The sequence below is a fragment of the Streptomyces sp. Q2 genome (assembly GCF_056820935.1).
The window spans coordinates 57672-114638 of sequence record NZ_JBXEJE010000031.1 but is presented as its reverse complement, the minus strand read 5'-3'; the positions used below and the strand labels follow the sequence as shown (position 1 = coordinate 114638).

The following is a 56967-nucleotide window of genomic DNA, read 5'->3' as shown; positions in this document are numbered from 1 at the left end:
TCGGTGGCCCTCGTAGTCGCTGGTGATGCCGAAGTCCGGGTCGGAGAACCAGATGGTGCCGTCGGAGCGGACGACGGAGTCGTTGGGGCTGTTGAGCCGCTTGCCGTCGTAGCGATCGGCGAGGACGGTCACCGTTCCGTCGGGCTCGGTGCGGGTGACGCGGCGGTTGCCCTGCTCGCAGGTGACCAGGCGGCCCCGCGGGTCGAGGGTGTTGCCGTTGCTGTGGCCGGCCGGGGTGCGGAAGACACCCACCGTGCCGGTGGGCTCGTCCCAGCGCAGGATGCGGTCGTTCGGGATGTCGCTCCAGATCAGCTGGCGCCATGCGGGGAGGTACAGCGGACCCTCGGCCCAGCGGCAGCCGTCGTACAGGACCTCCAGCCTGCTGTCGCCGTTCGCGCAGCCTCCGGTGCGGAAACGCTCGTCCAGAGTCTCGTACAGGCCGTCGGCGCGCATGGCATCCTCCCAGCAGGATTGATCAGGATGTCGTTCAACGTAACACCCCTGATGCCGAACCATATATGGTCGACATATGAAATCAGTGGATGCCATCGATCGTCAGCTGATCGCGTTGCTCCAGCGGGACGCCACCCGGCCGTACGCCGTACTGGGCAAGGCGGTCGGCCTGTCGGCGGGTGCCGCACACGAGCGGGTGCGCAAGCTGCGCGAACAGGGGGTCATCCGGGCCACGACGGTCGACGTCGATCCCGCGGCGCTCGACCGCGGGGTCCTGGCCTTCGTGCTCGTCGACTCGACGTCGTGGATGGGTGACCGGGCCGCGGACTTCGCCGCCGTCCCGGAGATCCAGGAGGCGCATGTCATCGCGGGCAGCGCTGCCGTCCTGGTGAAGGTGCGCACGGCGACCACCGAGCGGCTCCAGGACGTGCTGCGTCGCCTTTACGCCATCGACGGGGTCAGCGGGACACAGGCGACGGTGGTTCTGGAGACCTTCTTCGAAAGGCCGTTGGACGCCGGTCAGTACTCCAGTGCGGTTTCGTGATCTACCCAGTGGGTTCGCTGGTGGTCCGNCGGCGACCACCGAGCGGCTCCAGGACGTGCTGCGTCGCCTTTACGCCATCGACGGGGTCAGCGGGACACAGGCGACGGTGGTTCTGGAGACCTTCTTCGAAAGGCCGTTGGACGCCGGTCAGTACTCCAGTGCGGTTTCGTGATCTACCCAGTGGGTTCGCTGGTGGTCCGTCGTCGGTAGTGGCTGCGCCGGGCTGTTGCCTGGTGGCGTCTGCGCCAGTGTGACCACTGCAGCAGCCTGACCGCGGCCACGGCCGGTGAGTTGAAGACGGCGGTGAGCAGGTGGCGGATTTCCGGGACGGTCAGCGTGATCGGATCACGGCTGCGGGCAAGGTGGTGGGTGCCGGCGGGCCGATCGAGGGCCACGTCGGCGGTCAGGGCGGTCGAGCAACGGCAGGTCGGGCGAGATCTGGGCGCCGACGGACTGCGCGATGCCCAGCACCATGCCGCCGGCGAGGGTGCCCCACAGCGAGCCGAGGCCGCCGATGATGACGACTTCGAAGGCGAACAGGACGTTGAGCTGGCCCTCGTACGGGGTCACTCCGCCCTGCCGCATGGTGTAGAGGGTGCCGGCCAGGGCGACGGTGGCGAAGGCGATGACGCTGGTGAGGGCATAGACCTTGCGGTTGTCGACGCCCATCAGTCGGACGACGGCGCGGTCGTCGGCGGTGGCCCGGACGATGCGGCCGGACTGGGTGCGGTGGAGGAAGAGGTGCAGCGTGGCCAGGACGGCGACCGCCGCCACGACGGTGATCAGCGGGAACCAGCCGATGGCCAGGTCGCTGCCGACGCGGATGCTCGCGGTGCCGAGCGAGCCGATGCCGAGCGGCTTGGTGTCGTTGCTGAAGAGCTGGACAAGTACGTTGGGGATGATCACGGAGATGCCGAAGGTGACCATCAGGGGCGCGAACTCGCTGAGCCCCATGGCCCGGTCGAGCAGTGTCCGCTGGACGAGGTAGCCGAGGCCGCCGACGGCCGCCATCGAGACCAGCACGGTGAGCGCGACGGGGATGTGCAGGCTGACGGCGGCCACCGAGGCCACGTAGCCGCCGAGGATCATCAGGTCGCCGTGGGCGAGGTTGGCGACCCGCATCACCCCGAAGATCAGGGACAGGCCCGCTGCGGCCATGGCGAAGACGCCGCCGAGCAGCATGCCCTGTGCGATGGCGTTGAGCCACGTCATGGGGACGTCACCTCCAGTGTGCCGAAGTAGGCGGCCGTGACCTGCTCACGGGTCAGGTCGGCGGCCGGGGCGGTCAGGACGACGCGGCCCTCCAGGACGCAGGCGATGCGGTCGGCGACCGCGAAGGTGCGGGTCAGGTCCTGCTCCACGAGGACGACGGTGGTGCCCTCGGTGCGGATGCCGGGAAGCGCCGTGTAGAGCTGCTCGACGACCAGCGGCGCGAGGCCGAGCGACAGCTCGTCGAGCAGCAGCAGGCGGGGGTTGCCCATCAGGGCGCGGCCGATGGCGACGGCCTGCTGCTCGCCTCCGGAGAGGCGGGCGGCCTTGCGGGTGCGGCGGTCGGCGACGAGCGGCATCATCTCGTACACCTTCTTCAGGTCCCACGGGCCTTTGCGGCCGGTGGCGGCGCCGACCCGGAGGTTCTCCTCGACGGTGAGGGACGGGAAGAGCCGCCGCCCCTCGGGGACGAGGCAGATGCCCTTGCGGGAACGGTGGATGTCGGGGAGGGCGGTGACGTCCTCGCCGTCGAAGCGGACGGTTCCGCTGAAGGGCTTGAGGGCCCCGGCGACGGTCCGCAGCAGGGTGGACTTGCCGGCGCCGTTGGCGCCGACAAGGGCGAGGAGTTCGCCTTCGGCGACGTCGAGAGTGATGCCGAAGAGAGCCTGGAAGTCCCCGTATCCGGCATCGATCGCATCAAGGTGCAGCAGTGGGCCGCTCATGCTGTCGTACCTCCCAGGTAGACCTCGGCGACCTCGGGGCTGGCGAGGACCTCGTGCGGGTCGCCGTCGACGCGGATGCGGCCGTACGCGAGGCAGACCAGCCGGTCCACGACCTGGACCAGGGCCTTGACGACGTGCTCGATCCACAGGATGGTCACGCCGGCCTCCTTCAGCGACAGGACGGTGCCGACCAGTTCGTCGGCCTCGCTCTCGGTGAGGCCGCCTGCGATCTCGTCGAGCAGGAGCAGCTCGGGGGCGGTGGCCAGGGCGCGGGCCAGCTCCAGGCGCTTGCGGCCGAGCAGCGGCAGGCCGCCGGCCGGCTTGTTGGCGACCGGGAGCATGCCGGTGGACTCCAGCGCGGTGAGGGCCTGTTCGCGGGCGTGGGCCCCGCGCAGCCCGGCCCCGCGTTGGGCGCCGACCAGGACGTTCTCGAAGACCGTCAGATCCCCGAACCGGCGGGGGATCTGGAAGGACCGGCCGACCCCGAGCCGGCACCGCTGGGCGGCGGAGGCGCGGGTGACGTCGCGGCCCCCGAGCCGCACGGTGCCCCGGGTGACGGGCTCGACGCCCGAGATGGCGCTCAGCAGCGTCGACTTGCCGGCCCCGTTCGGGCCGACGATGCCGACGGACTGGCCACGCGGGACCGCCAGCTCAACGTCCTCCAGGACGTTGAGGGCCCCGAAGCTGACGGCCAGGAGCCGTTTCGGCCGGACTCCTGGCAAGACGCGCCCGTTCCGCATGTGAAGGTGGTGGCCGCGGCGCATCCGGCGCCGTCCGGCCGGACCGCCGGACTCGGCTCCCTTTGAGTACGGCTTCAGCGCCGGCCAGGCCCCAGCGGGCGCCGGTGATGTCCGGGCGGTCTTTGACCAGGTGGCGGCATGCTCCTTCGAGGATGTCGGTGGCGATCGGCCAGCCGCGTTCCAGGGCGGTGTCGTAGCACGGGTGCTCGGCTTTGCTGGTCAGGTAGTTCACGGCCTCGTCGATGCCCTTGCTTCTGGCACCGCGCAGTCCGGCGGTGCGGGCGGCAGCTTCGAGTGCGGCGACGGTTGCTGCGCGCACCGGCCAGGAGGGCGCGGGCGTGGCGGGCGATCCAGGTCTCGGCCAAGACGTCGCCGGTGTGGTGCAGGCACCAGGCGGCTCGTCACAGATGTTCGAGCACGTGGATCAGGTCGACGATGACGTGGGTGTCCGTGCCGCGATGCTTGGCTTCGGCCTTGATGAGGTCCATCTGGCGGCGGGCGCCGTCGACAAGGACGATCCGGGGACGGCGGCGGGCGGGGTCGCGGTGCTCGGCCCAGTTGGGTCACCCCGTCGCCCGCTTCCGCGAACCGTGGACACGGCCCGCTCACGGCAGGCCGGGATCCCCGAAGGAATCATCCACGGGTCCGCAGCCTCCGCACGTGTCTGCGGACCTTCCGCACCGTCCGTCTGGCGACGGAGGGCCGGGGCTTCGACGACGGCATGACCCGCCGGCTGCCGGACCAGTCCGGCACGGTGACCTTGTACGCCTCGTCGGGGATACCCGCTTGCCGGTCGCGGAAATACGGATAGGCGAGGTGCAGTCTTCCGGCTCGGCCGTGGTGGACCGCCGCCGGCACCGTCTTGGCGCGGATGAATTCCAGGATGTTCTTCAACGCGTCCAGCCTGCCCATGGCGACGCAGGTGAGTATCAGCCGCTCGCCGACCTTTATCCGGTCGGCTACTCCTTTGGTCCAGTACGCCGCCGTCATCGGGGCGGCGAGTTCCATCTTGTGCAGCTGCTCGCTTTCCGGCTGTTTCAGCAGGACGGCCCCGAATTGCTGCAACAGACCGACCGTGAAGGGCCGCACCATCAGCTGATCCCGCTCGGCACCCGGCGGCACGAGTCTCGCGATCAAATCCATCAGCGCGTGAATCGCGGCGAAGCGGGCCGTGTAGTCGCCCCTTTGTGTCGCGTGCTTTCCGTCGTCGCGGCCCACCAGGTAGTAGCAGACGTAATCGGCGACGACGGACACGCCGTTGCCGCTCAGATACGCCTCCATGGTGAAGAGCGCGTCCTCACCGGTGGCCAGGCTCTCGTCGAACCTGAGGCCCAGGCGCAGGAGCAGCTCGCGCCGGAACAGCTTCTGGGCGCTCAGCGTGAAGATGACCTGCGAGGTGTGGACGTCGGCGCGCTCCAGAGTCCGGGTGAACATCGAGCTCGCGACACCGCGGTTGACTCCCTCCATCTTGCCGAGCACCACATCCGTGCCGGCGCGGTCGGCCATCGCGACCATCCGCTCCAGGGCTTCGTCCCCCAGGAAATCGTCGGCGTCCAGGAAGAAGACATAGCGTCCGCGAGCCATGGACAGCCCGACATTGCGCGGGCCGCTGGGACCGCCGGAGTTGGCCTGCCGCACCACCCTGGTGGGTACTTTCGACGTGGCGGCGAAATTCTCCAGGTATTCGCCGGTGCCGTCGCTCGATCCGTCGTCGACGGCGACGATCTCTAATCGTTCCGCGCCCAGTGTCTGTGTCTCGACTGATTCCAGACAGCGGACGAGATAGGGCATGGCTTCATACGCTCCGACAATCACCGTGACGTCGGGCACAGGTTGATTCTTCATTAACCGCAAAGACAGTCAATCCTGAACGATGGTTGTCCGGAATTACATAATCCGCATATCGTGATCGGTAGGTGACCTTCCGAATTCTCGGTGTCGCGCGGTCCTGCCCGGGCCGGGCCCTTCCACAGCACGGGCGGCGCCATGTCCGTTCGCGGCGCAGGATGAGAGAGACGACACCCCTCGGGGGACTCTCCAGCGGGAGGCCACCATGACGGCAGCGCAGAGCGAGGAAACCGTCCGCTCGGGGAAGAGCGAGCCCTTGTGGGCCGGGATCGCCGGGATTCTGGCCGGCGGACTGCTGATCGCCGGCCATGTCCTGACCTGGCGGACGCCGGACATCGAGGACGACGACGCGGTCCGTGAGGTCGTGACGTTCTACTCCAAGGACAGCAATCAAGCCCTGTCCGAGACCTCCGCCCTGCTTCTGCTCGCGGCCGGGCTGGCCTTCCTGTGCTTCCTGCCGGTACTGGTACGCGCCGCCGGTCGTCGCTCCACCCTCGCGCTCGCGGGCGGGACCGTCTTCGTGGTTCTCCTCATGGTCTCGGCGATCGCCGGGAACATCTACGGGATCACGGCGAACCATGTCGACGTCTTCCAGGTCGTACCCGAGACAGCCCTGATCGCGATCCTGTTGATGGACGTGGCGTACGGGGGACTCGTCGCGGCGATGGTGGGCGCGGCCGTGCTGCTCCTGGCCGTCTGGCGCACCACGCGTGACGCCGAAGGCGTGACGGTCCTGCCCTCGTGGCTGACCTGGGCCGCTCTGGTCGTCGGTGTGCTGTGCCTGGCAGGGCCGTTCAGCGCCTGGCTGACTCCGATGCTGCTGGCGGTGTGGCTGGTGGTGGCCGGAGTCGTGGTGATGCTGAAGCGGCCTTGAGGTCGTGCGGCGGACCCTCCCGCACGATCCGCCGCACGCACGGCACCTCGGTTGAGGTCGGGGCCCCGTGGTTCGTGACGCGGCCGGGCTTCCCTTCCGGCCGGGCGTTCGCGTCGTACGTGTCACGCGCGGCCGGGCGCGCGGTTCGCCCTACTGAAGGCGGACGGTCATCTCCACTGCCACCTCGTCACCTGCCGAGAGGTCCTGCGGCTTGCGCACGGCGTTCTTGAGCGGCAGCAGGTAGCCGCCGTCCCTGGGGAAGAGCGACGTGGTGAAGGCGACCTCGCCGATCCGCGCCTCGACCGGGATCACGCCCCAGCCGTACGTGGCCATCGCGGCCACCTCGCGGATGTCGGCGGACTCCTCCTCCGGCACGGGGACGAAGAAGTACGGCGACGGCCCACGCCACTCGATCACCCGGCCGACGAAGGCGAGCTCCATGGGGTCGGTGTCCTTCCGCGACGATGGCCAGGTCGCGCTCAGCGTACCTGCCGTGCCACCACCGCCAGTTGGGGACGACCAGCAGCTACCGTGCGTCGCTCGCGGCCGGGCGCACGAGATCGTCAGTGCCGCAGCCGGTCGTAACGGAAGGGCGTCAGGGCCCCGGGCCGTTGCCCGGTGAGGACGTACTCGGCGAGTTCGTGCCCGGTGACCGGACCCAGCGTGACGCCGAGCATGCCGTGGCCGGTGGCCGCGAAGGCGTTGTCGTGGCCCGGGACACGGTCGATGACGGGGAGTCCGTCGGGGAGGAACGGCCGCCCGCCGACCCAGGGATCCCGGATCAGGCTGACCAGGTCGTCCGGATCGTCGAACCAGCGGCCCAGGTAGTGGCGGCTGGCGAGGGCGACGGCGACGATGCGGCGCCAGTCGAGGCGGTTGTTGTTGCCGCTCAGCTCCATGGTGCCGCCGATCCGCGTGGTGCCGCCGATCGGTGAGGCGACGGCCCTGCGCTCGCCGAAGTACAGGGTGTGCCCGGGTGCCGGGTCCAGGTCGACCGAGAAGCTGTAGCCCTTGCCCGCCTGCAGGGGCAGCGCATGTCCCAGGGAGCGCAGCAGGCCGGGGGAACGCATTCCGGCCGCGATGACGACGGCCCCGCAGGGAATCTCGCCCTGCGCGGTACGCAGCGCGGTGACCCGGCCGCCCGCGGTCCTGAAACCGATGGCCTCCGCGTTCTCATGGATCTTCACACCCTGGGCGGCGAGTGCCTCTCCGAGCGCCTGGGCGAACGCCTCCGGGTCGACCACCCCCTCCCCCTCGACGAGGTACGCCGCACGCACCCGAGGCGACAGCGCCCCGTCCAGCAGATGCGCTTCGGACCCGGTGGTGATGTCGGCGGGCATCGGGTAGTGGCCGTCCGCCATCTCCCGCTGGACGGCGAGGTGGTGGTGGGCCTCGGCCTCCGAGAGGAAGGCGTGCACCATGCCGGGCCGGGTCAGCGTCGTGTCGACTCCGGCCTCGCGCAGTCCGTCGAAGAGGTCGAAGGTGCCGCGGTTCAGCTCGGCGATGGCCGCGTACCCGCGCCGGAAGGCGGCCGGGGTACTGCTGCGCCAGAACCGCCACAGCCACCGGACGAAAGCGGGATCCGGGAGGGGCCGGAGGTAGAGCGGCGAGTCCGGGCGTCCCAGCGAGCGCACGGCGTAGCGGACCATTCCCGGGGCCGGGACAGGGGTCGAATGGCTGAGGCAGACCCATCCGGCGTTCCCCCGGGACGCCCCGGAGGCGAGGCCGCGCCGCTCGACGACCTCCACCGCGACACCGGCCGCGGCGAGGTAGTACGCGGTGCACAGCCCTATGACACCGCCCCCGACGACCACGACGGGGCCGGCACGGTCGTCGAACGACCGGGTCATGACGCGGTCCCGTACGAGGCGAGGAACTCCCGGGTCCGGGTCCGGGCAGGACTGTCGAGGACGTCCTCGGGCGCCCCCTCCTCCACGATCCGGCCGCCGTCGACGAAGACGACGTGGTCGGACACCTCGCGGGCGAAGGGCAGTTCGTGGGTGACCAGCAGCATCGTCATCCCGTCCGCGGCGAGTTCCCGCATCACGCTCAGAACCTCCCGGGTGGCCTCGGGGTCGAGGGAGGAGGTGGGTTCGTCGAAGAGCAGTACTTCGGGCTTGAGGGCGAGGGCCCGCGCGATGGCGACCCGTTGCTGCTCGCCGCCGGAGAGCTGGTCGGGCTGGGCGAGGCCGCGATGGGCCACCCCGACCCGGCGCAGCAGTGCGACGGCCCGCTCCAGTGCCTCCTGTTCGGGGATGCCGGCCTTGCGCTGCGCCAGTACGACGTTCTCCACGGCCGTGAGGTGGGGGAACAGGTTGAACCGCTGGAAGACCATGCCGACGGTGCGGCGCAGCGCGGGCAGGTCGCGGCAGACCATACGACCGCCGCTGTGCACGACCTGACCGGCGACCTCGACCGTGCCCCGGTCCGGGCGTTCCAGCAGGTTGACGCAGCGCATCAAGGTCGTCTTGCCGCCGCCGCTCTGTCCGATGACGCTCACGATGCGGCCTCTGCCGACGGTCAGACGGACGTCGTCGAGCACCAGCCGGCCGTCGAAGGACTTGCTCAGCCCTTCGATCCGTACGACGGCTTCGGCGGGGCTGGGGGCCGGGGTCTCGGTGGTGATGACGGGCTCGGTCACAGGGCCGCCTCCTTCACGGGTACGTCCGCGGTCGTGCCGTCGGCGAGCAGGGCGCGGGCCGCGCGCATCCGCCGCCGTCGCCACGGGGACAGGGGAACGCCGGCTCGTACCTTCCGCTCCAGCAGGAGCAGCAGCTGGGAGAGCGGGTAGCACAGGGCGAAGTAGACGGCGGAGATGACCAGGTACACCTCCAGCGCCCGGAAGGTGGCCGAGGTGATGAGCCGCCCCTCGGACATCAGCTCGGCGGCGGAGACGGTGACGAGCAGTGAGGTGGACTTGAGCAGGTCGACCAGCATGGTGTTGGTGCCGGGCAACGCCTGCCGGAGGGCCTGCGGAAGGATGACGTGGCCGAAGATGCCCGCCTTGCCGAGGCCCAGTGCCTCCCCCGCCTCGGTCTGTCCGTCGTGCACCCCGCTGATCGCGGACCGGAAGATCTCGGAGAGGTAGGCGGCGTAGAAGACGACGAGGCTGAGGCAGCCGGCCGTGAACACGTCCAGCCGGATCCCCGCCGAGGCCAGTCCGAAGTAGGTCAGGAAGATGATGGCCAGCAGCGGGATGTTCTTGAAGACCTCGGTGTAGACGGCGGCGACGGCACGCGCCGGCCACGCCCTGCTCAGTCTGAGCAGGGCCACGGCCAGGCCGAGCGCGACCGCGCCGACGAAGCTCACGACGGTGTAGGAGACGGTGCGTCCGAGCGCGTCGAGCAGGTCGGACCGGTAGTCGGACCAGGGGACTTGGAAGAGACCGGACATGTCTGTCATCCCCTCACTGGGTCGCGACGGACGGCGGCGTCCAGTCCTGGGGGCGGTCCACGCCCCTCCGTGCGGTGGCGACGTCGGCGGCCGGCTCGAGGAACTGCTCGGGGTCGCCGCCGTACTTCTTCACGAGCTTGGCCATCTCGCCGTTCTCGTACATGGCGTCGATCTGCGCGGAGATGGCCTGCTCCAGCTTGGTGGCCTTCTTGGGCAGGTAGAAGCCGGTCTGGTACGGCTGGAAGTAGGCGTAGGCGGGCTTCGCCTTGACCTGCGCGGCGGTCGGCGGCGTCAGGTACTGCGTCTCGATCTTCAGGTCCGGCCGTTCCTTCTGCGCCGCGATGATGATCAGCGGGTCGAGGAAGCCGACGTCCACCCGGCCGGCGCCGAGATCGTCGAGCACGCCGTTGGCGTCGGGGTAGGCGTGCAGCTCGGCACCGGGGACTGCCTGGATCGACTTGACCCACACGTACCCCTCGACCGTGCCCAGATCGAGGCCCGCCAGGTCGTCGACCGTCTTGTACGTCTTCCCGGACCGGACGGCCATCGCGGGGGGCGAGTAGTAGGGCGGGTCCGTGAACAGTCCCTGCTTCTGCCGGTCGGCTGACCAGGCGACGCCGCCGATGGTGATGTCGACGCGGTGTGACTGCACCCCGGCGAGCATGCCGGCGAAGTCCGTCACCTGGGGTTTGACCTCGAGGCCGAGTTTCTTGGCGGCGTAGTTGAGGATGTCGCCGTCCAGGCCGACGATCTTGCCGCCCTGGACGCTGGTGTAGGGGGCGTACGGCTGCACGGCCACCTTGATCACGCCCGGCGTGAGCGTGCCCAACGCGGCGGTCTTCGCGGACACGTTCTTGGGGGCGTCGTCGTCGCCCGAGCCGCAGGCGGCGACGGTCGGTATCAGGAGAACCGCTGACAAAGCGGCAACAAGTGAACGCACACGGGTCATCGGCTTGGGCCTTCCGGAACGGCGTAACGGCGTGTGGGTGGATCGGCGTATCGGCGCTGAGGGACCCGCCGTTCACCGCGCTGTGCCCCCGGCGGGGAGGTGATGGAGCCATACGCTATGGACCGGCCTGCGGTACGTCACCGGTCACTTCGTACGAACTTATGGCTGAAACCGCTCGCCCGGCTGTACGGTGCGTCCATCCCCGCCTCGGGAGGAACGTTCGTGCTGAGTCCGTCACTCGCGCAGGAGATTGCCGGGGACACCACCGCGGTCATCGGTTTCAACGTGCTGATCACCGACGCGGAGGGCATGGTCATCGGCAGCGGTGACAGCAGCCGGGTCGGCACCTTCCACGAGGCGTCCGTCGACGTGATCCGGACCAAGGAGCCTGCGACGCACAGCGCGTCGCAGGCCCAGCAACTGCGGGGAGTGCGGCCCGGAGTCACCCTGCCGCTGGTCACGGGCGGGCAGGCGGTCGGCACGGTCGGCATCACCGGGACGCCCGCCCAGGTGCGCCGCTTCGGACTGCTGGTGAAGCGCCAGACGGAGATCCTGCTCAGGGAATCCGTGATGCTGCGTTCCCGCCTGCTGGCCGAGCGGGCGGCCGAGAAGCTGCTCGCCGACATCGCCGCGTACGATCCGCAGGTCGTCGAAGGCGATTTCCTCGAGTTCCGGGCGGCCGAACTGGGCTTCGACCTACGGCTGCAACGGGTCGCGGTGGCGTTCGAGGTGAGCGTGCCGCCCGTGCCCGACACGGGCTCCCGCCGCCAGGCCGTTCCTCCCGCCCGCGACATGGCGCTGGTCCGCTCGGAACTGCTCCGCACGATCCGCGACGTCTTCGCCGACCCCCAGGACGTCGTGGCCGGCACCTCGCCGGGATGGATCGGCGTCCTGCACCGGCTCCCGGCCCGCGGCCCGGCCACGTCCCTGGCCGACGACTGCCGGCGCCTCATCGACGTCATCGCCGCCCAGGACGGGCTGCTGGCCCGCGCGGGAATCGGCGAACCGGCCGCGTCCGTGGGCGGCTTGCACGGTTCCTACCAGGACGCGTGCGACGCGCTCCGCCTGGGTGCTCGCCTGGCCGGCGACTCCCCCGTCCACCTGATCACGGACCTGCGCGTCCACCAGGTCCTGGCCGCCGTCGGTCAACCCGCACGCAGCCGACTGCTGGCACGCACCGCCGCCGACCTGCGTGCCCAGCCTGACTGGCCGGTGCTCCGCGACACGATCACCGCCTGGTGCGAGAACGGGTTCAATCTCGTACGGGCGTCCGCGGCCCTGCACATCCACCGCAACACCGTCGTGTACCGGATGAACAAGATCGAGCAGATCACCGGCCGCCCGCTGCGCGACCACCGGTCCGCGATGGCCCTGTACCTCGCCTGCCTGGCGGACCAACTGGGCGGTGGCGTCGCCCCCGCGGGAGGGTGACCTGGGCGCGGGCCGCCCGGTGACACGTCACCGGGCGGCCCGCCGGTCCGGCCCGCGTGCCCTCGCGGGCGTGCGCACCGCGGGGGTCAGCCGATGTGGAAGCTGTCCCCGTACACCTTCCAGTCCAGCGGCGGGTTCAGGTCGAGGTTGCCCTGTCGAAGGAAGACGCGCTGCGCGGNGGGGGGGCGGGGGGGCCGCCCGCCGCGCCCCCCCCCCCCGGCCCCCCCCGCCGGTCCGGCCCGCGTGCCCTCGCGGGCGTGCGCACCGCGGGGGTCAGCCGATGTGGAAGCTGTCCCCGTACACCTTCCAGTCCAGCGGCGGGTTCAGGTCGAGGTTGCCCTGTCGAAGGAAGACGCGCTGCGCGGTGTCGACCCGGCTGGTGTCGCTGTGCGCCTCCTCCTGTTTCATCGCCCACACCCGGGCGTCGAGGAAGGCGTTGAGGTACGCCGTCTCGTCGCCGCCCTGGGCCGGCGGCTTCGCCTTGCGCAGGGCACGCCTCCGGATGTTGCCGAAGCTGGTCGAGTCGCCCCCGTCGCCGTGCATGACGATGGCGTCGTAGTAGGCGAACTGACCGAGTGTACGCAGGCCGTCCGCCTTGCCCTGCCTGACCGCGGGGCCGAAGTAGACGCGGTCGCGTTCGTCGTTCTGCGCGGCCTGGAACACCGTGTCCCGAGCGGCCTTGCGCCAGTCATCGGCGAAGGTCGGGTCGAGACCGTCGTGCGAGTCGGTGCCGTCGACCCGGCGCAGGGCCGGCAGGTACTTGGCGAGCACGTTGCCGGGCCTGCGGTCGGCGTAGAGCTCCACGAGGTCGAGCATGTCGCCGGTGCCGGAGCAGAAGCCGATGATGCCGGCGGTGTAGCCGCGGCCGTCGCCGATGTCCTCGATGTACTGGTACTGGGCCTTCCAGTCGAGCGAGGAGTTCTCCGCGCTCGACACCAGCTTCATGGCGATCTCCTTCTTCGCCGGTTCGTCGAGGCCCGGTGCGGCGGCCGGGGCTGCCGCGGCGGGCGGGGCGCCGAGCACGGTGGCGGAGGCCAGCGTGCCGACCAGGGCAAGGAGGGTGCGGCGGGAGGGACGCGCGGGGGCTGCTGTCTCAGGGTCCACGGGAACTCCAAGCGGGGTGGGGGGTTGGAGAGTTGGTCCAGACCTGAATCGTTAGGAAGGTTTCCTACCAGGCTGGGGACAAAGCAGTAACCCGACCCGCTGGAATTCGTAGGATCAGATGAAAGCCGGAGTCACGCATTCGGCCGAGTGAGACGCTTCGCGCCCGGGACCGTGAACGATCCCGGGCGCCGGCGCTTGGGGTTACAGACCGTCACGCACCATGGCGGCGACGATCTGGACGTGCCGATCGGCCGCCGTGTTCGAGTACTCGTTCTCGTAGTTCAGGCCGTAGGGCCAGAAGTGCCCGCCGCCGGTGGACAGTTTGGCGGCCGAACCGTCGAACCGCCTGACGAGTGCCGTGGCCTCCGCACCGCTCCAGGTGCCCCCGCCGGTGTGGGAGGACCAGCCCGAGCTGGTGCCCACCCCGATGGTGTGGGCGATCTCGTGCAGCGCGGTCCTCTCGGTCATGTAGCTGCGGTTGCCGAAGCGAATGGTTCCGTTGATGTTGCCGTCAGCGGTGGGCACACCCGGGTCGTAGCGGACGGTGATGCTCTTGCCCAGATCGCTGAGGTTGTTGTAACGGGCCACCGCGGCGTTCATGGCCGCCGTGATGAGGTCGTAGGCGGTCCGCTGGTCCTGGGTGGGGTTGCTCGCCCGTTCGAGGGTCCAGGTGATGGTGGCCGCGGCCACCTGTTCCCGGGGCACCGACACGGTCGGCGGGGCGGCCTGCGCGACACCGGGAGCGGCCAGCACGGCGGCCGCCAGCACGGCCACGACCATCTTGTTGCGCCGGGGGACGGCCGTGCGTGTACGGGTGGACTCCGGGGTCAGTCGTGGACTCATGTGGGGTTCTCCTGTGGGGGGTTGGCCGTCGAGTGTGGGGACGACGGCACGATCGGTCCGTCCGCCGGGGGCGGTCGGCAGCCGGAGGGGAAGGGGCAGGTCCCGGGGATTCACGGGAGGTGGTTCAGGTGCCGAGCTTCCCGACGCCCACGCCGGCCCGCACGAGGGAGGGAACGTCGGCCGCGGGGTCCAGGGTGTACGAGTAGTAGGTGCGCGGCTCGATGACCGTGCCGTTGACCTCGCACGTACCGGAGCCGTTGAAGACGTTGCCCCGCTGCACCAGCCGGCCCGGTCCCGACTCGTCGTACCCGGCGGCCGAGTAGCAGGGGTGGGGGACGCTTTCGAAGTAGTTGCCCTCGACCAGCACGCCCGCGTTCATGGTGGAGGCGACGCCGTACAGGGCGTTCCCCTTGTAGTAGTTGTTGTAGACGTGCACGGGTTCGCCGAACCGCACCCGTGGATGCCGCTGCCGTGAGCCGTCGAAGAAGTTGTGGTGGATCGAGACCTTCAACTTGGCTGCGTCCTGGCTGCCGTTGGAGTCGGAGTGCCCGAGCAGCATGCTCTTGTCGGTCCGGTTGAACCAGTTCCACGACACGGTGACGTACTGGGAGCCGCGGACGACGTCGACCGCTCCGTCGAGGGGCGCGACGAACTCGTTGTGGTCGATCCAGATGTGGTGCGACTCCTGGCCGACGTTGACGGCGTCGTCCTCGGCGTTGGTGAACCTGATGTTCCGCACGATGGCGTTGTAGGAGCGGTAGAAGTCCAGACCGCCGCCGTTGATGACGGCCGAGGAACCGACTCCGATGATGGTCTTGTTCGGGCGCACACCCTGCTTGCTGGTGATGTCGATGGTGCCCTGGACCCGGATGACCAGCGGGCCCGTGGTGTCGATGTAGTCCAGGAATTGCTGGGTGGTGGTGGCGGTCACGGTCGGTCCGGCGGCTCCGCCGGTGGTGCCGTTCTGACCGAGCGCGTCGACCGCGGCGAAGCCGGTGGGGGACGTCTCCGCGAGCGCTGCCGACGACGCCGGGGTCTGCGCGGCGGCGCTGCCACTGCCGGCCGGTACCGCCGTGGCGCCGAGCAGCAGGGCGAACAGAAGAGTGGGAACACCGCGCGCGGTGCGTAACGACGACCTCATGTGGTTCCTCCCGGGGGGATTGGGCGGATCTTCCTGGGTCGTGCGGGAGCGGTAGCACAGGGACGGAAAGCGCTTTCTCGATTTCCCGAATGCTAAGCAGGTGTTTTGGGCATGTCAACGAAGCCTGCTCATCTCTGTGTTGTGGAAGGAAGTGGCGTGTCCCATCGGCATCGCATCATCCGGGCGTTGGCACCGGCAGTCCCCCTGGTGCTCGGCGCGGGTCTCGTGGCCGCACCCGCGGCGAGCGCGGACTCGTCGCCGCAGAGCGCGGTCACCGTGCGGATCGACCCGTCCTATCAGCAGCAGGAGTTCGAGGGATGGGGCACGAGCCTCGTCTGGTTCGCCAACGCCACCGGCCGCTACCCCGAGCCCATCCGAAGACAGCTCGTGGACATGCTGTTCGGCGAGGACGGCCTCGCCCTCAACATCGCGCGGTACAACATCGGCGGCGGCAACGCCCCGGACGTCCGCAAGGACTACATGAAGACGGGCGCGACCATGGAGGGCTTCTGGAAGGCCCCCGCGGGAACCACCCGGCAGGACACGGACTGGTGGGATCCGAACAACCCGGACCACTGGGACTGGAACGCCGACGCGGGCCAGCGCTGGTGGGTGGACCAGATCAAGGACAAGATCACCCGCTGGGAGTCGTTCAGCAACTCGCCGCCCTGGTTCCAGACGGTAAGCGGTTACGTCTCCGGCGGCTTCGACGCGAGCACGGACCAGATCCGCCCGGACCGCGTCGACGACTTCGCCACCTACCTGGTGCGTGTGACCGAACAGCTGGAGAAGGCGCACGGCATCGAGTTCGACACCATCGCGCCGCTCAACGAGCCCAACACGCCCTACTGGGGCACCCAGCTCGGAGCGGACGGTCAGCCCACGGGCGGACGCCAGGAGGGCGCGCACGCGGGCCCGGCACTCCAGCAGCAGGTGCTCCTCGCGCTCGACAAGGCGCTCGACGGGGCGAGGACCGACGCCGAGATCTCCGCGATGGACGAGACCAACCCCAGCATCTTCACCCAGAACTGGAACGCGTACGGCGCCCCCGCGCGAGCCGCCGTCGACCAGCTCAACGTGCACACCTACGGCACGGGCATGCGCACCAGCGCGCGTGACATCGCCAAGGGCGCCGACCAGAAGCTGTGGATGAGCGAGGTCGAGGGCACCTGGGGCACCGGCACCGACTTCACCGGCATGGATCCGGGGCTCGGCATCGCCACCCGGATGGTCGACGACATGCGTGAACTGGAGCCCTCGGCCTGGGTGTTCTGGCAGCCGATCGAGGACTCGCTCCCCCAGGCCGCGGCGGGCAAGAACTGGGGCAGCATCCACGTCCCGTTCAACTGCACGGCCGAGGACACCCTGGAGACCTGCCCGATCCGGGCCAACTCCAAGTTCCACACCATCCGCAACTTCACCCACCACATCCGCCCAGGCGACCGCTTCGTGAAGGTCGATGATCCCTCCAGCGTCGCCGCCGTCAAGAAGTCCGGCCGTGCGGCGACGGTGGTGCACGTGAACAGCGGCACGTCCGCGCGCTCCGTCACCCTCGATCTCGCCCGCTTCGGCAAGATCGCGCCGAGGGCCACCGTCACACCCGTGGTGACGAGCGCCGACGGCGCCCTCGTCAAGGGCGCACCGGTCCGGGTGACCGGGCGTTCGGCCACGCTCGCCGTCCCCGCGAAGTCCGTCACGACCTTCCTGGTCGAGGGCGTCAGCGGCGTGGCGAAGGACGCGGCCCTCGTTCAGCCCGGGCATGTCTACCGTCTCCAGGGTGCGCAGAGCGGAAAGTCGTTGGCTCCTTCGGACGACGGCAACGGTGTCGTCATCCGCACGACCGACGCCGGCAGTGCGCGGCAGCTGTGGTCCGTGGCGAAGCTGACCCGCGGCAACGACAACCGCGAGCGCTACGCCCTCACGGACGCCACGACCGGCAAGCGGCTCGCGGTGCGCGACAACCAGGCCGTCCTGGAGGACCCGGAAGGCGCCCAGGTCCCCGAAGCCGCGCAGTGGATCCTGTCGACGACCGGCGACAGCACGTACACGTTCGTCAACGCCGCCACCGGCCGCGTGCTCGACGTCGCCGGACAGTCCTCGGCGGACGGCGCCACCGTGTCCACGTACACCCCGACCTCGGCGGCGAACCAGCGCTGGGCCGTGACCGACGAGACGGTGCTGCGCACCGAGCCGGCCGTGGCGTTCACCGTCCCGGGGCTGCGTCCGGAGCTGCCGAAGACGGTGAGACCGGTGTTCCGGGACGGTGCCCGGGGCTCGCTCCCCGTGGTGTGGAACCTTCCGTCGGACCGCGAGTGGCGCGACCCCGGGACGGTACGTGTCAGGGGTGAGGCGACCGACTCCCTCGGGCGGAAGATCCCCGCTACGGCGCAGGTCACCGTCGACACGATCGCCTCGACACTCCCCGGCCGCGCCAAGACCTACGTGGGCGGGAAACCTGAGCTGCCGGCCACCGTCGTCGGCGTCGGCGAGAACGGCGGCCGGGCCGACCTTCCGGTGACCTGGGACCCGGCATCCGGCGGGGCGTTCGACACGGCCGGGGTCGTGACGCTGCGCGGCGTCGCGCAGGTCGTCGGCGGCGGCACGGCCGACGCCGCCGTACGGGTGCAGGTCACGGAAGCGGCAAAGACCAACATCGCCTCCGACGACGGCGTCTCGGTCGCCGCCACGTTCACCGAGAGCGGTTACTCCGCGGAGCGTCTGCGCAACGGTGACCTCGCCGAGAAGGCCTGGTCCAACTGGAAGCCGGGTAACACCAAGAACCCTTCGGACGCCATCACCTTCACGCTGCCGAAGGCACGCGACCTGAGCCGGATCGTCGCGCGCTTCCACCGGGACGGGACCACCGCCTCCTTTCCCGAGACCCTGAAGGTGCAGGTGCGGGCTGCCGACGGCTCGACGTGGGTCGACGCGAGCGAGGCCGTCACCGTCGGGACGGAGGGCACACCCGTGGTCGACGTCCCGCTGGAGGCAGGGCCGACGAGCGGGGTGCGCGTGGTCATGACCGCACGTCCGGGCGGCTACATCACCATGAGCGAGATCGAGGTGTACGCCAAGGCTCCTGGCGCCTCCTCGGACGCCGCCGCCACGTCCATCGAGGTGGCCGGTGCCCCGATCGCGTCGTTCGACCCGGACACGACCACCTACCGGGTCGTCACCGCCCACCCGAACCGGAGCACGGTCACGGCGACGGCACGCGACCCCTACGCGAGCGTGGTCGTCGACAGGGCGGGCGAGTCCGGTCGGACATCGGCCGTCGTCACCGTGACCAGTGAGGACGGGTCACAGTCACGGACGTACCGGATCGACCTCGTACGACGCTGAGGGGTGCGCTCTTGTGGGCGAGCCGGGCCGGGGCGTGAGCTGCCGTGGCCCGGCTCGCAGGGGCGAAGCGGACCGGCCGCGTGCGGTCGCGGGGCCTGTGGGGCCGCGGACGCCCGTCAGGCCGGGATCCACGTTGGTCACGTACGCGTACTGGCCCCACGCCTGGTTCAGGTCCGCCCGGACCGCAAGGCATGCTTCGAGGGCGCCGGCCGTGCGCGAACCCAGCCGAACAGCACCACCGAACACATGGCCGCGAAGGCGCACCAGGTCGACACGAACTCCAGCCGCCACAGCGCCCAGCAGGCCAGGGCGCCCACGGCCACCAGAATCCCCATCACCAGCAGCCGCCGGTCGCCGGACAGCAGCAGAGAGCCCACGGTGGCCAGGAGGTAGCCCGCGACAAGCAGACGGGGATGGGAGAGGTCGACCGCGTAGCCGACCGTGCGGCCACGGATCTCGGCGGTCACCGGTGCGGCGGCCAGGCCGTACGCCAGCATCGCGGCCGTCGCGGTTCCGACCGCGAGCAGGACCGTCAGCCGGGGCCGGGCGTGCGGTGGGGCGGCACAGAAAACTCCCGCGGGCACCCACACGGCCAACAGGGGCAGCGCGATGACGGCCCAGACGACGGTGGCCGGTCCCCTGCCACCGTCCGAGGCCCAGACCACCGACTCGACGATCTGATGGGCCCCGAGCAGCAGCGGCAGTGCGGCGAGCGGCAGGTCCCGGCCGCTGTGCGCCCGGGCCACACAGGCCACCCCGACGGCCGCGACACCGACGCCCGCCACGAGATCGGCCGTCGCACTCCAACACATCACGCCACCATGGGGTCGACCGTCATGGGTGTCCGCCTTGCTGTGCGGGCCACGCTACGTCGCGCCCGGCCGACGCGGGGTGCGGGCCACGCTGCGCCGTCCCCGCCGACGCGGCCCGAGTGACACGAAGGCCGGGTGCCGGTCCCCGCCGGCTCACGGCTCTGACTGCTGGTGACGCGGGCCGTCGGCGTCCACCGGGGGCCGGCCGCGGGGGGCGTCGCCGGCGGTGAGGTGTTCCAGGACCTCCACCAGGTCCTGGCAGGCTTGTTCCACCGAGTGTCTGGTGTTGCGCTGTTCGGTGATGACGGCCGACAGGAGCAGGGCGGTCAGGGCCATGGCGCCGTTGAAGGCCTGCAGCTTGATCATCACTTCGACTTGGGTCAGCCGTGCGAACGGGCCGGTCTGGTCCGTCGCCGCGACGGTGGCAGCGGTGGAGGCCAAGAGGGCGCACAGGATGCTGCCGGCCAGCTGGAAGCGCAGGGCGGCCAGGATCAGCAGCGGATAGACGAGGAACAGCAGGCTGAGGCCGCTGTAGGCGGCCAGGGGGACGAGGCCGCAGGCGATGAGGGTCAGTCCCGAGGCCTCCTTCCATCGCGACAGGCCCGGCGGCCAGCGCGTCGCGTGCAATAGAAGCAGGACGGGGGTGACGATCAGGACGCCCATCGCGTCGCCCACCCACCACGCCAGCCAGACGGCCCAGAAACCGGACGCGTCGAGTCTGTCCAGGAGGACGAGGAGGCCGACGCCGACCGTCGCGCTGATCAGCATGCTGGCCAGCGCACCGAGGAACACCAGTGCCACACCGTCCCGCAGACGGCTCAGATCCCTCCGGAAACCCACCCGCCGCAGCATGAGGTACGCGCAGACAGGGGCCGCGGTGTTGCCGGCCAGCGTGCCGATCGCGGCGGGGTGGAGCGAGGTGATGGACATGATCACGAGCAGGACACCGAGGGCGATACCGGGCAGACAACGCATCCCGAAGATCAACAGGCACGCGACCGCGACACCCGTGGGCGGCCAGATGGGTGTGACCACGGCGCCCTGCACGACGAGCTGCCGCACGAGGCCCAGCCGCCCCGAGGCGAAGTAGCAGGCGGCGACAGCCAGCATCTGGAGGGCGTAGAGGGCCGGTCGACGCAGATCCTGGGCCGGTCGACGCAGATCCTTGATACCCACCACAGCAGTCATCAGATACCGATACGGCCCGGTCGGCGAGCCGAGAGGCGTGCCGACGCCTACCGCCGGACGTCGGGTCCGTCGTGCCCGACGACGAGTACGGCCGCGTCGTCCTCGTGTCCGACCCGCTCCGCGCCCTTGATCACGGCGGTGGCGAGGGAGCTCGCGTCCATCCCCGCCACGGCGGCGACGCCCGCGAGCCTCACCACCTGGTCGAGGCCTTCGTCGACGCTCAGCGAGGGCCCCTCCACCACGCCGTCCGTGAGCAGGACGAACACTCCGCCCGTGGTGAGCCGGTAGCGGGTCACCGGGTACTCCTGTCCCTGCTGGACACCCAGGGGCGGTCCCCCTTCGTCCTCGGCGATGCCGGACTTGCCGTCGGCGGTGGCCCAGACGCAGGGGACGTGTCCGGCCCGGGCGCTCTCCAGCACGCCGGTGGACGGATCGAGCCGCATGAAGGTGCAGGTCGCGAACAGGTCGGTGCCGAGGGACAGAAGCAGGTCGTTCGTTCGGGAGAGGAGTTCGCCCGGCTCGCTCGTGACCGAGGCGAGCGCGCGCAGTCCGACCCGGACCTGCCCCATGAACGCGGCGGCCTCGATGTTGTGGCCCTGCACGTCGCCGATGGAGAGTCCGATGCACCCGTCGGGCATGCCGAAGGCGTCGTACCAGTCGCCCCCCACGTTGAGACCGTGGAAGGCGGGCGAGTACTGGACGGCCAGGTGGAAGCCGGGAGCGGCGGGCAGGTCTCCGGGCAGCATTCCGCGTTGCAGGGCGACGGCCAGTTCGACCAGGGAACGCTGGAGCTCGGCTCGCTCACGCGCCTGAGCGGTCAGCGCCCCGAGCCTGGCCAGCAGCGCGTCTGGGTCGTCGGTCGAGCGGTTGCGGGACATTGACCACTCCGGAAGGTTAGCGGCCCTTGGGGCGTAAAACCCTATTTTGACCCATTGGGATGAGGTCGGCTGGCGGCACGGCCACGGACGTCGGCACGGGCCCCGGGGATCGGATACCTCTCGCCGTGTACGCCCAGGCGAGTACGCGGGGTTACTCCCGCTGCAAGACGTCCTCGTCGCCGCCGCCCGGCACTGTGGTTCGGGTGAAACTCAGCCGCCCCGCACGCCGGGCCTGCCTCGTCGTCCATGTTGCCGCCTCCGCGGGCTGGCTCGGGCTCACGCTCGGACTGCTCGCACTCGGGGTCACCGCGAACACCACCGGCTCCGCGGTGACCGTGGAGGCCTCCGTCAGAGCCATGAAGCTCTTCGCCGACTGGCTCCTGCTCCCCCTCTCGTTCCTCACCCTCCTCAGCGGCCTGCTGCTCTCTCTGGGCACCCCGTGGGGACTGGCGCGGCACCGGTGGGTCTACACGAAGTTCTGGCTCACTCTGGCCACGACCACCGCCACGGTCCTCGCACTGCGCCCCGGGGTGAACGCGGCGGTCGCCGCCGTCGCCGCGGGACAGCCACTGCCCGACGCCGGCGACGTCCTGTTCGGGCCGGTCGTCTCGCTGTCCGCCTACCTCTTCATGACCGTGATCTCGATCCTCAAGCCCTGGGGCCCGACCCGCCGTGGCCGGAAGCTGAGGGCGTCCGCCGACGCACCGACGGACGCCCGGCGAGCCCGGCGGACCGCCTGACCGCCTGACCGCTGACCGGGGCTGGGACCGGTTCCCCGTGTGATCACCCTTTCCGGCTCCGTGAGGCGGGTCAGCTGTCCGCCATGAGGAGTCGGCAGCGACGTCGACGGCCTCCCGTGCCCGTGCGAGCAGGCCGGCGTGGTCGTGGGGCCGGCGGCCCGTGGCCAGGCCGTCGGCGAGGGCCGCCAAGCCGGGTGCGAGGGCGTCTGCCGCGGTCGGGGCGAACAGTGGAGATCCCGTCGCGTACGTGCGGGTCGAGACAGGCGCCGGGCCGCCGCCAGCACGCCGCGCCGAACCCGTCCGCGCAGTCGTGCGGGACGGGCACCGGCTCCTGGCCGCTCCACCGAGCAGGCCGGCCGGCCGGTCGACCGGGACGGCGCGGGTGTCGTCGACGGCGGCGGCCTGCGGGAGGTGGTCGCCCGCGAGCCTGAACCGTTCACGGAAGACCTGCTGGCCCCAGGTCAGGATGACGATGCGGTACCGGGTGACCCGGCGGAGTTCGGCGGTTCCCGCTTCCAGGTCGGTCCAGTGGTGGACGGTCAACAGCGCCATGACGGCGTCGGCGGCGTGATCGCGCGGCGGCAGGCGGTCGGCGACCGCGCGTACGGCGGGCGCGGCACCGGGTGGAGGCTGGGCGACCATGACCTGGCTGGGCTCGACCGCGAGGACCGTACGCGGGGAGCCGCGCACTCCGTCGAGGTCACAGGAGCCGGTGCCCGCTCCGACGTTGATCACGTGCGCGGTGTTCCCGAGCGCGGCGTGGATCCGCGCGGTGATCCGCGGATCCGGCCGCCGGCTCCGCTCGTACGTGGCACCCAGCGTGTCGTAGAGGGCCATGCCTCTCCGTATGGGAAGCGGCACCGTCACCCCGGGGCGTTCCGTGCGAGGCCGCACACCCCGTCCCACCCCAACGGGCTTCGCTGTCACATACGTTGACCACAATGTGCCGCGACAGCACAATGAGCCCGCACGCTTGAGAGCGCTCTCAAAAGCTGCCATGCCCCCTGTCCAGCACCGCGTCCCACACCTTTGAGGAGACCAATGACCGGCAGTCAACGCCCGGGACTCAGCCGCCGTGCGCTCATCGGGACCGGACTCGGTGTCGGCGCCGCGGTCCTCACCGCGGCCGGCTCCGGCGCGGCCCAGGCGGCGGAGCGCTCGTCCGACAGCGGCGGCTCCGCGCAGCGCCGGGCCCGCGCCTTCCTCGCCGCCGCCATGGACGGCTATCCGGATCACGGCACCCTGAGGCTGGCACAGAGCTACACCGACCAGGCGGGCCTGTTCAGCACGGCGTTCACCTACGACAACGCGCTCACGATCCTGGCCCACCTCGCCTCCCGCACCACGGACGGCCGCTCCAGGGCCGTGGCCCTCGGCGACGCACTGCTCTACGCCCAGGCCCACGACCCGGCGTACGACGACGGCAGACTGCGTCAGGCGTACAACGTCGGGCCGTACACCTTCTACGACGGTTCCCCGCAGCCGGACGGCTTCGTCCGAGCGGACGGCACGGCCAACGTCGGCACCCAGTTCGGCTTCACCGGCACCGCCGTGGGTGACATGGCCTGGGCCGGCATCGCGCTCGGCGCGCTCGCCCGCCGGACCGGAAAGCGCCGCTTCCTCACGGGTGCGGTGCGCATCGGTGAGTGGATCGAGCGCGTCGGCCGTACCGACGAACCCCTCGGCGGCTACAAGTTCGGGGTCAACGGCGCCGACGAGAAACTGCCCTTCACCTCGACCGAGCACAACACCGACCTGATCGGCCTGTTCGGACAGCTCGCCCGGCTCACCGGGAACCGGGTGTGGCTGGAGCGGCGTGCGCGTGCCGAAGCCTTCGTCAGGAAGATGTGGGAACCGTCCGAGGGCTTCTTCTATACCGGCACCAACGACGGCGTGACGATCAACAAGTCCCCGGTTCCGGAGGACACCCAGACCTGGACCCAGCTCGCCCTCTCCTCCCCCGCCCACGCCCGGTCGCTGGACTGGACCGCGAGCCGGCTGGCCGTCCTGGACACCGCCGACCGGCCCAACAGCTCCGTACCCGCGGGCCAGTCCTACGAAGGGGTCACCTTCAGCTCCGCCAGTCTCCTGGCGAACGAGGACGCCCCGATCGCCGCGGGCCAGCCCAAACCGAACCGCAACGGCGTCTGGTTCGAGGGAACGGCCCACCTCGCACTCGCCCTGCGGAACCGGCACGCCCCCGGAGACGAGGCGCGCGCCCGACGGCTGATCGCCTCCATCGAGGCGGCCCAGGAACTGCTGGGCGGCGGCCAGACCATCGGAGGCAAGGCGGTCGCCCAGGGCTCCGGAGTGGTTTCGGCGAGCAGCCCGCTCGACACCGGTTTCGGGTTCGGCTACTACCCCTACCGGCACACGGGCGCCACCGCCTGGTACCTGATGGCGGCGACACGCACCAACCCGCTGCAGGCCTGAACCCGCATCACGATCCCGCCCATCCGCCGAAATGTCCCGTTGTACGTGATGTGCCCCGGCTTCCTACCGGACTCTTACTCCTCCCCCAACTCCCTTGCAGCGCAGTTCACTTGCCTCACCACAGGGCCCTGAGTGCCGCGAGATGCCTCCCCGGGATGATCGTCATGGCTAGTTAGGTTTGCCTACACTCAGCTCGCCCTGGCCGGACTGCGACCGGGTCGTGCCCGAGAGGAGTTCCCCCGGTGTGGGACAACGCGCTCCCGAGCTTCCTGATCGGCCTGCGTGAGGGCCTGGAAGCCGGCCTGATCGTTTCGGTTCTGGTGGCCACCCTCGTCCGCTCCGGGCACCGCTCCCGGCTGCCGCTCGTGTGGACCGGGGTGTTCGCCGCGGTCGGGGTGTCGATGGGGTTCGGCGCGGTGCTGACGTTCACCTCGGCCGGCCTGTCCGGGCAGGCCCAGGAGGCGTTCGGCGGTGCGCTCAGCCTGGTCGCGGTCGCCTTCGTCACCGCCATGGTGTTCTGGATGCGCCGGTCGGCGCGGAGCTTCTCCGGCGAGATCAAGGAGAAGGTCACCGCGGCCCTGGGCATGGGCTCGGGCGTGCTGGTCGTCACCTCGTTCCTCGCCGTCGGGCGCGAGGGGCTGGAGACCGCCCTGTTCCTGTGGACCACGGGCCAGGCGGCCGGCGAGTCCGCCGGGCCGCTCGTCGGTGCGGGAGCGGGCCTGCTGATGGCCACCGCCGTCTGCTGGGGGCTGTACCGGAGGGTCCTGCACCTCAACCTGACCCGGTTCTTCACCCTCACCGGTGTCGCGCTGATCGTGATCGCGTCCGGGGTGCTCGGCTACGGGCTGCGCGATCTGCAGGAGGGCGGTGTGCTGCCGGGGGCCGCGGCGTACGCCGTCGACCTGTCGGGAAGCGTCGATTCCAGCTCCTGGTACGCCACCTTGCTCAGCGGCACCCTCAATCTGACGCCGCAGATGACATGGCTGCAGGTCACGGCCTACGGCACGTACCTCGCCGTCGTGATGGCGCTGTTCGTCCGGGGGGTGCGCGGCGTGGACGCGCCCGTCGCCACGCCTCCCGTACCGGCAGCGCCTGCCTCCGCGCCCGTCGCCGAACCGGCCGCCCCACCTCCCGCCGTCACCCCCGGGCGACGCCGGCCCCGGTGGGTTCTGCCGGTGACCGCGCTCACCGTCCCCTCCCTCCTTGCGGGCGTCCTGGTGGCCGTCGGCGACGCGAAGCCCGCCTCCGCCGCCACCATCACCGTCTCCCCCACCCACTGCGGCGGGGGATTCACCGCCCCCCAGCGCGGACGGCAGACCTTCCAGGTGCGCAACAACGGCAGCATCACCGTCGAGGCGTATCTGATCGACCCGGCCACGGCGGCCGTCTACGGCGAGGCGGAGGGCATCGCACCCGGCACGACCCGCGCGCTGATCGCCACGATCGGTGGCGGGAGTTACGCCTGGCGCTGCGTGCCGGCGAGCGGTGACGCGGTCACCTCCGCCGCGGTCCAGGTCACCGGCGGCGGCACGGTGAAAGCCGTACTGCCCGTCACCGAGAAGGATCTCGCCGCACCGCTCGCCGCCTATCGCGCCTACGTACAACGAGGTCTGGCCGTCCTGCTGACCAGGACCCGGACCCTGCAGGGCGACATCGAGTCCGGCCGGCTCGACCGGGCCCGTCACGACTGGCTGCCCGCACATGACCAGTACGCCTCGCTCGGCGCCGCCTACGGCACGTTCGGCACCTTCGACGCACGGATCGACGGGACGACAGCCGGACGGCCCGACGGGGTGAAGGACCCCGGCTTCACCGGTTTCCACCGAGTCGAGTACGGGCTGTGGCACGGCGAGTCGGCCGCCTCGCTCGCCCCGGCCGCCGGGCGGCTCACCGCCGACGTCGCCGCCCTGCGGAAGGACTTCCCCCGCCAGGACTTCGACGCGGCCGATCTGCCCCTGCGGACCCACGAGATCCTCGAGGGCACTCTCCAGCACGAGCTGACCGGCGCCACCGACTACGGCAGCGGCACCGGACTGGCGACCGCCGAGGCCGACATCGCCGGCACCCGGGAACTGCTCGGCCTGCTGCGCCCACTGATCGACGAACGCGACCCCAAGGTCGCCCCCACGGTGAGCAGTTGGCTGCGACGCACCGAACAGCTCGTACTCTCCGCCCGCCGCGAGGACGGGAGTTGGACGCCGGTCGGCGAAATCCCCGCCGACACCCGCCGACGGCTCGACGGCACCATGGGCCGGCTGCTGGAGGAACTCGCCCCGGTGCCCGACCTGTTGGAGATCCGCAGGGCGGCCTGAACACCCTTGCGCCTACCACTGCCTTCACCACCGCATGCCAGGAAAGGACCATCCCATGACGCCCCAGCAGCCGGGCCCGGAATCAGGTCACGGGGGTGCCTGCCCCGCGGGCCGTCGTACGTTCGTCAGGAGCGCCCTCGGCATCGGCGCGGCCGGCGCGGCACTGGCCGGGGCCGGACTGGCCGGGGCACAGCTCACCGGCGGGCGGGCCACAGCCGCGGAGGGCGCCACCACGGCCGGCCGGAGGGTGCCCTTCCACGGCGCCCACCAGGCGGGGATCACCACCCCTCAACCGACCGCCGCCGCTTTCGTCTCCTTCGACGTCATCGCCGACAACCGCGCCGAACTCACCGACCTGCTGCGCACCCTCACCGCCCGGGCCCGGTTCCTGACCACCGGCGGCACCCCCGAGGACCTGGGCGTGGGCGCCCCGCCGTCGGACAGCGGCATCCTCGGCCCGGACGTCCCCGCCGACGACCTGACCGTCACCGTCGGCGTGGGCTCCTCGCTCTTCGACGACCGCTACGGCCTCACCTCCGCCAGGCCCCGACACCTCACACCGATGCGCACCTTCCCCAACGACGACCTGGACGCGGCCGAGTGCCACGGCGACCTGTCCCTCCAGATCTGCGCGAACCACTCCGACACCGTGCTGCACGCCCTGCGCGACATCGCCCGGCACACCCGCGGAGCCATGCAGGCCAAGTGGCGCGTCGACGGCTTCCAGAACCCCTCCCGCCCTTCCGGCGCACAGCGCAACCTCCTCGGTTTCAAGGACGGCATCGTCAACCCCGACACCGCCTCCGCCCGCGAGATGAACAAACTCGTCTGGGTCACCGGAGCCGACGGTGAGCCGTCCTGGGCGGTCGGCGGCAGCTACCAGGTGATCCGGATCATCCGCATGCGCGTCGAGTTCTGGGACCGGGTCTCCCTCACCGAGCAGGAGCAGATGATCGGCCGGCGCCGGGACAGCGGCGCCCCGCTCGACGGCGGGCGGGAGACCGACACCCCCCACTACGCCAAGGACCCGCACGGCCAGGCGATCCCGCTCGACGCGCACATCCGGCTCGCCAACCCGCGCACCGCCACAACGGACTCCTCGCGCATCCTGCGCCGCGGCTACAACTACGACCGCGGCATCGACCAGGTCGGCAACCTCGACATGGGTCTGGTGTTCTGCTGCTACCAGCAGGACGTGGTCCGCCAGTTCGAGGCCACCCAGCGGCGACTCGTCGACGAGCCGCTGGTCGACTACATCACTCCCACCGGCGGCGGGTACTTCTTCGCGCTTCCCGGCGTCCGCGACCGGTCCGACTGGCTCGGACGCGCCCTGCTGCACGGCTGAACCCCCGGGATCGGCCGGCCCCCAGGCACGCGAGGGCGTCACCGGCCTGGACACTGTGGTCGCAGTTAGTGACGCGCATCACGGTTTCACGTCGCCCGGAAGCGGTGAGGCGGCTGGGATGCCCTGCTCGAACGCCACAGCCGTGACTTCCGTAAGACGCGTTTTGCTCTGTGCGCGTTCCCCCCAAGGCATGCGGGGGGCCCGGTGAGCGACACCACGCAGGCTGCGCACAGCCATGTGACCGTGATCGGGGCGCCGGCCCCTGCCCCGCCCACGCCCACCCGGACCAAGCAGCGCGACGCCCTCTTCGACAACGCCAAGTACCTGGCGATCGTGCTGGTGGCGATGGGCCACGCCTGGGAGCCGCTGCGCTCCGGCAGCCGTACCGTCACCGCGCTCTACATGCTCGTCTACGCCTTCCACATGCCGGCGTTCATCGTCATCTCCGGGTACTTCTCGCGCGGCTTCGACGCGAGCCCGGAGAAGATCAAGCGGCTGGTCACCGGTGTGGTCGTCCCCTACGTGGTGTTCGAGACGGCGTACACCCTCTTCACGCGGTGGACCGACAACGTCCCGGACCGCCCGGTCAGTCTTCTGGATCCCCTGTATCTGACCTGGTTCCTGGCGGCGCTGTTCATCTGGCGGCTGACCACCCCCCTGTGGAAGAGCGTGCGCCGTCCGCTGCCGCTCGCGCTCGGTGTCGCGGCGCTGGCGACACTCGCACCGTCCCTCGGCGACGACCTGGACCTGCAGCGCACCCTGCAGTTCCTGCCCTACTTCGTGCTCGGCCTGTGCCTGAAGCCGGAACACTTCCGCCTGGTTCGGCGTCGTGCGGCGCGCGTCCTGGCCGTGCCGGTCTTCGCGTGCGCTCTCGCCATGGCGTACTGGGCGGTTCCGCGGATGAACTACGCCTGGTTCTTCCACCGCCGCGGCGCCGAGGAACTCGGCGTCCCCGCGTGGTACGGGCCCGTCATGACGCTTGCGCTCTTCGGCTGCTCGCTGACTCTGGTCGCCTGTTTCCTCGCCTGGGTGCCCGGACGCCGGACGTGGTTCACCGCGCTCGGCGCGGGCACGCTGTACGGCTATCTGCTGCACGGTTTCTTCATCCAGGCCGCCAACCACTGGCACTGGTCCCACCTCGAATGGACCCACCGGCCGCTCGGCGAGATCACCGTCACCCTCGTCGCGGGTACGGTCGTGACCGCCCTGTGCACACCTCCCGTCCGCCGGCTCTTCCGCTGCGTGATGGAGCCGACGATGGCGTGGGCGTTTCGGCCAGGGAGGGACAGCGGCCCCTCCCTGAACAGCCCTCACCCCTCGCCGCGATCATCGGTCGACATGACGCCGTGATCCATCGGGTCACGGCGTCATGACACCGCGCTCCTAGGTCAGCTCCACGGAGAGCTCGTTGTCGACCGTGTAGTAGGGGCGCAGGGCGGCGTCGCCGACCATGGTCTTCGGGTAGACGAACACCTCCTTACGGTCCGCTACGTCGTCCAGAAGACGGGCGAGGCGGATGGCCGGGGCTTTCGGCGCGGGCCGGACGGAGACGTCCCAGACGCCGTTCCCGCCACCCGCTCCGGTGGCCAACTCCTCGAAGCCGACCGTGAAGGAGAAGCTCCGGCCGTCCGGTGCGGCCTGTGGCTCCACGATGCGTTCGGTGCCGCTGCCGCCCCGCAGCCGCAGGCGCACGACGGCTCCCTCCTGCAGCGAAGGGCCGTGCAGCCGTGCGCCGACCGTCATCGAACGGTCCGTCAGGTCGATGCCGGCGACCTCCGCGTGGGCGGGTCGCAGCCAGGCCCGTACGGCGAGATAGCCGTCCTTGGTGACGTAGGGGACCCGGACGGCCAGTGGCGTCGGCCGGTTGCGGAGGTGTCCGTCGACGAGGGCCCGGGTGTCGCGCGGGCCCGGGCGCAGTCGCTCCCGCTGGGAGCCCGGTCCACGGAGCAGGTACACGTCCCACCGGCCCTCGGTGAGGACGGGCTGCGAACCGAGGACGGCTTGGTGGTGACCGTCGTCGGCGGGCTCCAGGTTGAGGACGTGCAGCGCCTCCTCGGGCTGTCCCTTCTTGGGGCGCCACCGCAGCAGCAGTTGGCGGCCTTCGGCCGAGACCGGCTTCAGGTCGAAAGTGATGTGTCCGTCCGCGTCGACCACGCAGGCGACGCGTGGAGGCACGCCCTGTTGCTCCGTACTCACTGCTGTCCCCTCCTTACCATGCGCAGCGCGCCACCGGCCGCGGAGTACGCGGCGTCGCGGACGGCGAAGCCCTGGCTGGCCAGGACACGGCGTGCGCGAACGCGTTCTCGTACGGTCGCTCCCCCCGTCCTTCTCGCCGAGACCGCCTCGGCGAGAAGACGCTCGGCGTGCTGGACCACGGGTCCGGGAGCGAACCGCCGCGCGTTCTCCAGGGCCGCCCGGCCCATACGACGGCGTCGTTCGTCGTCACTGACCAGTTCCAGGAGGGCGGCGCCCAGCGCGTCGCGGTCGCCCACGGGCACGAGCCGGCCGTCGGCCCCGTCCTGGATGATCTCCCCGGGGCCGTAGGGGCAGTCGGTGCTCACCACCGGCAGGCCGCAGCGCATCGCCTCGACGATCGTCATGCCGAACGGCTCGAAATTGGAGGCGGCCGCCCCGATCGAGCCCTTCACCCACTCCGCTTCCATGGGGGCCGCGGCACCCATCAGGAAAACGTTGTTCCACAACCCCAGGTCCGCGATGAGCTGCCGCAGCCGAGCGTGCTCCTCGCCCTTGCCGTAGATGCGCAACTGCCAGTCCGGGTGTTCGGCCGCCACCAGGGCGAAGGCCTGTATGAGCAGGTCGTATCGTTTCACCGGGACCAGCCGGCCGGCCGCGACGACCACCTTCGCGGTGCCGTCCGCTGCAGGCAGCACGGGATCCGGCACGCTGTTGGGCAGTGACTCGACCCGGACACCGGGCAAACTCATCTTGAGCCGGTAGGAGGCGGCGTCCGCCTCGGTCACCGTGGTGACCACGTCGAGTCGGCGGTAGGCCCGGCGCAGCGCGTTGCGCAGCCGGGGCGGATGGTTGTCCAGGGTGAGGTGTTCCTGTCCGACGCGTCCCACGTGGCTCGGAGCCTGGAGCGCGAGGTGCACGTTGAGCCCCGGCCGGGTCCCGATCACCACATCACTGTCGATCGCCGTGAGGCATTCGCCGATCCGCTGGTCGGTCAACTCGCTGTACTGCCCGTACCGGTACTCGGCTCGGGGAAAGACCCGTGCCGGTCTCAGATGTAAGGGATGCTCCTTCTCCTGCCTGAGATCCACCAGGGGCCGCAGGCCCACCCGCGGGTCCAGGGTGAAGTTGGGGTCCTCCCGGTGCCGCAGCACCGAGATGATCTCCACCTCGTGCCGCTCGGCCAGCGCCTGGGCCAAGTTGAAGGTGGTGGCGATCGTGCCTCCGATCCCGTAGGCGTTGTGGAGCAGGAAAGAGATCTTCATGGCAGATTAGACCACGCCAACTCCCCTTACGGTTGTCCCTTGTTACCAGTTCGTAGTGATCAAGGATGCCCGTGGGAGGCCACGCGGTGAGCCCTGGAGAAAAGGGGTTGTCGCGTCTGACCGGGCCTGGATAGCTTCACCGCGCGCGACAAGCGAGGACCGGATCCGAGACCTGCCGCCGCGGGTCGTCGGGGTCCGGCTGCCCAGCCGAGCCCTCCTCCAGTTGGTCGACGCGGCATGGCCGGCACACGACGCGCAGCAAGCCTGCAGGTCGGTGGCCGCCCGCAGTTCGTGCGGGGAGTGGGCGAAATGGTGGCAAGGGTGATCTTGAGCTGCTCTGCAAAGTTGAGGCCCGGAAGCTGGGTGGTCGAACACTCGCTGTCCCGGATGGGCGGCTGCCACCGCACTTCACCGCCCATACCGGCAGCGGCAGCGGCAGCGGCACGATGGTCTGCCGTGCCCCGATGGTCGGGGTGCGCATAGCCCTTCGGGTTGCGGACGGACGGTCTGAGTGAATGGCATTGGCTGAGGCGGCCACTGAGCCCTGCCTCCGGCACAAAGCAACTACGAGAACGTGACGTCCGAATAGCGCCAGCTTCCCCGCTCGAGGCACCTCACCATTGATCACTGAATGGTCTGCGCGGGATTCCGACACCGGACCCAGCAGCGTGGGCCCCGTACCCGACGCGACGGGTTCACCGCGCAAGACACCGTGCCGCGGCCACTGCCGACACAGCCAAGTTCAGCTCAGGAGTACCGTGATGTTCCCCTCGAGACACCCATCGCCGTCTTGGGCGACGTCCAGCTCAGCGGCGACCTCACCGTCAACACTGAGAGCACAGGGGCACTCAGTTGCCGATGGCGCGGCTGCTGCACCGCTCCTCGGCGATCCAGCCGATCCCTGGCGGGGTGGTATCAGGCAACTCAGGGAGAACATCGCTCGCTGGCACCGGCACCCGCACTGACAAGCGGTTCTCTCGATGACCTGGTCAAGCAGCCCGCACCCGAGTTCGACGTTTCCGCCGACGCTTGACCTCGCCCTGTACAGGCTGCGTCAACACAAGGAAATAAACCATGTACCGACCCGCCCCGCTGTTTCGTGACCCTTCTGCTCTCGGGGTCGCACCGGAGATCCCGTACGACGAGGACCTGCCCGCGCTCGCCAGGTTGGACTGGCCGACTCTGTATGAGGAGTTGAACGAAAACGGTGTCGCCGTGACTCCGCCGCTGCTCTCACGCGCACAATGCCAGGAGCTCATCGACACCTTCGACGGGGCGGCGAGGTTCCGCTCGACCGTGGTGATGGAGCGGTACAACTTCGGCCGCGGCACCTATAAGTACTACGCCAACCCGCTGCCGGAGCTGGTCCAGACACTGCGGGAGCAGCTTTACCCGCCTATGGCGTGGATCGCCAACCAGTGGGGCCCGATGCTGGGTGAGCGCACCTTTCCCACCACTCTGGATGAGCTGACCGAGGAGTGCGCAGCTAACGGGCAGCACCGGCCCACCCCGCTAATCCTCAACTACGCCGAGGGCGACTACGCCTGCCTGCACCAGGACATCTACGGCGACCTTGTCTTCCCGCTGCAGATCGCCATCATGCTCAATCAGCCCGGCGAGGACTTCACTGGCGGGGAGAACGTCTTCGTCGAGCAGCGCCCGCGTTCTCAGTCCAAGGCGCTCGTCGTCAAGCCGACGCTCGGGCAGGGCATGATCTTCCCGGTCCGGCACCGGCCGGTGGAAGGCAAGAACGGCTACCGCCGTCACCCCATGCGGCACGGCACGAGCGCGGTGACCGCCGGTCAGCGCAACACGCTCGGCATCATCTTCCACAACGCCCGATAACGCCCGTGCCTGGGCTGTCTTGCCCCTGCGGGCATCGCCGAGTCGATGGGAAAACCTCATGTATCTCCTGTGGATGGCGCTCGCCGTCGCCTCCGGTGTGCTCATCTTCCTGCAAGCCCGCTTCAACAGCGCCCTTGCCACCGAGGCCGGCGACGCTGAGTCCGCGGCGGCATATCCCGGGAATGCGATGACCCTTTCTCACGAGTACGTCGCGTGGGCTGGCCGCATGGTGGAAATGTGTTGAGTGAAGACAGCAAGTACGAAGCAGTCTGCAGCCGGGATGCCCGGTTCGATGGCAGTTTCTTCTTCGCCGTGGTGACGACGGGAATCTACTGCCGCCCGAGCTGTCCCGCGATCACTCCCAAACGACAAAACGTCCGGTTCTTCTCCACTGCGGCCGCGGCCCAGGGCTCGGGCTTCCGGGCCTGCCGCCGCTGCAGGCCAGACGCGGCACCCGGTTCCCCGCAGTGGAACGCGCGCGCCGACATGGTCGGCCGTGCGATGCGGCTGATCGGTGACGGCGTGGTCGACCGGGAAGGTGTGGCGGGGCTGGCCGCTCGGCTGGGCTACAGCGCCCGGCAGGTGCAGCGACAGCTGAACGCCGAGTTGGGGGCGGGCCCGATCGCCCTGGCACGGGCCCAGCGCGGGCGCACCGCCCGGATACTGCTGCAGACCACCAGCATGCGGGTGGCAGAGATCGCGTTCGCGGCCGGCTTCGCCAGCGTGCGGCAATTCAATGAGACGATTCGCGTGATTTACGACGCCACCCCCACGGAGCTGCGCCTCGCTCGTCCGGGCCGCACCTCCCGCTTCGGGTCGGTGGGCTCGGCGGTCGACAGCGCCTCGGGCGCGATCCCGCTCCGCCTCGCCTACCGCGGTGCGTACGACACCGAGCAGGTCTTCGAGTACCTGGAAAGGCGGGCCATCACCGGCATCGAGGAGATCTCCGGCACGCGCGGAAAGCGCATCTACCGGCGCACCCTGCGCCTGCCCAAGGGTTACGGCATCGCCGAGATCAGCGAGGCCACCGGGCCAGGTGGCTGGCTGGAGTGCCATCTGCACCTGAGTGAGCTGCGTGACCTGACGACCGCGACGCAGCGGATGCGGCAGCTGTTCGACCTGGACGCCGACCCGTACGCGGTGACCGAACTATTGTCCGCCGACCCGTGCTTAGCAGGACTGGTCGCGCAGCGGCCGGGCTTGCGGGCGCCGGGGGCCGCCGATGGGGACGAGCTGGCGATACGCGCGGTGCTGGGTCAGCAGGTGTCGGTGGCGGCCGGCCAGAAGCTCGGCAGCGCCTTGGTCGCCGCCCATGGGCAGCCGCTCCAGGCGCCTAGCGGGAACCTCACCCACCTCTTCCCTCAGGCCACCGACCTCTCTGAGGCATCACTTGGTCAGATCGGCATGCCCGACTCCCGTCGGCAGACCCTGCGCACGCTGAGTGCGGCGCTAGCCGATGGCACGGTCTGTCTGGACCCCGGCGCCGAGCGTGATCTGGCCGAGAAGGAACTCCTCTCCCTGCGCGGTATCGGCCCGTGGACAGCTGGCTACATCCGGATGCGGGCCCTGGGGGACCCGGACGTCCTACTTGAAGGGGACGTCGCCATCCAGGCCGGGGCACGGCGCGCCGGAGTTTCGCTGGAGGATGCCGAGGCGTGGCGGCCGTGGCGTACGTACGCGATGCACCACCTGTGGAAGGCCTAGCCGCTGTCCCCACAACGTGATGTCCGAATATCGCCAGCACATGTCGCGGTGCAATCGCAGCATTGCGGGTGAAGGGAGAAGTTCCATGACCACCCTCTACGCGACGTTCCTCAGCCCGCTGGCGAACTCCTGGTGGCGCGCGAGGCGTCGCAGTCCGCGACTGGCGCGCCAACGCGATGGCCTCCCTGTCCATGACCGGGCGTCGTGGCCGGCCGGCGTGCGAGACGACTGGATGTGTGACCCGCACGCGTCTACTGGGATCAAGCGGCAGCCGACCGCCTACTTCGCCGGTGAACTCACCGACTGTCGGGCAAAACCCGCTGCTGGTGGAGCGCCCCTGTTGGTCACCAGCGGCGCGCTGAGCGACTACGCCGCCGGCCTGGAGCGCAAGCAGAAGCTGCTCAGCCTCGAGGACGCCCGCCAAGCCGCACGCCCGGCCCGAACCGGTCGCAGGGCCCCGCAGGCCTAGGCGACCCCTTCGACTTGCACCGCCTGGGAGGGCACCTTGATTAACACCATCCATCTCGCCGAGCGGGTCGACGCGGCGGACTGGGACGCGCTCACCGACGAGGTCAACGAATACGGCAGCGCGCTGACCGGACAGCTGCTCACCGCGGAAGAGTGCACCGCGATCGCCGACCTGTACGACGAGGCAGAGCGGTTCCGCACCACCGTCGACATGGCCCGCCACCGCTTCGGCTCCGGCCAGTACCGCTACTTCACCCACGAACTCCCTGGACCGGTACGTGAGTTGCGTGAGGCGCTCTACCCGCACCTGCTGCCCATCGCCCGCGACTGGGCCGCGAAACTGAACCAGCCCTCTCCCTGGCCGGACACACTGGACGAATGGCTGACGTACTGCCATGAGGCCGGGCAGGCCAAGTCCGCCCAGATCCTGCTGCGTTACGGTCCCGGTGACTGGAATGCCCTGCACCGGGACGTGTTCGGTGACGTGCTGTTCCCCCTCCAGGTCGTCATCGGCCTAGATGCACCGGGAGTCGACTACAGCGGCGGCGAGTTCATCATGACCGAGCAGCGCCCCCGCGCTCAGTCCCGGGGATCGTCCACCATCCTGCTCAAGGGCCACGGACTGATCTTCACCACCCGCGACCGACCGGTCGCCTCCAAGCGCGGCTGGTCCACGGCGCCCATGCGGCATGGGGTGAGCACCGTCCGCTCTGGCCTGCGCCGCAGTCTCGGCCTCGTGTTCCACGACGCCAAATGACCACCGGCATGACCGCACAGAACAGCCACTGGACGACCGGCGACGAGACAAAGCAGCGCACATACACGCTGCGCGGCCCGGACAACGAGCTGTACCAGAGCAGCACGCCAGGCACACTCGGCGGGCACTGGCGCGGAAAGCTCTACGGGCGCCTGGACTGCCCGTCTGCGCTGCGGGCGATAGCACGTGGCCCCTACGTGCGGTACCGGGTCTTCTTCGCCGACGAAGCGACCGCCATCACTGCCGGATACCGGCCGTGCGCGGTGTGCCTGCCTACCGGGTACGAGCAGTGGAAAACCCCTCAGCGTCAGAAGAGCACGTCATGAGCCCTCTCTCCGGCGGGGACGAGTCCCTCTCACCGCTGATTCAACCCGCCGACCTCTCCACGCTCGGCGAGCTGCCCGTCCCAGCCGCGCACACCGAGGAGGAACTCTTCACGCTGTTCGCCCTGCTCGGCGAGCCGCGCTCACGCATCCAGTCCATCGCCATCGGCCACAGCCGCGACGCCGCCTCCCGCGCAGCAGCTGAAGCGTTCGCCGCCGCGTGGAAGACGGCCGGCAAGGACGTCCTTGCCATGGTGGACTGGCCCGAACAGGCGGCTTCGTGGCTGCGGCCCGCCCAGCGCCTCACCAACCCGGCGCCTGACGCATGGGTCATCGCGGCCGCTCCCCTCGGCTTCGCTCAACTGGCCCGCCGTCTGCGTCACAGCACCGACTGGGACCCGAACCGCACGTACGCCTTCGCCGTCCTCGGCGATTCCCGCGTCACGACGCTGGCAGGCGTCCACACACTGCATGGTCTGCGGGGCGCAACGGCCAGCGGCGGCACCTGGCACGTCAACCGCGGCTGGGTCACGGAGCTTTTGCCTGGCGAAGGGGAGGCCAGGTGAGCGCGCTCATCCCCCGGCCCCGCCTCGAGGTCGCGCCCGGTGCCGTGCACGTACCGGGCTGGCTCGCCCCTGACCAGCAGCGTGAGCTCGTCGACGCGTGCCGCGCTTGGGCCGTAGGCCCGGTACCGATAAGGCACACCAAGCTGCCGCGCGGCGGCGTCATGTCCGTACAGACGGTGTGCATCGGCTGGCACTGGCAGCCCTACCAGTACACCCGCCTCGCAGGCGACGTGAACGGACGGCGCGTCGCCGAATTTCCCGACTGGATGGTCGACTTGGGACGGCTCGCGCTCGCCGACGCCTATGAGGACCCCACAGCCGGGGACGGCTATACGCCCGACACGGCGCTGATCAACTTTTACGACGAGCAGGCCAAGCTCGGCATGCATCAAGACAAGGACGAGAAGTCCTCTGCCCCGGTCGTCTCCCTGAGTATCGGCGACGCCTGTGTCTTCCGCTTCGGCAACTCCGAGACCCGGGCCAAGCCGTACACCGATGTCGAACTGTCGTCCGGTGACCTGTTCGTCTTCGGCGGCCCTTCCCGCTACGCCTACCACGGTGTCCCCAAGATCTACCCCGGCACCGGCGGCCCGGACACCGGTCTGAACGGCGGGCGGCTGAACATCACCATGCGGGTCACCGGACTGGCCGGGCACCCCCCGCCGAGCACCGAAAAGAGGACGCCATGACGGCTCCCATCAGGCTGCAGCCGGACGCGAAGACGGCCGAAGCCACGATGGGTGAGGATGGGATCGCCTGTTGCCCCTGGGCCCTGGAACACGAACTGGTGCGCGCCTATCACGACACTGAATGGGGCATGCCCGTCCGCGGTGAGCGCGCCCTGTTCGAGCGCATCACCCTGGAGGCGTTCCAGGCCGGCCTGAGCTGGCGCACCATCCTCACCAAGCGTCCTGCCTTCCGCGCAGCCTTCGATGACTTCGACCCTGAGACTGTCGCCTCCTACTCTGATACCGACATCCAGCGTCTGCTCGGCAACTCCGACATCATCCGCAACCGCAAGAAGATCGAAGCAGCCCGCACCAACGCCCGTGCCACCCTCGCTCTGCGCGCTGTCGGCGGTCTCGACCAGCTCATCTGGGGGCGCAAACCGCTCACCACTCCGGCCCCGCGCACCGTCGCCGACGTGCCCACCAAGGACTCGGCCTCCAAGGCTCTGGCCGACCACCTGCGGGCCCGCGGTTTCGTCTTCGTGGGCCCCACTGGCATGTACGCCTTGATGGAAGCCATCGGCATGGTCGACACCCACTTGATCGGCTGTCATCGCCGCGGCTCGTCCGGCCTGCACCCCGCGGCCGCCATCGCAGCACCCGGAATCGGCGGTCAACCGCTCCCTGTTCAGGCAGGTCCCAGCACGGCAGTCACGGCGGCGGGGTCCCAGTAGAAGGGGCGGATCTCGTAGATCCGCCCGTCCCGGATGGTCATCTCCTGGACGATCCGAGTCTCCAGTTCGCGGCCCGTCGCCCGGGCCACGAACCGAACATGGTTGGTCACGACAACGTGCTGGCCGTCCACGAAGCAGCGCTGCCCCAGGAACTCCATGATTCGCCACGCCTCGCTCATGACGGCCAGGAACCGCTCGATTCCGTCCGGACCCCGCCAGATGCCCGCGTACGGGAGTCCAGGCGCCTGGTGGAGGGTCACCTCCGGGTCCAGACAGTCAGCGATCTCCTCGAAACTGGCTTGTCCTGGGCCGCCTGCTTCGACGTAGACGGCTTCGGCGGCGTAGAACCTTTCGAGGATTTCCGCTGCGCTGCTCTCACGTACCGTCAATTGTCTCTCCCGCTGGTGTCACAGCGGTCGAGGTACGGCCGCCAGGGAATCCAACGAGAGGCGATACACCCCGGTTACTCCAGTCTGGTACGTACGTTCTGGTGGATCTCGAGTGTCGCCGTTGAGCGGTTCAGGGTGATGTAGTGCAGTCCAGGAGCCCCTTCGTCCAGGAGGCGGTCGGCCATGGCTGTCGCGTATTCGACCCCGATGCGATGTCCATCGGTCGGCCTGTCGCGGGCGTCCTGGAGCCGTTGGGCGAGCCGGGCGGGGAAGGCGGCGTTGGACAGTTCGGCGAAGCGGCTGATCTGTCTCACATCGGTGGCCGGCATGATCTCCGGGACGATGGGGATGTCGCAGCCGGCTCGGGCAACTCGGTCCCTGAGTCGCAAGTAGTCCTCCACTTCGAAGAACATTTGGGTGATCGCGAAGTCGGCACCTGCCCGGCACTTGGCGATGAAGTGCCGGATGTCGCTTTCCCAGTCCGGTGAGCGCGGATGCCGTTCGGGAAATGCCGCCACTCCGACACCGAAGTCACCCAGTTCCTTGACCAGCGAGACGAGTTGGTGAGCGTAGGTGAGGCCGTCGGGGTGGGGTAGCCAGGGGCTGCGGGGGTCGCCTGGAGGGTCGCCTCGCAGCGCGAGGATGTCCCGCACGCCCGCGTCGGCGTACTGGCCGACGATATGGCGCAGTTCGCTCAGCGAGTGCCCCACCGCCGTCAGATGGGCCACCGGGCGCAGCTGGGTTTCGGCGGCGATGCGCTGGGTGACTTCGACGGTCCGGTCCCGAGAGGTTCCGCCCGCGCCGTAGGTGACCGAGACGAAGGTCGGGGCGAGTGCCTCGACGCGCCGGATGGCCCGCCACAGAGTCCTAGTCCCAGCCTCTGTCCTGGGCGGGAAGAATTCGAACGAGAAGGTCCGCGTTCCCGCTGCCAGCTGTCGGCGCAGCGCTCCGGCGTGCCCAGCGGCGGAACGTGAGTACTCCTGTGTCCCGGCAGTCACGGCAGGTCTGCCAGTAGCGGTTCAAGGGCGGCTTTTGTGCCGGTGCCGTAGGTGCGAGCGATGCGCTGGAGCAGCTCGACCGGCACGATCTTGTATTCCTGCGTGCCGACGGATTCAAGGACCAGTGTGGCCATCGCACAGCCCATTCGGACACAGTGCTCCACTGGCAGTAGGCGGGCCGCGGCGGCGAGGAATCCAGCCCTCAATGCATCACCGACGCCGGTCGGATCGACCGGCTCCCGTGCTGGCAGGGCAGGGATGTGCCGGACTTCTCCGGTGCGTTCCATGATGTGTACGCCGTCGGCTCCTTGGGTGGAGATCCAGGTTCCGATGCGGTCGAGCACGTCCTGACGGGTCCAGCCGGTGCGGTCGAGGAGCAGCGCGGACTCGTACTCGTTGGTGAACAAGAACCGGGCCCCGGTGACCAGCGCTCGTGTCTGCTCGCGGTCAAGTCGGGCCAACTGCTGCGATGGGTCTGCGGCGAAGGGAATGCCGAGCGCGCGGCATTCCTCGGTGTGGCGCAGCATGGCCTCGGGATCGTCGGGGGCGATCAAAGCCAGATCGGGGGTTCCAGTGCGGTCGGCGATGGCCGCCAGGGAAATGTGCCTGGCCTCGGCCATGGCTCCGGCATAAAAGGTAGCGATCTGGTTGTGCTCGGAGTCCGTCGTGCACATGAACCGGGCGGTGTGCAGAGTCTCGCTCACGTGCACGGACTGTGTATCCACGCCGTTGTTGTGCAGCCATGCGGCGTACTCGGAGAAGTCCTTGCCCACCGCCCCGACCAGCACGGGGGTGAGCGACAGGCGGGCAAGGCCCACCGCGATGTTGGCGGCAACACCGCCGCGTCGCACGTCGAGCGTGTCGACCAGGAACGACAGGGAGATGCGGTCCAGCTGGTCGGGGATCAGGAGGTCGGTGAAACGGCCTGGGAAGACCGCCAGGTGGTCGGTGGCGATCGAGCCGGTGACGGCGATGCGCACGTTGGATCTCCTTGAGGGTGGGGTCGTCACATGCCGGCTGCGGTCTTGAGCTGCTGGGCACGGTCGGTGCGTTCCCAGGTGAAGTCCGGCAGTTCACGGCCGAAGTGGCCGTAGGCGGCGGTCTGGGCGTAGATGGGCCGGAGCAGGTCGAGATCGCGGATGATCGAAGCCGGACGCAGGTCGAAGACCTCGTCGATGGCCTTTTCGATCCGTTGCTGAGCCACGGTGCCGGTGCCGAAAGTCTCGACGAAGAGCCCGACCGGCTGCGCCTTGCCGATGGCGTAGGCGACCTGGACCTCGCAGCGGGAGGCGAGGCCTGCGGCGACGACGTTCTTGGCGACCCAGCGCATTGCGTACGCGGCGGAGCGGTCGACCTTGGACGGGTCCTTGCCGGAGAAAGCGCCGCCGCCGTGGCGGGCCATACCGCCGTACGTGTCGATGATGATCTTGCGTCCGGTGAGGCCGGCGTCACCCATCGGGCCGCCGATCTCAAAGCGGCCGGTCGGGTTGACCAGCAGGCGGTAGTCGTCCGTCTCCAGCTTGATGCCGTCGTCGGCGAGCTGTGCCAGGACCTGTTCGACCACGTATTCACGGATGTCGGGTGTCAGGAGCATGTCGATGTCGATGTCCGCCGCGTGCTGGGAGGAGACCACGATCGTGTCCAGGCGTACCGGTCGGCTGCCCTGGTATTCGATGGTGACCTGGGTTTTGCCGTCGGGGCGGAGATAGGGGATGGAGCCGTCGCGCCGAGCAGCAGACAGGCGCCGCGACAGGCGGTGGGCCAGCTCGATCGGCAGCGGCATGAGGGTCGGTGTTTCATCGGTGGCGTAGCCGAACATCAGCCCCTGGTCGCCGGCACCCTGTCGGTCCAGTTCATCGTGGTCGCCGTGTTCACGGGACTCGAAGGCGGTGTCGACGCCTTGGGCGATGTCGGGCGACTGGCTGCCGAGGGAGACCGAGACACCGCATGAAGCGCCGTCAAAGCCCTTGGCGGAGGAGTCGTAACCGATGCCGAGAATTGTGTCGCGCACCAGTTGTGCGATCGGAACGTAGGCCGCGGAGGTGACCTCTCCGGCGATGTGCACCTGGCCTGTGGTGATCAGCGTTTCGACGGCCACCCGGGAGGCGGGGTCCTCACGCAGCAGTGCGTCGAGGATCGCGTCGCTGACCTGGTCGGCGATCTTGTCGGGGTGGCCCTCGGTGACGGACTCCGAGGTGAACAGGCGGCGTGACATCACAACTCCTGAGGGGTGTGGGAGGACGGCGCGGGTGCGGCAAGCGCGCGGGCCACGAGGGCGCTGGCGCCGCCCGTGTAGAGGGTCGGGTCGAGCAGGTTCTCCAGGTCCTTGCCGGTGTGGTGTGCGGTTACCTCCGGCAGGGTGCTCAGGACATCCAGCAGGGGGCGCTGCTCCTGGTCGGCGGTGAGCGATGCCTGGGCCAGCAGGTGTTTGGCGCGGGCCTTGCCGAGCCGGGGGGCGAGAACGGCCGCCAGGCGTTCGGTCACGATCTGACTTCCGGTAAGGCTCAGGTTCTCGAGCATCCGATGCGGATGGGGTGTAAGTCCTTCGGCTAGTTCGGCGGCCGTCCACGCGGCGCCGCCCGTGAGCCGCAGAGCCTCGCGCAGCAGCAGCCACTCGGCGTGCCACACCCCTGCTGACCGTTCGTCCTCGGTGACCAGGCACTGTGTCAGGCCGACGGCGAGTGGGGGGACTTGAAGCGCCGCGCTGCGGATCAGCGTTGACAGTACGGGGTTGCGCTTGTGGGGCATCGCTGACGAGCTGCCACGTCCGGCCACCGCAGGCTCGGCAACCTCGGCGATCTCCGTGCGGGCAAGGGTTTGCACGTCGAGGGCGAATTTGCCGAGTGCGCCGGCTGTGAAGGCGAGCGCTGCCGCGACGTCTGCGACCGGGGTACGCAAGGCGTGCCATGGCAGTGGCGGACGGGCCAGGCCTGTCTCGGTGGCGAACGCATCCACGAGCCTGTCGTGGTAGTGGTCCGGGTGCGGCGCGTGTGCATCCGGGCGTGCGAACTCCATGTATCCGGCGAGTGTTCCGGCTGCCCCGCCGAGGGAGACGGGCAGGCTCTGGTACGCGGCGGTGATCCGGTCGGCTGCGTCCAGCACCAGCTGCCGCCAGCCCGCGGCCTTGAGTCCGAACGTGGTGGGCACCGCATGCAGGGCGAGAGTGCGGCCCGCCATGACGGTGCCCTGGTGCCGTTCGGCCAGTGTGGTCAGCGCGTCGGCCGTCCGGCGCACGTCGGTGTGGATCAGTTCCAGCACCCGATGGCACATCAGCATCATGCCGGTGTCCAGCACGTCCTGGCTCGTCGAGCCCCGATGCACGTATTCGGCGGCCTGCGGGTCCTCGGCAGCGACGGTCTCGGTCAGGGCGCGCGCGAGGCCCACGACGGGATTGGCGGCCTCCCTTGCCTCGACCGCCAGTGCTCGCAGGTCGAACCGTTCGGCACGGGCGGCGTAGGTGATGGCCTGGGCTGCCGAGGCCGGTACCGTGCCCAGCGTTGCCTGCGCCCGTGCGAGGGCCGCCTCCGAGTCCAGCATGGCCTGCAGCCATGCCGTTTCGCTGGTGGCCTGCTCGGTGGGGGCCCCGACCCGTACGGGGGACAGCAGTCCTGCATCCGGTCCTCCGTCGAATGCCGTGGTCTGTCGTTTCATGTGGTGATCTCCAGCCGGTCGGCTCCACGGGCGGGGCGATGAGAGCCGGGAGAGCTGGGGGTGAGGGAGAGCAGGGCCTGCGCTATGGCGTCGGAGTCGCTGAGTGTCACGGAGTTGACCCCCGGCCGGATGCCGGCTGCTGTCACCCAGTGCACGGATTCGGTCGGGACGCCGTAGGCGAAGCGCCGCTGGTGGATGCGGCCCTGGGCATCCATGGTGCGGTACGGGCGCGGGGTGACCGCGAGGCCGCCCGACTCGAAGACGGTGCCGCAGGTGCCTTCGAGCTGGTAGGGGACCGCCTGGCCGGTGATGAGAAGCTGCTGGAGCAGGGTATCCGCGGTCTGCCTCAGATCCGGTTCGGGTAGCCGAGCCTCGATCAGTACGGACGCCTGGACGGGCGGCGCGTCGATGCTGGGGGACGTGGCGATGAACGCCGCCTGGTCTCCCTGAGCACTGAGTGCGATTTTTGTGTCGGGCCCCAGGAGTTGGACGATGCCCGCCTGGATCAGTGCGTGCAGTTCCTCGATGCGGGAGGCAGGCGGGCCAATGGACAGGAAGGCGTTGAGCGGCGTGTACCAGCTCTTGAGGTCGTCTCGGTAGGAGTTGCCTTCCAGCCCGCCGTGGTCGACCGCAAGGCGTATCTCATTGCGCAGGTCTCGCAGGACGTCAAGGGCCGCCTTGAGTGGTCCGCTGACGTTGCCGGCCTTGGCTTGCTGGATGTCGTTGGCCAGGTAGTCGAGCAGCCAGCGATGGAAGTGCCCGCGGCTGGTGAAGCGGCGCCCGCCGGTGGGGCGTTGGACCAGGTCCCAGTCCCAGCGGTCACTCGGCTCGATGCCGTGGGCGTCCAGCACCTCGTTCTGTGCTTGCGTCGTGGGCGCCGCGAGATAACTGCGGACGAATCTTGAGGAGCCAGGGATGCGGCCTTTGGCGCGCAGCAGCGTCTCGTAGTAGACGCTCTCGACCTCCTTGGCGATGAGCGGCCACAGGTCGGTGGTGAAGTGGACGCGCTCCCCGTCGCGTCCGCGGCGTCGCAGCGTGTAGATGGTCTCCGGCGTGAGGAGTCGCGGCTGGTGGCGGCCGTGGGCGCCTTTCTCGTTCTCGCCGCGGGCGTGGTAGGGGATTCCGCGCCGGGATCCTGCGTAGATCCGTGGCTCCCGCCCGGAGGCAAGGTAGGTCAGCCGCCCTGAGCGGCGGACGAAGGAACCGCCGCGACCGCGCGTGAGCAGCGCCATCTGATCGAAGAAGTTGAGTCCAAGTCCGCGGATCAGCACGGTCTGACCCGGTTTGATGGCGCAGAGGTCGAGATCGGCAGGGTTGGCCGGCCGGATGTAAGTCAGGCCGCGCCGGGCGGCCACGCCGGCCCAGGCGGCCTCATTGGCGGAGGGGCGTTCGGGAAGGTGCCCTTGGGCGAGGACGACGGCATCGAGGTCCCGCAACCGTGTGCCGTCCGCGAGGGTGAGAACTTGCGGGCCGCCGGGCAGACCTTCTTGGTCCCGAAGGGCGACAGCGCGGGTGCGGTGCTCGACGATGCGGCAGTGGGTCGGCGCCCGTCGAGAAATGTGCCGGTAGACGTCTTCCAGGTAGCGGCCGTAGAAGGCACGCGTGGGGTAAGCGTTCGGATGCAGGGCTGACGCCTCGGCGTACGTCGCTTCACCAAACCTGGCGGGGCCCGCGGGCAGCACGACGGCGCGGGCCCACTCATACAGGCTGGGGCCGGGTTCCACCGGCCCATCCATCTCGACCGTGTCGTCCGTGAATACCGTCACCTGGGACGCCACCGTGTTCATCAGAAGCAGACGCGACTGGCTCGTGCGCCAGACCCTTCCGGCACCGGGACTGTAGGGGTCCACGAGGTGGACGGTGATGTGGTCGTGCGATGCGTGCGCCCGTTCGTTGGCACAGATCCGCTCCAGCAGGGACAGCCCGCGCGGCCCCGCCCCGACGATGCAGATGTTCAGGCATGCCGTGCTCATGCTGTCCCCAGGGAACCGGTCACTTGCGCCACCAGCTCATCCGGGTCGGCTGGCAGTTGGTTGCCTCGCCAGGCCACGTGCTGGTCGGGCCGTATCAGAACGAGGTCCCGGTCGTACAGGTCTCGGGCAACGTCCTGGTCCACATCCAGCACGGTCAGCGGCATTCGCTGCGCTTGGGCCGCGGCCTCGAGCGGCTTACTGCCGGGTGCCCTGCCGCCGAGCCGCAGCAGGGTGAATCCCGGTCCGAGCCGGTCGAAGAGGGAGCTGCCCTGGCCATGCCATTCATCCAGCCACAGGTGAGGGGCGCGACCGCCGGGCACACTCGAGGGAGTGTATGTGCCCCATGAATCGGCGGGCGGTTCGTCGTCCGCTACGACGATGGGCGAGGTGTCGTACCGTGCCCCTAGCTGGACACCCAGCGAGTGGGTGCGCTCCCCGTAGCAGCGCAGCAGGTCCCCGACATGGGTGCGGGCCTCGTCCCCCTGCGGGCTGTCCTCTTCCAAGGTGGCGGGGCGCTCGATGGTGCCGAGTCCGGCGTTGAGTTCCCGCGCCGCGGTGGTGTTGCGCCGTGCGATCGGACGGCGTTCGGCCTCGTAGGTGGCGAGCAGTTCGCGGCCTCCCCATCCGTTCAGGACCGCCGCCAACTTCCAGGCGATGTTGGCGGTGTCGTCCACTCCGGTGTTCATGCCGAATCCGCCGTTCGGGGTGAACAGATGCGCTGCGTCTCCGGCCAGCAGAACGCGGCCGGCTGTGAACCGTTGGGCGACCAGGGCAACGCCGGGCGTCCAGGGGCGCCGGCTGAGCACCTCCACGGGAAGGGGCACGCCGGCGGCACGGCGCACCAGGTCGGCGATCCGGCCTGAGTCGGCAGTGTCCGGATCCACAGAGCTGGTCAGGAGGAAGAACTCGTCCTCGCCGTTGAGGGCAATCAGATTCATGACCAGCTCGCTGTTCAACGCCCAATAGCTCCATGCACGGCGCCCGGTCACGATGTCCCGGTGGAAGGTCGGCAGCCGTAGATGGGCCGCTGTCGCCCGGCGGCCCAGTACGTCTTGGTCCAGGGTGCCGACTCCTTCGTAGCGGACGCCGAGCGTGCGGCGTACGAAGCTCCGGCCGCCGTCACAGCCCACGGCGTAGCGGGCCGTCCAGTGCTCGGCTGGTCCGTCCGCGTGCTCGGCGCGCAGGTTGACCTGCGTGGCGTTCTGCCGCAGGTCGGTGATCTGCCGGCCGAGTCGCAGCGTGATGTTCGGCCTTGTGCGGGCGTGCTCGTACAGGAACTTCTCGACGTACATCTGGTTGGCTCGGTGGACCGGTTCGGGGGTCTGGTCCGTGGCGGGCGCAGTGGCTGTCTGACGCATCCGCTGACTGCGGGACACCAGTGACAGCCGGGAGAGTTCGGTTCCGGCGTAGCGGGTGAAGTAGGCGATGTCCGCTGGGTGTTCGGCCGGCAGGCCGAGGCGGCGGATGGGCGCAGAAATCCCCAGGCGGCGGTAGTGCTCCATCGTGCGTGCGTTGTGCGTGTTGCCGCGTGGTTCGTCGTGTGGGCTCTCCTGGGCGTCGAACACGACGGAGGGCACGCCGTGCCGGTCGAGGAGGAGGGCGAGCATGATGCCGACCGGTCCGCCGCCGATGATCGCCACCGGGATGTACGGGGACTGCTCCATCTATCGGCCCTCCAGCGCATCGGCTGCCGCGACCGGACGGTGTCCCAGGGCGGTCCGCAGCGCGTCCTCGAGTGTCTTCGCCGGGCTGTGGCATCTCGACTGTTGCCGCGCGGCAACAAATCCGTCCGGGCGGATCAGGACAGCCCCGTCCTCGTCGTGGCCCCGCAGCCGCGTCCACGCTCCGTCGAGGTCGTACGGCTCGCCTTGGGTGCCGACGGCGTACGCGTCGATGCGGATCCCGAGTTGCTGAGAGACTTCCTGCGCTGCCCGCTGCCACAGAGAGCCGCGGGATCCGGCAAGCAACAGGAACGACCCGGGGACGGTGTGCAGTTGGTGCGTGGAGACCCGTCGCCCGCCGTGGCGCAGCCAGGCGTGCGGGAGCCGGGAGCCAGGGCGGGCGGTCTGGTGGTACTCGAGCCCCAGGGGATCCGTCGGCGGGAGGGGCGTCCCGTCCGGCCTCACGTAGCCGGCATCGGCGTAGCTGTACCCCATCTCAAGCCCTAGATGCGCCGTGGTGATGCGGTTGGTGTCGAAGTATTCGCGCAGCACGGTGCGTCGCGTCTCGCCGTCGGGCGTGTCGGAGACCAGCGCCGTCATCTGAGCACGATTCCATTCCGGGCGGGCTCCGTGGATCACTCCTGTCGCGGCCGTGAACGTGATCTGGTTGAACAGCGAGTACACGGCACGTTCGACCACCCGCTGGGCCACGGGTCGCCGCTCCGGTTCATAGCTGTCCAGCAGCGCATCACCGGCTTCCCCGCGGAGAACCAGTGCGAGTTTCCATGCGAGGTTGTGCGCGTCCTGGATCCCTGTGTTCAGGCCCAGGGCCCCTGAGGGCGGATGGCGGTGGGCGGCGTCGCCGACCAGAAAGACCCGGCCCGAACGGAACCGCTGCGCCACGGTTCCCTCGACCGGCCACCGGCTGATGCTTTCCACGTCCATGACGTGCTCATCGGGCAGTTTGAGGGTCCGCCGCACCAGCTTCACGATCGTCTCGTCGTCAAGTTCGGCCGCTTCTGTGGCTCCTGGGGGCCGCGAGAACATGAGTGTCCACTCTCGGGAGTGCCGCCCCCAGTGGTCTGGGCCCATCGGCACCACGCCGCAGTGCTCGAGCGTGCCGTCGTCCGACAGGCTGGAGACCCGGTTGACGACAGCGTCGTCGTACGGGATGAACTCGGAAAAATCCGCGCGGACATGGAGGTTGATCCAGTCCAGGAACGTTGACGTGCCTTCCATCGCAATGTTGCGCAGGCGGCTCACCGTCTTGCCGCCGTCCGCTGCGATCACGTAGGAGGCGCGCACTTTGAATGCCTGTTCACGCCCGCGGTCGAGTATGGTCGCGGTGACCCCCGACTCGTCTTCGTCGAGGTCCAGCAGTTCGTGGTGGAAGAGCAGGGCTCCCGGGGCGCGCTGCTCGGCGTGGCGGCGCAGCAGCGGTTCGAGCCAGCGCTGTCCGAGGTTGGCATGAGGCTGCGCGGACGCCTCGGCGTAGCGTTCGGCCAGGTCTCCCCCGCCGTACGCACTGGTGCGGTACAGCACTTTGCGGTCGTAGGGGGCGTCGCCGCCGAGGCTGGACAGCCAGACCATGGCACCGCAGTTCTCCTGGGGCGCGCCTTCGTGGTAGATGTCTTCGGCGACCTTGTGGTGCGCGAAGATCTCCATGGTCCGGGCGTTGAGGATGTGGGCCTTGGGCTGGATGGACGTCGAGGGGTGGCGTTCCACGAGGAGCGAGTCGACGCCGAGGTCGGACAGGGCGAGCGAGGCGGTCAGTCCGGACCCGCCGCCCCCTACGATGAGAACGGGGATCTGGCGCTCGGCTGCCGTGGTCTCCCGAGGCGTAGTCACTTGGCTTCCTCCACCGGTGCCGCGACCAGCAAGCTGGTCTCGAGAGCCAGTTCCTGGACGGCCTGGAGGCGCAGGCCGGCGCCGTCCAGCAGCGTCCGGTAGCCGTCGAGCGTACGTTCCCTGCCGCCGGCCGCCATGAGTAGGTGCAGGTCCCACAGAAGCGGCAGCATCGCCTCCCCGGCGTCCGGGATGACGCGTTCGACGATCAGCAGCCGGGCTGTGGGTGGCATCGCCGCGCGAAGGGTGGTGAGCAGCCGCAGGCAGTGCGCATCGTCCCAGTCCTGCAGGATCCGAGACAGGAGGTAGACGTCTCCTCCGGCGGGCACGCGTTCGAAGACGTTCCCGCCCACGGTGTCGTAGCGGTCGGGGTCGAGTGTGCGGCTGAGGTTTTCCTCGGCGACCGGAATCACGTGCGGGAGGTCGAACAGCACGCCGTGCAGGTTCGGGTGGGCGTGCAGGACCGTCGAGAGCAGCGTGCCCGCGCCGCCTGCCACGTCGACAACGGTTCTGGCGGCGGAGAAGTCATGAGCGGCGGCGACGTCCTGGAAGAACACGTTGCCGGCGTTCATCGCGCGCTGGAACCGTGTGGCCGCCTCGGAGTCGGCCGCCAGGTGTTCGCGCAGCGAGGTACCGAACGCGTGCTGAAAGCCGGAGGTGCCGGTCCGGACAGCGGCAACAGCTGCGCCCCAGGCTTGGTAGAACTCCTGTCCGTAGACCACCGCCATGTCGCGCATGGAACGGTCGTGGTCCGTGCGCAGCAGGTCGCTTGCCGGGGTGAGCCGGTAGCCGGTGTCGGCTCCGCCGTCGAAGATGTCCATTGCGGTGAGCAGGCGCATCAGACGCTCGACGCTGTCCTTGTCGCAGTCGGTGGCGGCGGCCAGTGCCGCGGCCGTGGTGTGTCCGGCGTGGATGTGGTCGGGGATGCAGAGCGCGGCGGCCGCGTGGAGCACCTGGGCTTGCCAGGCGCCGGTGAGAACGTCCACCACGCGGCGCGCGGGATGCACGTCGGCCATGTGTCGAGCCTTTCGCTGGGAGATCGTTCGGCTGAGGTTCGCCTGCGGCCTACTCGGTGTGTGACGAGGCCGTTTCGAGAGCGGTGCGGGTGTGGGCGGCGGCCGGCGGGGCTGGCTGGCTCAGTAGGGAGTGGTGCTTTTCGCGCAGCTGGCGTTTGAGCACCTTGCCGGTCGGTCCGACGGGCAGTTCGTCACGGTCCGCAGCGACGATCAGCGCGTCGAGGGTGCGCAGTCCTTTCTTGCGCAGAGCGGTGTTGCACACTTCGAGCAGGTCTTGCGGGGAACGCTTCACGTTTTCCCGGTACAGCACCACGGCGGCGGGGAGCGACTTGCCGGTGTGGTCGGGATCGTCGATGGCGACGACTGCTGCGTCCATGGCCTGAGTCGTCAGCAGAACCGATTCCTCGACGGGAAGGCTGTAGATGGGCCCGTCGGCGCTGTGGATTACGTCCGGTGTGCGATCGAGGTGGTACCAGCGTCCGTCCGGGTCGCGTCGGACGACGTCTCCGGTGAGGAAGTAGCCATTGCTCAGGGACTCCTTGCTCAGGTGCGGGTCGTCCCAGTAGCCGGGTGTCACGCTGGGCGTGCGCACACCTAGTAGGCCGGCTTCGCCGTCCGGCAGTACGTTGCCGTGCTCGTCGAGTACTGCGGCGTCGCGCACTGCTTTGATCGGATGGCCGATCAGCCGGTCGTAGTGGGTGGTCTGGGCGGTGTGGGCGATACGGAACAGGACCATGCCCATTTCGGAGGACCCCAGTCCGTCGACGTAGCGCGAGCCCGGGACCCTCTTGCGCCCCTCGTGTCGGCTGCCCAGTGCGGTGAGGGGACGGATGTGGCGTTCGTGCGAGGCGTCGCCCATGCCGTTCCAGGAGTGGATGGACTGTGCCGCGTAGGGGGTGACGCGCGTGACGTCGATCTCTGCCAGGGTCAGGGGGAATCCGAGGACGAACGTCGGGCGGAACCGGTTGATCGCCCGGGTCAGCCGGTCGCCGTTCGCGGCGTCCAGGACGAGGGTCGGGATTCCCAGGAGCAGCGCCATGGTGAGGTAGCTGATGCCTGCGGAGTGGCTGTGTGGCAGCGCCGTCAGCATCCGGTCGGAGCGCAGGGACGGGAAGGTCCAGAGGCGTTCGCGTTTGCCGTCGAAGAACGAGGCGTGGGTAAAGACCGGGGCCTTTGGGCGGCCGGTGGTACCGGACGAGTGCGAGATCATCACGAGGTCGTCGCGCTGGTGCTGGTAGGGGAAGCCCGGCATCGGGCCGCTCGGCCGTGGGGCGGTCTCGTCGATCTGGCGGATGTCTTCCGTCAGCATCGTCTTGGTGTCGCTGTCGCCAGATCGGTCCCAGACACCCATGCAGGCTGTGAGCAGGTCTGCGTCCGCGACCAGCACCGTGACGCGGGTGCGGGCGAAGTATTCGGCGGCTGTCGGCGTCGCCATGTTGGGATTGCAGTGCACCGCGACCGCCCCCAGGCTCGTGAGAGCGATGTGGTGCAGGAGGCCGTAGAGACCGTTGCGGGTGTAGACGCCTACGTGCGTGTGGGGCAGCACTCCGTGGGTGCGGTACCAGTGGGCGTAGCGGATTATGGCGACCCGCATGTCATTGAGGGACAGGCCGGGCAGTTCGCCTTCGTCCCATCGGCCGGAGGTGACGTCGGGGTGGAAGAGCAGCGGCCGGTCCCGGTCGGTGGCCACCTTCCATGCGTGCCAGAAGAAGTTGCCCGCCCCGAGTTGCCTGTCGACCGTAAGGCGCAGTCGCTGGGCGGCGGACCTGTGGGTCCTGAGGATGTTCATACGCGTGTGTGCCTCTCCTGATTGGGCTACGGGGTCCGGGCCCGAGGGCTGAGGATCTTGCGCAGCCATCCCTCGAGTGCTCTTCTGCGGATGTCCGGGGGGAGTGCTGTACCGGTGGGTGGCGCGGTGTGCCGTATGGCATGCGCCAGGCGGCCGCCGAGTTTTGGGTCGGCCGTGAATACGGGGGCCGCTGAGTAGCAGGTACGTACGTGGCGTACGAGTGCGTCGCGGTCCGGGCCAGACAGCACGGAGCAGACGCCTGCAGCGGTCGCGGCGACGAGCAGGGGGCCGGATGCGTGTGTGACGACTGCGTAGTGGATGGGCACCCCTCGGCCGCCGTTCTTGAAGGCCGTGGGGGTCATGCCCAGCAGGTCCCGGGTCAGCGCGTAGAAGTTGCCGCTGGAGTTGAACCCGGATTGGTAGATGGCCTCTGTGACGGTGCGGGTGCGGGTGAGTGCGTGGCGCAGGTGTTCCGCCCGGCAGGCGATGGCATATGTCTTCGGGGTCACTCCGATCGTCGTGGTGAAGAGCCGGTGGAAGTGAAACCTGCTGAACCCGCTCAGTGCCGCGAGAGCGTCGAGGGAGCTTGTCTGCCCTGGCTGTTCCATGAGCCGGCAGGCGTGCACAGCGACCTGCTCGCCGACGGGGCGTCGCGTCCCGTCGGCGGGCCGGCAGCGCAGGCAGGGCCGGTAGCCGGCGTCCTGTGCCTCTTGCGGGCTGGCGAAGAAGACGGCGTTGTCGCGACGGGGGGTGCGGGCTCCGCAGGATGGACGACTGTAGACGCCCGTGGTCTGCACTCCGTAGAAGAAGGCTCCGTCGGCGCGCGGGTCGCGTCGCACCACAGCTGCCCACCGGGTCTCGTCGTCGGCGAGACCGCGTGGCCGCGCCCCTGGCGCGGGGGGCGGCGTGGGGCAGACGGCAGTGTGGGCTGTGGTGGCTGCCTGCTGCCCCACGCGGCTCACTTCTCCAGGCAGAACTCGCGGATCGGGTAGCCGACGTGCCGGTCGGCGACGGGCAGATACCCGAGCACTTTGTCGCCCGGCTTCAGTTCGGTGCTGTTGAGGACGCTGCCGCCCGGGCCCAGTACGCGCACGTGCCAGTCGTCCTGGAGGATCAGGTTGGCGGTGCGCCCGTCCGGTCCGATGGCGTCGATCGAGATCAGCGGACGGCTCTCGATCTTGACGCGGCCCACGGTCACCAGCCGTGTCTTGCCGTGGATGTCCACGGCAGTGATCTTGCTGCCGGACTTCAGCTCGCTCAGATAGTTGGTCCGTTCGTTCTGACCGAGGGTGTAGGAGTGGATCGCGCCTGCGTTGACGCGGAACGGCCTGGTCGGCATGTAGGGCAGCGGGTGCGTTTCGCTGACGCACAGGATCATGCCCTTGGAATGCGAGCCGACGAGGATGCCTTCGTCCTCACGGAAGTAGGTCGCCGTGTCCACACATGCCCGGTCTCCCATGCCCACGTGAGCCGTGGCGGTGACCTCCAGTTCGACCAGTTCCAGGTCCGGTACCCCGGTCTCGGCGGCCTGGCGCAGGGCAGTGACGTCACCGACGGCGGCGGGTGCCATCAGCACGCCGTCGGAGCCGAGTTCCAGGACGCCGAAGATGATCTCTGCTTCCTCGGTGTCCTGGGCCACCGTGATCAGGCTGCCCTCGGCCTTGGCCGCGGCGGCAATCACGATCTCCAGCGGGATCTTGGTCGGGTCGCGGAAGTAGAGCAGGCTCCACTTGTCTGTGCGGGCGGACTGGCAGGCATCCTCCAGCGTGTCCGCATCGATGATCTCGACGTACCGGCCGAACTCGACCTCCGGGTGACGCAGCGCCAGTTCGGCGGGCTCGCCGTGCTTGGCCGGCTCGACGATGACGACGTCGGCCGGGCCGAAGTCCTCGGGCAGCGTCTGTCCCTGCGGGAAGAGGACCTTGCGCACCGTGGGCGGCAGGTTCTCCAGGTCGGCGAGGTCGGCGGCGACGATGCCGTCTACGCGTGCGTGGAGTGCTTCCTCCACGACCGCGTCTTTGGCCGATCCGATGGTGCGTATGTCGATCCAGCTGAGCTTCACAGAGCACCTGCCATTCGCGAGGGGGGCGTGGGGACGAGGGAGCCACCGGGGCCATGGATGATCTCGGCGAGCTCAAGGACGGTGGCGCGGGGATTCGGGGAGCCGAACACCCGGCGCCCCACGGCGAGTCCCCGGCAGCCCGCCGACAGGGCCGCCGAGGTGAAGTCGGCCAGGCTGGAGGTGCCGGCACCACCCGCCACGATGATCGGCAGGGGTGAGTTCTCGACGACCTCAGCCATGCGCTCCGCAGGCGAGGCGAAGACCGTCTTGACGACGTCCACGCCGAGATCGGCGGCGATGTTGACGACGTGGGACAGCAGTTCGGGGTTGTGCGGGTCGGTGACGCGCGGTCCCCTCGGGTAGATCATGGCGAGCAGCGGCATGCTCCAGCGGTCGCAGGCGGCGGCGACAGCTCCGAGGTCGGCCAGCTGTTCGGCCTCGGTGTCGGCGCCGATGTTCACATGCACGCTCACTGCGTCGGCGCCCAGCCGGATGGCGTCTTCGACGTCACCGACGAGCACCTTGGCATCGGCGTCGGGGGCGTGCGCGGTGCTGGCGCTCAGGTGCACCAGCAAGGAGCACCCGTATGCGGCGAGGAGTTCGGGGGCTACCGCCCGGGCGCGGCCCTTGTGGACGACGATGCCGTCGGCGCCTCCGGTCACGACGTCATAGACGAGCTTTTCGAATCCACTGGCCGTGGCGACGGGGCCGTCGGACAGCGAATGGTCCAGGGGCACGAGCAGGAAGCGCCCGTCCCCGTGCCCGGACAGTCTGGCCAGGCGCATGGATTTTCCCGTGAGGGAGGTGGTCGTCATCAGGCACTCCCTTGTGCGACGGTGTGCGACGGTGCGGGGTGTGCGACTGCCGGCCCCAGGTCGTGGGGGAGCCAGCCAGGACTCAGGCCTTCTTGCGGACCAGTGACACGCCGTCACCGATCGGGAGAATGACTGCTTCGACGCGCGGGTCGCTGGCGACGTGGGCGTTGAACCGGCGCATGGGTGCGCCTTCGCCCTCGGGGTCGTCCACGACGGTCGAGAACCACAGGACGTTGTCGACGAGGATGACGCCGCCGGGGCGTATGCGCGGTACCAGTTCTTCGTAGTACGCGGTGTAGTTCTCCTTGTCCGCGTCGATGAACGCCAGATCCCAGTCGGGGGTCTTCGGAAGGGCCCGCAGCGTGTCCAGGGCCGGCCCGATCCGGAGTTCGATCCGGTCGGCCACGCCCGCCTTCTTCCACGCCTCCTGTGCGATGTCGGCCCACTCCTGGTTGACGTCACAGGTGAGGAGTCGGCCGTCGCTGGGCAGGCCCTTGGCGAAGGCCAGAGCCGAGTAGCCGGTGAACGTGCCGATCTCGATAACCGAACGGGCCGCCGTCATCTGAGTCAGGAACGTGAAAAGCGTGCCCTGGGGGGTCCCGATCTGCATACGCGACCGTTCCCCGACTTCGACCGTGCGCTCGATCAGATCTCGTTGGTACTCATCGACCGGACTGCTGTTTTCGACGATGTATTCATACAACGTCTCGGATACCAATTTCGGCCTCATGGAATTCAGCTTGGCATCGCCTGCACCAGAAGCACACCAGAACCGATACAGAGAAGCGGAATGGGAAAGTCCAGAAAAAATAAATGAGGCGGTGCGGGTCCGCCAGGGGACCCGCACCGCCTCATTTATTGATTATTCCACCGCTTTTTCAGCGAGACGGCTAGTAATGCCAGGCGGCCACTTCATCGGGGAGAGGTTCCAGCTCCGCGATCTCACTGGGCTTGCGGTGCATGTACTCGGGGTTGCAGCCCTGGTATCCGAGGAGGCGTGCCACCGGTGCCAGCGCGCCGAACAGGAGGCGCTGCACCGGCCAGGCGGGCGAGGTGAAACGCAGGACGTCCTGGAACTCAAGGGTGGTGACGGCCTGTTGGAGCAGGTGCGGCATCCCCTCCGGGGTGGTCTTCCCGTCTTGGGCAAGGCCGAAGAGCTGGCGCAGTACCAGCTGTTCGAACCGATCGGCCCTTCCCTTGAGTTCGCAGATGTGCCGGGACTCCTCGCCGCCGGCGTTCCACCAGCGGTGCTTGCTGCCCGGGGGTATCAGAATGCTCTGTCCCGGCTGGTCGAGCACCGTTTCGCGGCCGTCGACAGCGAAGGCGACACGCCCCCGGATCAGCGTGAACCGCTCCTCGCTGATGGGGTGGACATGGGCGCCGGACACGGCTCCGCCGGGCTGTACATAGACGTCCATGATGGTCTTCTCACCGCCGGTCTCCGCAGCGGGTGTCCTGATCACCACACGCTCGCGGCATCTCGGGTTCTCGTAGACCTCTCCTTGTCCGACAGTCATGCCAGTTCTCCCCTTTGTCGGGACGAGCGTGTCGCCCTCCGCCATTCAGAGCCGTGCGCCGCCGCTCACGTCGATGACCTGGCCGGTGACCCAGCGCGCTCGGTCGGACGCCAGGAAGACGATCACGTCTGCGACGTCATCCGGCTGCCCAACGCGGCGCAGAGCGGCCTGTTCGGAGACGAACCGCTCCGCCTCCGGGTTTCCCCGCAGCCAGCCCGCGTTGACGTCCGTGTCCACGGTTCCCGGAGAAACTGCATTTACCGTTATTCCGCGTGGACCGAGTTCTTGCGCCAGGGTGAGTGTCAGCGTGTTTAGCGCCCCTTTTGTCAGGCCGTAGGCCATGACTTCAGGGAAGGCCATCCGTGTCACGGCGGATGCCACATTAACGATGCTGGCCCCGTTCCGCAATCGCCCCAGACCCTGCTGA

At 69.3% G+C, this 56967-nt stretch carries 52 protein-coding genes and 1 pseudogene (2 of these 53 running past the window's edge); 18 read left to right on the top strand and 35 right to left on the bottom strand.

Translation table 11 applies throughout. From position 1 onward, the window contains the following. Positions 1-453: the 5' end (the start) of an SMP-30/gluconolactonase/LRE family protein gene (locus ACWBNA_RS31625; protein WP_482707932.1), read on the bottom strand. It extends 456 nt beyond the left edge of the window; the window shows 453 of its 909 coding nt (coding positions 1-453); its start codon is at positions 451-453; its stop codon lies off the left edge, out of view. An 85-nt stretch (positions 454-538) separates the two neighbouring features. On the opposite strand from ACWBNA_RS31625, the gene ACWBNA_RS31620 reads away from it, so the two are divergent. Next, positions 539-997 (top strand): Lrp/AsnC family transcriptional regulator, encoded by a 459-nt coding sequence (locus ACWBNA_RS31620; RefSeq protein WP_482707952.1) that lies wholly within the window; start codon positions 539-541, stop codon positions 995-997. Positions 998-1342: 345 nt separating this feature from the next. Here the strand turns inward: ACWBNA_RS31620 and ACWBNA_RS31615 are convergent, their stop codons facing one another. The 4 genes from ACWBNA_RS31615 to ACWBNA_RS31600 all read right to left on the bottom strand — a co-directional run bounded on the left by ACWBNA_RS31615 (position 1343) and on the right by ACWBNA_RS31600 (position 5513). Then, the gene (locus tag ACWBNA_RS31615; protein WP_482707931.1) at positions 1343-2209 is read right to left on the bottom strand and encodes a branched-chain amino acid ABC transporter permease; all 867 of its coding nucleotides are present in this window, start codon (positions 2207-2209) and stop codon (positions 1343-1345) included. Further along, positions 2206-2928, bottom strand: coding sequence for an ABC transporter ATP-binding protein (locus ACWBNA_RS31610; RefSeq protein ID WP_482707929.1), 723 nt, complete (start codon positions 2926-2928; stop codon positions 2206-2208). Before ACWBNA_RS31610 ends, ACWBNA_RS31615 begins: the two co-directional genes overlap by 4 nt. Further along, positions 2925-3650, bottom strand: a complete 726-nt coding sequence (locus ACWBNA_RS31605; protein ID WP_482707928.1) for an ABC transporter ATP-binding protein — start codon at positions 3648-3650, stop codon at positions 2925-2927. Before ACWBNA_RS31605 ends, ACWBNA_RS31610 begins: the two co-directional genes overlap by 4 nt. A gap of 651 nt (positions 3651-4301) precedes the next feature. Continuing rightward, positions 4302-5513: a glycosyltransferase family 2 protein gene (locus tag ACWBNA_RS31600; protein ID WP_482707927.1), complete on the bottom strand. Its 1212-nt coding sequence runs from the start codon at positions 5511-5513 to the stop codon at positions 4302-4304. Positions 5514-5721: 208 nt separating this feature from the next. Here ACWBNA_RS31600 and ACWBNA_RS31595 point away from each other — a divergent pair, with 208 nt between their 5' ends. Further along, a complete protein-coding gene (locus ACWBNA_RS31595; RefSeq protein WP_482707926.1) occupies positions 5722-6390 on the top strand; it encodes a hypothetical protein in 669 nt (222 codons plus the stop codon). 150 nt (positions 6391-6540) lie between these two features. Here the strand turns inward: ACWBNA_RS31595 and ACWBNA_RS31590 are convergent, their stop codons facing one another. From ACWBNA_RS31590 to ACWBNA_RS31570, 5 genes are all read right to left on the bottom strand, one after another. Then, on the bottom strand, positions 6541-6831 hold the full coding sequence (locus ACWBNA_RS31590) for a DUF1905 domain-containing protein (protein WP_482707925.1): 291 nt from the start codon (positions 6829-6831) through the stop codon (positions 6541-6543). A gap of 122 nt (positions 6832-6953) precedes the next feature. Then, on the bottom strand, positions 6954-8240 hold the full coding sequence (locus ACWBNA_RS31585; RefSeq protein ID WP_482707924.1) for an NAD(P)/FAD-dependent oxidoreductase: 1287 nt from the start codon (positions 8238-8240) through the stop codon (positions 6954-6956). After that, positions 8237-9031 carry an amino acid ABC transporter ATP-binding protein gene (locus ACWBNA_RS31580; protein WP_482707923.1) on the bottom strand — a complete coding sequence of 265 codons (795 nt, stop codon included), beginning with the start codon at positions 9029-9031 and terminating at the stop codon, positions 8237-8239. Before ACWBNA_RS31580 ends, ACWBNA_RS31585 begins: the two co-directional genes overlap by 4 nt. Beyond that, a complete protein-coding gene (locus ACWBNA_RS31575; RefSeq protein ID WP_482707922.1) occupies positions 9028-9783 on the bottom strand; it encodes an amino acid ABC transporter permease in 756 nt (251 codons plus the stop codon). Before ACWBNA_RS31575 ends, ACWBNA_RS31580 begins: the two co-directional genes overlap by 4 nt. Positions 9784-9796: 13 nt before the next feature. Then, a complete protein-coding gene (locus ACWBNA_RS31570; protein ID WP_482707921.1) occupies positions 9797-10702 on the bottom strand; it encodes a substrate-binding periplasmic protein in 906 nt (301 codons plus the stop codon). Positions 10703-10954: 252 nt separating this feature from the next. On the opposite strand from ACWBNA_RS31570, the gene ACWBNA_RS31565 reads away from it, so the two are divergent. Further along, on the top strand, positions 10955-12163 hold the full coding sequence (locus ACWBNA_RS31565; protein WP_482707919.1) for a CdaR family transcriptional regulator: 1209 nt from the start codon (positions 10955-10957) through the stop codon (positions 12161-12163). 273 nt (positions 12164-12436) lie between these two features. Here the strand turns inward: ACWBNA_RS31565 and ACWBNA_RS31560 are convergent, their stop codons facing one another. The 3 genes from ACWBNA_RS31560 to ACWBNA_RS31550 form a co-directional block, all read right to left on the bottom strand. Next, complete coding sequence (locus ACWBNA_RS31560) at positions 12437-13267, bottom strand: chitosanase (protein ID WP_482707918.1); 831 nt, start codon at positions 13265-13267, stop codon at positions 12437-12439. A gap of 201 nt (positions 13268-13468) precedes the next feature. Then, positions 13469-14047 (bottom strand): hypothetical protein, encoded by a 579-nt coding sequence (locus ACWBNA_RS31555; RefSeq protein WP_482707951.1) that lies wholly within the window; start codon positions 14045-14047, stop codon positions 13469-13471. A 187-nt stretch (positions 14048-14234) separates the two neighbouring features. Then, positions 14235-15251 (bottom strand): pectate lyase family protein, encoded by a 1017-nt coding sequence (locus ACWBNA_RS31550; RefSeq protein WP_482707917.1) that lies wholly within the window; start codon positions 15249-15251, stop codon positions 14235-14237. Positions 15252-15407: 156 nt separating this feature from the next. Between ACWBNA_RS31550 and ACWBNA_RS31545 the strand changes: the two genes are divergently transcribed. Continuing rightward, on the top strand, positions 15408-18593 hold the full coding sequence (locus ACWBNA_RS31545) for a glycoside hydrolase (protein WP_482707916.1): 3186 nt from the start codon (positions 15408-15410) through the stop codon (positions 18591-18593). Between the two features lie 167 nt (positions 18594-18760). On the opposite strand, the gene ACWBNA_RS31540 is transcribed toward ACWBNA_RS31545, so the two are convergent. The 3 genes from ACWBNA_RS31540 to ACWBNA_RS31530 form a co-directional block, all read right to left on the bottom strand. Next, positions 18761-19405, bottom strand: coding sequence for a DUF6629 family protein (locus ACWBNA_RS31540; RefSeq protein ID WP_482707915.1), 645 nt, complete (start codon positions 19403-19405; stop codon positions 18761-18763). Positions 19406-19558: 153 nt separating this feature from the next. Continuing rightward, complete coding sequence (locus tag ACWBNA_RS31535; RefSeq protein ID WP_482707914.1) at positions 19559-20593, bottom strand: MASE1 domain-containing protein; 1035 nt, start codon at positions 20591-20593, stop codon at positions 19559-19561. 47 nt (positions 20594-20640) lie between these two features. After that, positions 20641-21471 (bottom strand): PP2C family protein-serine/threonine phosphatase, encoded by an 831-nt coding sequence (locus tag ACWBNA_RS31530; RefSeq protein WP_482707913.1) that lies wholly within the window; start codon positions 21469-21471, stop codon positions 20641-20643. 203 nt (positions 21472-21674) lie between these two features. Between ACWBNA_RS31530 and ACWBNA_RS31525 the strand changes: the two genes are divergently transcribed. Continuing rightward, positions 21675-22211 (top strand): DUF2269 family protein, encoded by a 537-nt coding sequence (locus tag ACWBNA_RS31525; RefSeq protein WP_482707912.1) that lies wholly within the window; start codon positions 21675-21677, stop codon positions 22209-22211. A gap of 540 nt (positions 22212-22751) precedes the next feature. Here ACWBNA_RS31525 and ACWBNA_RS31520 read toward each other — a convergent pair. Next, positions 22752-23048 (bottom strand): annotated as a pseudogene (locus ACWBNA_RS31520) (class I SAM-dependent methyltransferase); the annotation flags it as partial. Positions 23049-23252: 204 nt separating this feature from the next. On the opposite strand from ACWBNA_RS31520, the gene ACWBNA_RS31515 reads away from it, so the two are divergent. The 4 genes from ACWBNA_RS31515 (at position 23253) to ACWBNA_RS31500 (ending at position 29651) form a co-directional block, all read left to right on the top strand. Further along, entirely contained in the window at positions 23253-24644 is a 1392-nt protein-coding gene (locus tag ACWBNA_RS31515; protein ID WP_482707911.1) for a Tat pathway signal sequence domain protein, read from the top strand. A gap of 242 nt (positions 24645-24886) precedes the next feature. Next, positions 24887-26956: an iron uptake transporter permease EfeU gene (efeU, locus tag ACWBNA_RS31510; RefSeq protein ID WP_482707910.1), complete on the top strand. Its 2070-nt coding sequence runs from the start codon at positions 24887-24889 to the stop codon at positions 26954-26956. A 55-nt stretch (positions 26957-27011) separates the two neighbouring features. Beyond that, a complete protein-coding gene (gene efeB, locus ACWBNA_RS31505) occupies positions 27012-28301 on the top strand; it encodes an iron uptake transporter deferrochelatase/peroxidase subunit (protein ID WP_482707909.1) in 1290 nt (429 codons plus the stop codon). A gap of 204 nt (positions 28302-28505) precedes the next feature. Beyond that, positions 28506-29651, top strand: a complete 1146-nt coding sequence (locus tag ACWBNA_RS31500) for an acyltransferase family protein (RefSeq protein WP_482707908.1) — start codon at positions 28506-28508, stop codon at positions 29649-29651. A 33-nt stretch (positions 29652-29684) separates the two neighbouring features. Here the strand turns inward: ACWBNA_RS31500 and ACWBNA_RS31495 are convergent, their stop codons facing one another. Further along, positions 29685-30497, bottom strand: coding sequence for a hypothetical protein (locus ACWBNA_RS31495; RefSeq protein ID WP_482707907.1), 813 nt, complete (start codon positions 30495-30497; stop codon positions 29685-29687). Beyond that, positions 30494-31759, bottom strand: coding sequence for a glycosyltransferase family 4 protein (locus tag ACWBNA_RS31490; RefSeq protein WP_482707906.1), 1266 nt, complete (start codon positions 31757-31759; stop codon positions 30494-30496). Before ACWBNA_RS31490 ends, ACWBNA_RS31495 begins: the two co-directional genes overlap by 4 nt. 1074 nt (positions 31760-32833) lie before the next feature. On the opposite strand from ACWBNA_RS31490, the gene ACWBNA_RS31485 reads away from it, so the two are divergent. The 9 genes from ACWBNA_RS31485 to ACWBNA_RS31445 all read left to right on the top strand — a co-directional run bounded on the left by ACWBNA_RS31485 (position 32834) and on the right by ACWBNA_RS31445 (position 38824). Beyond that, a complete protein-coding gene (locus ACWBNA_RS31485; protein WP_482707905.1) occupies positions 32834-33604 on the top strand; it encodes a 2OG-Fe(II) oxygenase in 771 nt (256 codons plus the stop codon). 73 nt (positions 33605-33677) lie between these two features. Further along, positions 33678-33848, top strand: a complete 171-nt coding sequence (locus ACWBNA_RS31480; RefSeq protein ID WP_482707904.1) for a hypothetical protein — start codon at positions 33678-33680, stop codon at positions 33846-33848. After that, positions 33845-35308 (top strand): AlkA N-terminal domain-containing protein, encoded by a 1464-nt coding sequence (locus ACWBNA_RS31475; RefSeq protein WP_482707950.1) that lies wholly within the window; start codon positions 33845-33847, stop codon positions 35306-35308. Before ACWBNA_RS31480 ends, ACWBNA_RS31475 begins: the two co-directional genes overlap by 4 nt. Positions 35309-35393: 85 nt before the next feature. Beyond that, positions 35394-35777 (top strand): hypothetical protein, encoded by a 384-nt coding sequence (locus ACWBNA_RS31470; protein WP_482707903.1) that lies wholly within the window; start codon positions 35394-35396, stop codon positions 35775-35777. 36 nt (positions 35778-35813) lie between these two features. Further along, the gene (locus tag ACWBNA_RS31465; RefSeq protein ID WP_482707902.1) at positions 35814-36533 is read left to right on the top strand and encodes a 2OG-Fe(II) oxygenase; all 720 of its coding nucleotides are present in this window, start codon (positions 35814-35816) and stop codon (positions 36531-36533) included. Positions 36534-36541: 8 nt separating this feature from the next. After that, positions 36542-36859: a metal-binding protein gene (locus ACWBNA_RS31460; protein WP_482707901.1), complete on the top strand. Its 318-nt coding sequence runs from the start codon at positions 36542-36544 to the stop codon at positions 36857-36859. After that, complete coding sequence (locus ACWBNA_RS31455; protein WP_482707900.1) at positions 36856-37422, top strand: hypothetical protein; 567 nt, start codon at positions 36856-36858, stop codon at positions 37420-37422. Before ACWBNA_RS31460 ends, ACWBNA_RS31455 begins: the two co-directional genes overlap by 4 nt. After that, complete coding sequence (locus ACWBNA_RS31450; protein WP_482707899.1) at positions 37419-38111, top strand: alpha-ketoglutarate-dependent dioxygenase AlkB family protein; 693 nt, start codon at positions 37419-37421, stop codon at positions 38109-38111. The genes ACWBNA_RS31455 and ACWBNA_RS31450 overlap by 4 nt, the downstream gene beginning before the upstream one ends. Further along, positions 38108-38824, top strand: a complete 717-nt coding sequence (locus tag ACWBNA_RS31445) for a DNA-3-methyladenine glycosylase I (protein WP_482707898.1) — start codon at positions 38108-38110, stop codon at positions 38822-38824. Before ACWBNA_RS31450 ends, ACWBNA_RS31445 begins: the two co-directional genes overlap by 4 nt. Here ACWBNA_RS31445 and ACWBNA_RS31440 read toward each other — a convergent pair. The 16 genes from ACWBNA_RS31440 to ACWBNA_RS31365 form a co-directional block, all read right to left on the bottom strand. Beyond that, a complete protein-coding gene (locus ACWBNA_RS31440) occupies positions 38779-39213 on the bottom strand; it encodes a nuclear transport factor 2 family protein (protein ID WP_482707897.1) in 435 nt (144 codons plus the stop codon). The two genes, ACWBNA_RS31445 and ACWBNA_RS31440, sit on opposite strands and share 46 nt — an antisense overlap. 74 nt (positions 39214-39287) lie before the next feature. Next, on the bottom strand, positions 39288-40157 hold the full coding sequence (gene metF, locus ACWBNA_RS31435; RefSeq protein ID WP_482707949.1) for a methylenetetrahydrofolate reductase [NAD(P)H]: 870 nt from the start codon (positions 40155-40157) through the stop codon (positions 39288-39290). A gap of 50 nt (positions 40158-40207) precedes the next feature. After that, entirely contained in the window at positions 40208-41191 is a 984-nt protein-coding gene (locus ACWBNA_RS31430) for a carbohydrate kinase family protein (protein ID WP_482707896.1), read from the bottom strand. A 26-nt stretch (positions 41192-41217) separates the two neighbouring features. After that, on the bottom strand, positions 41218-42426 hold the full coding sequence (gene metK / locus ACWBNA_RS31425) for a methionine adenosyltransferase (RefSeq protein ID WP_482707895.1): 1209 nt from the start codon (positions 42424-42426) through the stop codon (positions 41218-41220). Beyond that, on the bottom strand, positions 42426-43862 hold the full coding sequence (locus tag ACWBNA_RS31420; protein ID WP_482707894.1) for a nitrosuccinate lyase: 1437 nt from the start codon (positions 43860-43862) through the stop codon (positions 42426-42428). Before ACWBNA_RS31420 ends, metK begins: the two co-directional genes overlap by 1 nt. Further along, positions 43859-45835 (bottom strand): FAD/NAD(P)-binding protein, encoded by a 1977-nt coding sequence (locus ACWBNA_RS31415; RefSeq protein WP_482707893.1) that lies wholly within the window; start codon positions 45833-45835, stop codon positions 43859-43861. Before ACWBNA_RS31415 ends, ACWBNA_RS31420 begins: the two co-directional genes overlap by 4 nt. Continuing rightward, positions 45832-47499, bottom strand: a complete 1668-nt coding sequence (locus ACWBNA_RS31410) for an FAD-dependent monooxygenase (RefSeq protein WP_482707892.1) — start codon at positions 47497-47499, stop codon at positions 45832-45834. The genes ACWBNA_RS31415 and ACWBNA_RS31410 overlap by 4 nt, the downstream gene beginning before the upstream one ends. Further along, entirely contained in the window at positions 47500-49344 is a 1845-nt protein-coding gene (locus ACWBNA_RS31405; protein WP_482707891.1) for an FAD-dependent monooxygenase, read from the bottom strand. It abuts the gene before it with no gap. Then, a complete protein-coding gene (locus tag ACWBNA_RS31400; RefSeq protein WP_482707890.1) occupies positions 49341-50357 on the bottom strand; it encodes a methyltransferase in 1017 nt (338 codons plus the stop codon). Before ACWBNA_RS31400 ends, ACWBNA_RS31405 begins: the two co-directional genes overlap by 4 nt. 49 nt (positions 50358-50406) lie before the next feature. Further along, entirely contained in the window at positions 50407-52146 is a 1740-nt protein-coding gene (locus ACWBNA_RS31395) for a class I adenylate-forming enzyme family protein (RefSeq protein ID WP_482707889.1), read from the bottom strand. Positions 52147-52172: 26 nt separating this feature from the next. Continuing rightward, complete coding sequence (locus ACWBNA_RS31390) at positions 52173-53099, bottom strand: bifunctional transcriptional activator/DNA repair enzyme AdaA (protein WP_482707888.1); 927 nt, start codon at positions 53097-53099, stop codon at positions 52173-52175. A gap of 5 nt (positions 53100-53104) precedes the next feature. Beyond that, a complete protein-coding gene (locus ACWBNA_RS31385) occupies positions 53105-54208 on the bottom strand; it encodes a 3-dehydroquinate synthase II family protein (RefSeq protein ID WP_482707887.1) in 1104 nt (367 codons plus the stop codon). Further along, positions 54205-55023, bottom strand: coding sequence for a 2-amino-3,7-dideoxy-D-threo-hept-6-ulosonate synthase (locus tag ACWBNA_RS31380; RefSeq protein WP_482707886.1), 819 nt, complete (start codon positions 55021-55023; stop codon positions 54205-54207). Before ACWBNA_RS31380 ends, ACWBNA_RS31385 begins: the two co-directional genes overlap by 4 nt. A gap of 82 nt (positions 55024-55105) precedes the next feature. Further along, the gene (locus ACWBNA_RS31375) at positions 55106-55753 is read right to left on the bottom strand and encodes an O-methyltransferase (protein ID WP_482707948.1); all 648 of its coding nucleotides are present in this window, start codon (positions 55751-55753) and stop codon (positions 55106-55108) included. Positions 55754-55913: 160 nt separating this feature from the next. After that, the gene (locus ACWBNA_RS31370; RefSeq protein ID WP_482707885.1) at positions 55914-56540 is read right to left on the bottom strand and encodes a cupin domain-containing protein; all 627 of its coding nucleotides are present in this window, start codon (positions 56538-56540) and stop codon (positions 55914-55916) included. 45 nt (positions 56541-56585) lie between these two features. Continuing rightward, a protein-coding gene (locus ACWBNA_RS31365) for an SDR family NAD(P)-dependent oxidoreductase (protein WP_482707884.1) crosses the window boundary here: on the bottom strand, positions 56586-56967 show its end. Its footprint extends 386 nt past the window's final position; only the last 382 of its 768 coding nucleotides appear in the window; its start codon lies off the right edge, out of view — the gene reads right to left on this strand; it ends in the stop codon at positions 56586-56588.

Excerpts from the sequence above, each read along its gene's own strand:
- ACWBNA_RS31615 (WP_482707931.1), bottom strand. The coding sequence starts at position 2,209 with ATGACGTGGCTCAACGCCATCGCACAGGGCATGCTGCTCGGCGGCGTC.
- ACWBNA_RS31610 (WP_482707929.1), bottom strand. The coding sequence starts at position 2,928 with ATGAGCGGCCCACTGCTGCACCTTGATGCGATCGATGCCGGATACGGG.
- ACWBNA_RS31600 (WP_482707927.1), bottom strand. The coding sequence starts at position 5,513 with ATGAAGAATCAACCTGTGCCCGACGTCACGGTGATTGTCGGAGCGTAT.
- ACWBNA_RS31595 (WP_482707926.1), top strand. The coding sequence starts at position 5,722 with ATGACGGCAGCGCAGAGCGAGGAAACCGTCCGCTCGGGGAAGAGCGAG.
- ACWBNA_RS31590 (WP_482707925.1), bottom strand. The coding sequence starts at position 6,831 with ATGGAGCTCGCCTTCGTCGGCCGGGTGATCGAGTGGCGTGGGCCGTCG.
- ACWBNA_RS31585 (WP_482707924.1), bottom strand. The coding sequence starts at position 8,240 with ATGACCCGGTCGTTCGACGACCGTGCCGGCCCCGTCGTGGTCGTCGGG.
- ACWBNA_RS31575 (WP_482707922.1), bottom strand. The coding sequence starts at position 9,783 with ATGTCCGGTCTCTTCCAAGTCCCCTGGTCCGACTACCGGTCCGACCTG.
- ACWBNA_RS31555 (WP_482707951.1), bottom strand. The coding sequence starts at position 14,047 with ATGGTCGTGGCCGTGCTGGCGGCCGCCGTGCTGGCCGCTCCCGGTGTC.
- ACWBNA_RS31550 (WP_482707917.1), bottom strand. The coding sequence starts at position 15,251 with ATGAGGTCGTCGTTACGCACCGCGCGCGGTGTTCCCACTCTTCTGTTC.
- ACWBNA_RS31540 (WP_482707915.1), bottom strand. The coding sequence starts at position 19,405 with ATGTGTTGGAGTGCGACGGCCGATCTCGTGGCGGGCGTCGGTGTCGCG.
- ACWBNA_RS31535 (WP_482707914.1), bottom strand. The coding sequence starts at position 20,593 with ATGACTGCTGTGGTGGGTATCAAGGATCTGCGTCGACCGGCCCAGGAT.
- ACWBNA_RS31530 (WP_482707913.1), bottom strand. The coding sequence starts at position 21,471 with ATGTCCCGCAACCGCTCGACCGACGACCCAGACGCGCTGCTGGCCAGG.
- ACWBNA_RS31515 (WP_482707911.1), top strand. The coding sequence starts at position 23,253 with ATGACCGGCAGTCAACGCCCGGGACTCAGCCGCCGTGCGCTCATCGGG.
- efeB (WP_482707909.1), top strand. The coding sequence starts at position 27,012 with ATGACGCCCCAGCAGCCGGGCCCGGAATCAGGTCACGGGGGTGCCTGC.
- ACWBNA_RS31490 (WP_482707906.1), bottom strand. The coding sequence starts at position 31,759 with ATGAAGATCTCTTTCCTGCTCCACAACGCCTACGGGATCGGAGGCACG.
- ACWBNA_RS31485 (WP_482707905.1), top strand. The coding sequence starts at position 32,834 with ATGTACCGACCCGCCCCGCTGTTTCGTGACCCTTCTGCTCTCGGGGTC.
- ACWBNA_RS31480 (WP_482707904.1), top strand. The coding sequence starts at position 33,678 with ATGGCGCTCGCCGTCGCCTCCGGTGTGCTCATCTTCCTGCAAGCCCGC.
- ACWBNA_RS31470 (WP_482707903.1), top strand. The coding sequence starts at position 35,394 with ATGACCACCCTCTACGCGACGTTCCTCAGCCCGCTGGCGAACTCCTGG.
- ACWBNA_RS31460 (WP_482707901.1), top strand. The coding sequence starts at position 36,542 with ATGACCGCACAGAACAGCCACTGGACGACCGGCGACGAGACAAAGCAG.
- ACWBNA_RS31455 (WP_482707900.1), top strand. The coding sequence starts at position 36,856 with ATGAGCCCTCTCTCCGGCGGGGACGAGTCCCTCTCACCGCTGATTCAA.
- ACWBNA_RS31445 (WP_482707898.1), top strand. The coding sequence starts at position 38,108 with ATGACGGCTCCCATCAGGCTGCAGCCGGACGCGAAGACGGCCGAAGCC.
- metK (WP_482707895.1), bottom strand. The coding sequence starts at position 42,426 with ATGTCACGCCGCCTGTTCACCTCGGAGTCCGTCACCGAGGGCCACCCC.
- ACWBNA_RS31420 (WP_482707894.1), bottom strand. The coding sequence starts at position 43,862 with ATGAAACGACAGACCACGGCATTCGACGGAGGACCGGATGCAGGACTG.
- ACWBNA_RS31415 (WP_482707893.1), bottom strand. The coding sequence starts at position 45,835 with ATGAGCACGGCATGCCTGAACATCTGCATCGTCGGGGCGGGGCCGCGC.
- ACWBNA_RS31410 (WP_482707892.1), bottom strand. The coding sequence starts at position 47,499 with ATGGAGCAGTCCCCGTACATCCCGGTGGCGATCATCGGCGGCGGACCG.
- ACWBNA_RS31400 (WP_482707890.1), bottom strand. The coding sequence starts at position 50,357 with ATGGCCGACGTGCATCCCGCGCGCCGCGTGGTGGACGTTCTCACCGGC.
- ACWBNA_RS31395 (WP_482707889.1), bottom strand. The coding sequence starts at position 52,146 with ATGAACATCCTCAGGACCCACAGGTCCGCCGCCCAGCGACTGCGCCTT.
- ACWBNA_RS31380 (WP_482707886.1), bottom strand. The coding sequence starts at position 55,023 with ATGACGACCACCTCCCTCACGGGAAAATCCATGCGCCTGGCCAGACTG.
- ACWBNA_RS31375 (WP_482707948.1), bottom strand. The coding sequence starts at position 55,753 with ATGAGGCCGAAATTGGTATCCGAGACGTTGTATGAATACATCGTCGAA.
- ACWBNA_RS31370 (WP_482707885.1), bottom strand. The coding sequence starts at position 56,540 with ATGACTGTCGGACAAGGAGAGGTCTACGAGAACCCGAGATGCCGCGAG.